General features: G+C 64.3%; 49 protein-coding genes, 2 tRNA genes and 1 other RNA gene (2 of these 52 cut by a window edge). 13 read left to right on the top strand and 39 right to left on the bottom strand.

What is annotated here, in order from left to right; all coding sequences use genetic code 11:
- From BMIN_RS01835 to gltX, 4 genes are all read right to left on the bottom strand, one after another.
- On the bottom strand, nt 1-1,301 hold the 5' portion of the coding sequence (locus BMIN_RS01835; protein WP_026647483.1) for a metallophosphoesterase family protein. It extends 175 nt beyond the left edge of the window; the window shows 1,301 of its 1,476 coding nt (coding positions 1-1,301); it begins with the start codon at nt 1,299-1,301; its stop codon lies off the left edge, out of view.
- A gap of 209 nt (nt 1,302-1,510) precedes the next feature.
- Nucleotides 1,511-1,585 (bottom strand) — tRNA-Gln (locus BMIN_RS01830).
- Between the two features lie 33 nt (nt 1,586-1,618).
- Nucleotides 1,619-1,691 (bottom strand) — tRNA-Glu (locus tag BMIN_RS01825).
- Between the two features lie 295 nt (nt 1,692-1,986).
- Nucleotides 1,987-3,579, bottom strand: a complete 1,593-nt coding sequence (gene gltX / locus BMIN_RS01820; protein ID WP_022861244.1) for a glutamate--tRNA ligase — start codon at nt 3,577-3,579, stop codon at nt 1,987-1,989.
- Between the two features lie 298 nt (nt 3,580-3,877).
- Here gltX and BMIN_RS01815 point away from each other — a divergent pair, with 298 nt between their 5' ends.
- Nucleotides 3,878-4,915, top strand: a complete 1,038-nt coding sequence (locus BMIN_RS01815; RefSeq protein ID WP_033395537.1) for an ABC transporter substrate-binding protein — start codon at nt 3,878-3,880, stop codon at nt 4,913-4,915.
- Complete coding sequence (locus BMIN_RS01810) at nt 4,912-5,769, top strand: ABC transporter permease (protein ID WP_022861242.1); 858 nt, start codon at nt 4,912-4,914, stop codon at nt 5,767-5,769. Before BMIN_RS01815 ends, BMIN_RS01810 begins: the two co-directional genes overlap by 4 nt.
- On the opposite strand, the gene BMIN_RS01805 is transcribed toward BMIN_RS01810, so the two are convergent.
- Entirely contained in the window at nt 5,748-6,653 is a 906-nt protein-coding gene (locus BMIN_RS01805; protein WP_022861241.1) for a hypothetical protein, read from the bottom strand. The genes BMIN_RS01810 and BMIN_RS01805 overlap by 22 nt on opposite strands.
- A gap of 203 nt (nt 6,654-6,856) precedes the next feature.
- A complete protein-coding gene (locus BMIN_RS01800; protein ID WP_022861240.1) occupies nt 6,857-7,516 on the bottom strand; it encodes a histidine phosphatase family protein in 660 nt (219 codons plus the stop codon).
- Between the two features lie 278 nt (nt 7,517-7,794).
- Here BMIN_RS01800 and BMIN_RS01795 point away from each other — a divergent pair, with 278 nt between their 5' ends.
- Entirely contained in the window at nt 7,795-9,168 is a 1,374-nt protein-coding gene (locus BMIN_RS01795) for an MFS transporter (RefSeq protein ID WP_022861239.1), read from the top strand.
- 218 nt (nt 9,169-9,386) lie between these two features.
- On the opposite strand, the gene BMIN_RS01785 is transcribed toward BMIN_RS01795, so the two are convergent.
- The gene (locus tag BMIN_RS01785) at nt 9,387-9,947 is read right to left on the bottom strand and encodes a GtrA family protein (RefSeq protein ID WP_022861237.1); all 561 of its coding nucleotides are present in this window, start codon (nt 9,945-9,947) and stop codon (nt 9,387-9,389) included.
- 262 nt (nt 9,948-10,209) lie between these two features.
- Here BMIN_RS01785 and BMIN_RS01780 point away from each other — a divergent pair, with 262 nt between their 5' ends.
- Complete coding sequence (locus BMIN_RS01780) at nt 10,210-10,557, top strand: phenylpyruvate tautomerase MIF-related protein (protein WP_022861236.1); 348 nt, start codon at nt 10,210-10,212, stop codon at nt 10,555-10,557.
- 145 nt (nt 10,558-10,702) lie between these two features.
- Here the strand turns inward: BMIN_RS01780 and BMIN_RS01775 are convergent, their stop codons facing one another.
- The 4 genes from BMIN_RS01775 to ptsP form a co-directional block, all read right to left on the bottom strand.
- Complete coding sequence (locus tag BMIN_RS01775; RefSeq protein WP_026647479.1) at nt 10,703-12,223, bottom strand: formate--tetrahydrofolate ligase; 1,521 nt, start codon at nt 12,221-12,223, stop codon at nt 10,703-10,705.
- A 161-nt stretch (nt 12,224-12,384) separates the two neighbouring features.
- Nucleotides 12,385-13,905 carry a C69 family dipeptidase gene (locus tag BMIN_RS01770; RefSeq protein ID WP_022861234.1) on the bottom strand — a complete coding sequence of 507 codons (1,521 nt, stop codon included), beginning with the start codon at nt 13,903-13,905 and terminating at the stop codon, nt 12,385-12,387.
- A gap of 247 nt (nt 13,906-14,152) precedes the next feature.
- Complete coding sequence (locus tag BMIN_RS01765; RefSeq protein ID WP_022861233.1) at nt 14,153-14,704, bottom strand: YbhB/YbcL family Raf kinase inhibitor-like protein; 552 nt, start codon at nt 14,702-14,704, stop codon at nt 14,153-14,155.
- 138 nt (nt 14,705-14,842) lie between these two features.
- Nucleotides 14,843-16,492, bottom strand: a complete 1,650-nt coding sequence (ptsP, locus tag BMIN_RS01760) for a phosphoenolpyruvate--protein phosphotransferase (protein ID WP_026647478.1) — start codon at nt 16,490-16,492, stop codon at nt 14,843-14,845.
- Nucleotides 16,493-16,745: 253 nt separating this feature from the next.
- On the opposite strand from ptsP, the gene BMIN_RS01755 reads away from it, so the two are divergent.
- Complete coding sequence (locus BMIN_RS01755; protein WP_022861231.1) at nt 16,746-17,015, top strand: HPr family phosphocarrier protein; 270 nt, start codon at nt 16,746-16,748, stop codon at nt 17,013-17,015.
- On the top strand, nt 17,012-18,088 hold the full coding sequence (locus tag BMIN_RS01750) for a LacI family DNA-binding transcriptional regulator (protein ID WP_152595227.1): 1,077 nt from the start codon (nt 17,012-17,014) through the stop codon (nt 18,086-18,088). The genes BMIN_RS01755 and BMIN_RS01750 overlap by 4 nt, the downstream gene beginning before the upstream one ends.
- Before the next feature lie 174 nt (nt 18,089-18,262).
- Here BMIN_RS01750 and BMIN_RS01745 read toward each other — a convergent pair whose 3' ends face one another.
- The 5 genes from BMIN_RS01745 to ffs form a co-directional block, all read right to left on the bottom strand.
- Nucleotides 18,263-19,420, bottom strand: a complete 1,158-nt coding sequence (locus tag BMIN_RS01745; protein ID WP_022861229.1) for a DNA polymerase III subunit delta' — start codon at nt 19,418-19,420, stop codon at nt 18,263-18,265.
- On the bottom strand, nt 19,417-20,058 hold the full coding sequence (gene tmk, locus BMIN_RS01740; RefSeq protein ID WP_022861228.1) for a dTMP kinase: 642 nt from the start codon (nt 20,056-20,058) through the stop codon (nt 19,417-19,419). The genes BMIN_RS01745 and tmk overlap by 4 nt, the downstream gene beginning before the upstream one ends.
- Nucleotides 20,055-23,063, bottom strand: a complete 3,009-nt coding sequence (topA, locus tag BMIN_RS01735; RefSeq protein ID WP_022861227.1) for a type I DNA topoisomerase — start codon at nt 23,061-23,063, stop codon at nt 20,055-20,057. Before topA ends, tmk begins: the two co-directional genes overlap by 4 nt.
- A gap of 196 nt (nt 23,064-23,259) precedes the next feature.
- Nucleotides 23,260-24,357 (bottom strand): phosphatase PAP2 family protein, encoded by a 1,098-nt coding sequence (locus BMIN_RS01730; RefSeq protein WP_081648008.1) that lies wholly within the window; start codon nt 24,355-24,357, stop codon nt 23,260-23,262.
- A gap of 174 nt (nt 24,358-24,531) precedes the next feature.
- An RNA gene (gene ffs / locus BMIN_RS08290) (signal recognition particle sRNA small type) lies at nt 24,532-24,622 on the bottom strand.
- A gap of 105 nt (nt 24,623-24,727) precedes the next feature.
- Here ffs and glf point away from each other — a divergent pair.
- Nucleotides 24,728-25,888 carry a UDP-galactopyranose mutase gene (gene glf, locus BMIN_RS01725; RefSeq protein WP_022861225.1) on the top strand — a complete coding sequence of 387 codons (1,161 nt, stop codon included), beginning with the start codon at nt 24,728-24,730 and terminating at the stop codon, nt 25,886-25,888.
- 179 nt (nt 25,889-26,067) lie between these two features.
- On the opposite strand, the gene BMIN_RS01720 is transcribed toward glf, so the two are convergent.
- On the bottom strand, nt 26,068-27,210 hold the full coding sequence (locus tag BMIN_RS01720) for an inositol-3-phosphate synthase (RefSeq protein ID WP_022861224.1): 1,143 nt from the start codon (nt 27,208-27,210) through the stop codon (nt 26,068-26,070).
- A 219-nt stretch (nt 27,211-27,429) separates the two neighbouring features.
- Here BMIN_RS01720 and BMIN_RS01715 point away from each other — a divergent pair, with 219 nt between their 5' ends.
- Nucleotides 27,430-29,769: a transglycosylase domain-containing protein gene (locus tag BMIN_RS01715; RefSeq protein WP_022861223.1), complete on the top strand. Its 2,340-nt coding sequence runs from the start codon at nt 27,430-27,432 to the stop codon at nt 29,767-29,769.
- Between the two features lie 284 nt (nt 29,770-30,053).
- Here the strand turns inward: BMIN_RS01715 and leuA are convergent, their stop codons facing one another.
- The 15 genes from leuA to BMIN_RS08500 all read right to left on the bottom strand — a co-directional run bounded on the left by leuA (nt 30,054) and on the right by BMIN_RS08500 (nt 44,072).
- Nucleotides 30,054-31,958: a 2-isopropylmalate synthase gene (leuA, locus tag BMIN_RS01710; RefSeq protein ID WP_022861222.1), complete on the bottom strand. Its 1,905-nt coding sequence runs from the start codon at nt 31,956-31,958 to the stop codon at nt 30,054-30,056.
- A 280-nt stretch (nt 31,959-32,238) separates the two neighbouring features.
- Nucleotides 32,239-32,871 (bottom strand): DUF5701 family protein, encoded by a 633-nt coding sequence (locus tag BMIN_RS01705; protein WP_022861221.1) that lies wholly within the window; start codon nt 32,869-32,871, stop codon nt 32,239-32,241.
- 185 nt (nt 32,872-33,056) lie between these two features.
- Entirely contained in the window at nt 33,057-34,127 is a 1,071-nt protein-coding gene (locus BMIN_RS01700; RefSeq protein ID WP_022861220.1) for an aspartate-semialdehyde dehydrogenase, read from the bottom strand.
- A 49-nt stretch (nt 34,128-34,176) separates the two neighbouring features.
- Nucleotides 34,177-34,776, bottom strand: a complete 600-nt coding sequence (locus BMIN_RS01695) for an ACT domain-containing protein (protein WP_022861219.1) — start codon at nt 34,774-34,776, stop codon at nt 34,177-34,179.
- Between the two features lie 73 nt (nt 34,777-34,849).
- Nucleotides 34,850-35,632 (bottom strand): aspartate kinase, encoded by a 783-nt coding sequence (locus BMIN_RS01690; RefSeq protein WP_081648014.1) that lies wholly within the window; start codon nt 35,630-35,632, stop codon nt 34,850-34,852.
- 350 nt (nt 35,633-35,982) lie between these two features.
- Nucleotides 35,983-36,585, bottom strand: coding sequence for a recombination mediator RecR (gene recR / locus BMIN_RS01685; RefSeq protein ID WP_022861216.1), 603 nt, complete (start codon nt 36,583-36,585; stop codon nt 35,983-35,985).
- Nucleotides 36,582-39,122, bottom strand: a complete 2,541-nt coding sequence (dnaX, locus tag BMIN_RS01680) for a DNA polymerase III subunit gamma/tau (RefSeq protein WP_022861215.1) — start codon at nt 39,120-39,122, stop codon at nt 36,582-36,584. The genes recR and dnaX overlap by 4 nt, the downstream gene beginning before the upstream one ends.
- Before the next feature lie 40 nt (nt 39,123-39,162).
- Nucleotides 39,163-39,612, bottom strand: coding sequence for an Rv3654c family TadE-like protein (locus BMIN_RS01675; RefSeq protein WP_022861214.1), 450 nt, complete (start codon nt 39,610-39,612; stop codon nt 39,163-39,165).
- Complete coding sequence (locus BMIN_RS01670; protein WP_152595226.1) at nt 39,609-39,992, bottom strand: TadE family type IV pilus minor pilin; 384 nt, start codon at nt 39,990-39,992, stop codon at nt 39,609-39,611. Before BMIN_RS01670 ends, BMIN_RS01675 begins: the two co-directional genes overlap by 4 nt.
- An 86-nt stretch (nt 39,993-40,078) precedes the next feature.
- The gene (locus BMIN_RS01665; RefSeq protein WP_026647475.1) at nt 40,079-40,324 is read right to left on the bottom strand and encodes a DUF4244 domain-containing protein; all 246 of its coding nucleotides are present in this window, start codon (nt 40,322-40,324) and stop codon (nt 40,079-40,081) included.
- Between the two features lie 243 nt (nt 40,325-40,567).
- Nucleotides 40,568-41,140, bottom strand: coding sequence for a type II secretion system F family protein (locus BMIN_RS01660; protein WP_022861210.1), 573 nt, complete (start codon nt 41,138-41,140; stop codon nt 40,568-40,570).
- A gap of 2 nt (nt 41,141-41,142) precedes the next feature.
- The gene (locus BMIN_RS07955) at nt 41,143-41,847 is read right to left on the bottom strand and encodes a type II secretion system F family protein (protein WP_152595225.1); all 705 of its coding nucleotides are present in this window, start codon (nt 41,845-41,847) and stop codon (nt 41,143-41,145) included.
- A 5-nt stretch (nt 41,848-41,852) separates the two neighbouring features.
- Complete coding sequence (locus BMIN_RS01650) at nt 41,853-42,944, bottom strand: TadA family conjugal transfer-associated ATPase (protein WP_022861208.1); 1,092 nt, start codon at nt 42,942-42,944, stop codon at nt 41,853-41,855.
- Nucleotides 42,941-43,672, bottom strand: a complete 732-nt coding sequence (locus tag BMIN_RS01645) for a CpaE-like family protein (RefSeq protein WP_162177098.1) — start codon at nt 43,670-43,672, stop codon at nt 42,941-42,943. The genes BMIN_RS01650 and BMIN_RS01645 overlap by 4 nt, the downstream gene beginning before the upstream one ends.
- Before the next feature lie 25 nt (nt 43,673-43,697).
- A complete protein-coding gene (locus BMIN_RS08500; protein WP_156097293.1) occupies nt 43,698-44,072 on the bottom strand; it encodes a hypothetical protein in 375 nt (124 codons plus the stop codon).
- Nucleotides 44,073-44,557: 485 nt separating this feature from the next.
- Here BMIN_RS08500 and BMIN_RS01640 point away from each other — a divergent pair, with 485 nt between their 5' ends.
- From BMIN_RS01640 to upp, 4 genes are all read left to right on the top strand, one after another.
- Nucleotides 44,558-46,789 (top strand): RNA degradosome polyphosphate kinase, encoded by a 2,232-nt coding sequence (locus BMIN_RS01640; RefSeq protein WP_022861206.1) that lies wholly within the window; start codon nt 44,558-44,560, stop codon nt 46,787-46,789.
- A 115-nt stretch (nt 46,790-46,904) separates the two neighbouring features.
- The gene (locus BMIN_RS01635) at nt 46,905-48,014 is read left to right on the top strand and encodes an NUDIX hydrolase (protein ID WP_022861205.1); all 1,110 of its coding nucleotides are present in this window, start codon (nt 46,905-46,907) and stop codon (nt 48,012-48,014) included.
- Between the two features lie 4 nt (nt 48,015-48,018).
- Nucleotides 48,019-48,702: a hypothetical protein gene (locus BMIN_RS01630; RefSeq protein ID WP_033395526.1), complete on the top strand. Its 684-nt coding sequence runs from the start codon at nt 48,019-48,021 to the stop codon at nt 48,700-48,702.
- Nucleotides 48,703-49,078: 376 nt separating this feature from the next.
- Nucleotides 49,079-49,717, top strand: a complete 639-nt coding sequence (gene upp / locus BMIN_RS01625; RefSeq protein WP_022861203.1) for a uracil phosphoribosyltransferase — start codon at nt 49,079-49,081, stop codon at nt 49,715-49,717.
- A 150-nt stretch (nt 49,718-49,867) separates the two neighbouring features.
- On the opposite strand, the gene BMIN_RS01620 is transcribed toward upp, so the two are convergent.
- From BMIN_RS01620 to BMIN_RS08690, 7 genes are all read right to left on the bottom strand, one after another.
- The gene (locus tag BMIN_RS01620) at nt 49,868-50,953 is read right to left on the bottom strand and encodes a glycerophosphodiester phosphodiesterase family protein (RefSeq protein WP_022861202.1); all 1,086 of its coding nucleotides are present in this window, start codon (nt 50,951-50,953) and stop codon (nt 49,868-49,870) included.
- A gap of 85 nt (nt 50,954-51,038) precedes the next feature.
- Nucleotides 51,039-52,700, bottom strand: a complete 1,662-nt coding sequence (locus BMIN_RS01615) for an ABC1 kinase family protein (RefSeq protein ID WP_033395524.1) — start codon at nt 52,698-52,700, stop codon at nt 51,039-51,041.
- Between the two features lie 19 nt (nt 52,701-52,719).
- Nucleotides 52,720-52,980, bottom strand: coding sequence for a phasin family protein (locus BMIN_RS01610; protein ID WP_022861200.1), 261 nt, complete (start codon nt 52,978-52,980; stop codon nt 52,720-52,722).
- Nucleotides 52,981-53,024: 44 nt separating this feature from the next.
- On the bottom strand, nt 53,025-53,774 hold the full coding sequence (locus tag BMIN_RS01605; protein WP_022861199.1) for a type 1 glutamine amidotransferase: 750 nt from the start codon (nt 53,772-53,774) through the stop codon (nt 53,025-53,027).
- A 45-nt stretch (nt 53,775-53,819) separates the two neighbouring features.
- A complete protein-coding gene (locus BMIN_RS01600) occupies nt 53,820-55,286 on the bottom strand; it encodes a Mur ligase family protein (RefSeq protein ID WP_022861198.1) in 1,467 nt (488 codons plus the stop codon).
- A gap of 1 nt (nt 55,287) precedes the next feature.
- Nucleotides 55,288-56,727, bottom strand: coding sequence for a replicative DNA helicase (gene dnaB, locus BMIN_RS01595; protein ID WP_081648007.1), 1,440 nt, complete (start codon nt 56,725-56,727; stop codon nt 55,288-55,290).
- Nucleotides 56,728-57,112: 385 nt separating this feature from the next.
- Complete coding sequence (locus BMIN_RS08690; RefSeq protein WP_162138759.1) at nt 57,113-57,274, bottom strand: hypothetical protein; 162 nt, start codon at nt 57,272-57,274, stop codon at nt 57,113-57,115.
- On the opposite strand from BMIN_RS08690, the gene BMIN_RS01590 reads away from it, so the two are divergent.
- Nucleotides 57,222-57,671, top strand: partial view of an MATE family efflux transporter gene (locus BMIN_RS01590; RefSeq protein WP_022861195.1) — the 5' portion only. 909 nt of this gene lie beyond the right edge of the window; only the first 450 of its 1,359 coding nucleotides appear in the window; its start codon is at nt 57,222-57,224; the stop codon falls past the right edge of the window. The genes BMIN_RS08690 and BMIN_RS01590 overlap by 53 nt on opposite strands.

The following is a 57,671-nucleotide window of genomic DNA, read 5'->3' as shown; positions in this document are numbered from 1 at the left end:
TGGGGATGGCGAATGTCGAACTCGACAAGCCGCACCGCCACCTGGGACGGGGCCGGCCCATAGGAGTCGAACCCGCCCGTCGGCGTGGCCATAAGCGTCACCCCGGCGACATCGCCGACGAATCCGTTGCGGTGGTCATGCCCGCAGGCCATCGCAAAGCAGGAACCATCCGCCGTCATCGCCTCGAACTCACCGGCATCCACATCGGGACAGCTGATGCCCTCGCCCAGATAGCCACCCGGAAGCGTCAGCGACGAGTCCAGGACATAATGACGTCCCGCGAAGGCCCGATACCCCTCGATGGCGCCGTCCGCGGTCGACGGGACCTCCCTGAGAAGGCGGTAGTACTGGGGAACGGCCATATGCTGGAAAACCATCGAGGGCGCACCCAGAAGCCCGCGTGATCGGGCGATGAAGTCCACCGCATCCGCACTGGGCGATCCATAGCCTCCGGAGCGCGCGTAGTCGCCGGAATCCACGATCAGCAGGCCCATCACCGCATGATCCCGCGTGACGTCATGCACGGGGAGCGCGAAGGTCCCCGGAGCGTGCGGGTAGACCCGTTGACCGGGCAGCCACGACGACTCGGGGCAGAACACTGCGGCGTCCGACACGCCCGCCACATCACCATCCGCACGGACACGGCGCTCCTCCGCTCCTTCATCCGCGGCCTGGCCGTCGCCAGCCGTCCGGTCATGGGAGGGGGGATTCACGCATCCCGGAAAGCCTCTGTAGATCTCATCGAGCTGGGCGTTGTCCAGCCCGCACTGACAGTCATGGTTGCCGTAGGTCACCGCCCATGGGACGCCGGAGTCCACGACGGGCGCAAGAAACTGTCCGATGGTCGACGTGACCATGTCGCGCGTTCGCTCGGCCGCACGGACGGACGCCGGGCCCGAGACCCTGCCGCGCGACCAGCCCGAAGACCATCGACGCTTGCGGAACGTGGCCTCGAAAACCTCGTCGTACCCCGCTATCTGGTTTCCCGTGAAAACGACGATATCGGGACGCGCCGAGGCGATGGCCTCCGACAGAAGGCGGACGGTGTCCCCGGACACCGACGCGCCCGACTGGATGTCGGCGACCTGAAGAACACGGAATTTGCCGGACTCATGGAATTGCAGGCACCCCAGACGGGCGGAGATGGACACGGGACGGCGGCCACTCCCCTCCACCACGTTCGCCTCCACCACGTTCGCCTCCACCGAGTTCGTCTCCACCGAGTTCCCCTCCACTTTGGAGCCGGTGCGATTCCGGGGATGCGACGACAACGCGTGAACGGTTCGTTGCGACTCACTCATATCGTTCAACAGTACCCCAGCGCACCCACGGCCCCGGGATTCCGGGGCGGTTGACGTCAGCCCGACCGAATCCCCGCGGGGTCCGCCTTATGGCGCATTCCGTGGCACGGACACGGGGACACAGGGACAGATGCATACCTGCGATGCATACCGGGCCTGCGACCCATACGACAAGACCCCGGAACCGTCCGGTCCCGGGGTCTTGCTTCTGGCTGGGATGCCTGGACTCGAACCAAGAATGGCTGAACCAGAATCAGCTGTGTTGCCAATTACACCACATCCCAATTGGCGTCGTAACCGCTTGGGCTACCGCGTCGTACCCCCAACCGGATTTGAACCGGTGTTGGCGCCGTGAGAGGGCGTAGTCCTAGACCGCTAGACGATGGGGGCATTCACTTATACGCTGCCTTTACAGACAACAGATGAAGATACTATCTGTAGGACACACACGGCGCAAATCGGCGTGTCGTTGGCAGAACCGGACGATCCCTCCCCCAGCCTGTCCTCCGGGGCCAGTTCTTCGGAGTTCATCCGAGAAGCTCATCCCCGGAGTTCACGCGGGGGAACGCCCGGGCCGACCGCCGTCGCGCACGATCACGCGGCGACGGCATCACGATCCGTCATGGAGCGACGGCCGACGCTCCGCAACCGTGATTCCCCTCATACGGCACGCGGACGCGCACCGTCACAGATGCTCGCGCAGGCCACGCAGACGGGCGACGGTGACGTCTTTGCCGACGATCTCCATCGATTCGAACAACGGCGGAGATACGCGACGTCCCGACAGGGCCACGCGCACCGGGCCGAAGGCCTGCCGCGGCTTGTATCCCATCCCTTCCAGAAGCGCCGCATTAAGCGTCTCATGCAGATTCTCCGCCGTCCACGCGCCCTCGTCGACGCCTTCCAACGCCGCAACGGCACGGTCGAGGACATCCTCGGACGACCCCTTCAGCTGCTTGCGCGCGTCATCATCGGGCTCGATGTAGCCATCCCGGCTCAGCAGGCTCGCGACCATGGCGGAGACCTCGCCCAGAAGGCGCACGCGGGGCTGGACCAGGGGGGCTGCGGCCGTGAGCACCGCGCGCTCGCGATCGGTCAGGGCGTCCCAGGAATCAGCGGACACGACGCCGTCACGACGGAGATAGGGGACCGAACGGTTCAGGAAGTCCTGCGGCTCGAGCATCCGGACATGCTCGGCGTTGATGGAGACGGCCTTGTCGATGTCGAAATGCGCGGGATTGGCCTTCACGTCGCGAACGTCGAAGCTCTCGACCATCTCGCGCATGGAGAACACGTCGCGATCCGGGCCGATGGACCATCCCAGAAGCGCCAGATAGTTGAGCAGCCCCTCCGGGATGAAGCCGTTCTCGCGATGGAGGAAAAGATTGGACTCGGGATCGCGCTTCGACAGCTTCTTCTTGCCCGCCCCCATGACATAGGGCATATGGCCGAACAGCGGCATCTCCCTGGCGATGCCGAGCTCCATCAGATACCGGTACAGGACGATCTGGCGCGGCGTGGAGCTCAGCAGGTCCTCGCCCCTCAGCACCACGTTGATGCCCATCATCGCGTCGTCGACGGGATTCGTCAGGGTGTAGAGGGCATCGCCGTTGGGCCTCACGATCACATAGTCGGGAACGCTGCCCGCCTTGAAATCGATATGGCCGCGGATGAGATCGTCGAACGCGACGTCCTCCTCGGGCATGCGGATCCTCAGCGCGGGCCGGCGTCCCTGGGCGCGGAAGGCGTCCTTCTGCTCCTGCGTGAGATTCCGGTCGAATCCGTCATATCCAAAGGCCTTGGGGCGTCCCGCGGCGACGTTGCGCGCCTCGATCTCATCGGGAGTGGAATAGGACTCATAGGCGTATCCGGCCTCAAGAAGTCTGCGCGCCACATCCCGATATATCTCCGTGCGCTCGGACTGCCGGTAGGGTCCGTTGGGGCCTCCGACCTCGATACCCTCGTCCCAATCGAGATGCAGCCACCGCAACGCCTCGAGGATCTGGTTGTAGCTCTCCTCGGAATCCCTCTGCGCGTCGGTGTCCTCGATGCGGAACACGAAGACGCCATGCGTGTGGCGGGCCTCGGCCCAGTTGAACAGAGCCGTGCGCACCATGCCCACATGGGGGGTGCCGGTCGGCGAAGGGCAGAAGCGCACGCGCACATGCTCGGGAAGGGCGGGCCGTCCCGGATGGTCGCCGTCGGCGGCTCGACCGGCGCCGGTGGATGCGGAATGATCCCCCGCCATCAGGGGGCTGTCATTGGCGATATCAGTCATGCGCCCCATTGTGCCCCGCAAGTCGGACGTGGGAATCCGCGCGCCATCCCATCATGCCCGTATCCGTATATACTGATATCCGTTCGCGCGGTTGGTGGCAGCAACCGTGCCCATCTCACGATTCCGTTCGACCCCGGACCATGGGGTCCGGTTCGGTGCGACGCGCGGGCTCCTCACCTTCCCGAACGCCGGCATCGGGCAGTGGTCACGCCATCAGGCGTGGAAGGCAAGGTGATTCCGTATGCTCGGCAATAGCTCCGTCCGCGCATTCGCAACCCGTACGACCCGGCTGTTCCGCATGGCCGCGGCCACGACGTCGGCCATCGCGCTGCTGGCGGCCACCGCCGCCTGTGGATCGGCCGCCTCGAACTCATCGGACGGCACTCCCACCGTGACGTTCATGCTCGATTGGACGCCCAACACCAACCACGTGGGTCTGTACGTCGCCCAGAAACTGGGGTATTTCAAGGACGCCGGCATCAACGTCACCATCCTCCCGACAGCGCAGGCGGGGGCCGAGACGAGCGTCGAGAACGGCGTCGCGAACGTGGGGTTCACCACGCTGAGCAACGTCGCCGCGTTCAACGCCCAGGGCGCCGATCTGAAGTTCGTCTTCGATCTGACGCAGAAACCCGTGGCTCGGTGGTGCGCGCTCGCCTCACGAACCGACATCAAGACGCCCAAGGATCTCTCGGGGAAGACCTTCGTCAGCTTCGGATCGGCCGAGCAGAGCGCCGTCGTAAAGCAGATGATCAAATACGCCGGAGGCACCGGCACCTTCTCGACCGCGACCACGGGGACCAACACCTTCGAGACGCTCACCAGCGGGAAGGGTGATTTCGGCGGCTTCTACGTGACCTGGGAGAACGTCCAAAGCGAACTCAACGGGCCCAAACTGCACTGCTTCGTCGCATCCGACTGGGGCGTCCCCGGCAACCCCGACCAGCTGGGCTACGCGGTCAAGGCCTCATGGGCCAAAGATGCCTCGCATGCCGCGGCGCTGCGCAAGTTCATCCACGCCGCGCAGCGTGGATACGACTACGCGCTGAAGAATCCCGACAAGGCCGCCGACATCCTCGTCGACCAGACGCCCACCGCCCAGCTTGACTCCAAACTCGCGCGACGGTCCATGGAGGAGATATCCTCGGGCCATTACTGGACCACGACGGATCCCACGGCGGTTCCCGGAACGACCGACCTCAAGCAGGCCCAGGCCTATCTGGACTTCCAGTTCGCGGCCGGGACGTACACGAACGCCGACGGGAAAACCGCCAAAACCGCGCCACAGGCGTCGGAGCTCTCCACCGGCAAGTACCTCTCCGCAACGAACGCATGACTCGTGAACGCATGACCCGCACGACAGGCACGGCACGCCCCCGGCCGCATCCACGGCGTCGAACCACCGCCCGCAGGGCGACGGCGGCCGCACTGCCCGCGGTCATCGGCGCCATCGCGGTCATCGTCGTCTGGCAGATCCTCGTCGACGTCCTCCACGTCTCATCACGCGTGATCTCGTCGCCAACGCAGATCGTGCGGTCCATGATCGACACCTGGCCGCAGCTGATGTCCGCCACGCGGGTCACGGCGTTCGAGGCGGTCACCGGATTCCTCATCGCCATCATCGCGGGGGTGATGATGGGAGTGGGGCTCTATCTGTCATCCACGCTGTACCACATGATGTATCCCGCGCTTGTGGCCGCGCAGACCATCCCCCTCATCGCCATCGCGCCACTGTTCATGATCTGGTTCGGTTTCGAGGCGACCGGAAAGATAGTTCTCGTGGCGGTACTGGGCCTGTTCCCCATCGCCGTGCAGACATGCCGGGGCCTTCTCGCGGTTCCGCATTTCTATGAGGACGTGGCCCTCACCTGCGGAGCGACACGCCCCTGGACGTTGTGGCACGTCACGCTGGTCGTCGCCGGACGACAGATCTTCGGGGGGATCCGCATCTCCGCCGCCTATGTGTACGGGACGGCGGTCACCGCGGAATACCTCGGAGCCGTGAACGGTCTGGGCATCTGGCTTCAGGCGGCGTTCAACTCGTTCCGCACGCCGCCGATATTCTCCGCCACGATCGTCATCATCGCATTGACCGGGCTTCTTCTCGCCGCGGTGTCGATCGCCGAACGACTGGTTCTCGGGCCGTCCGACGAAAGCTCCGACATGAACTACGACTCGGCCGCCGACTGAGACCCCTGCGACGACGAGAACCGGTCGTTCAGCTCCTCGCGGCGGCGCCTCTCGTCGTCCTCCTTCGCCTTCCGCTCCGCCTCGTCCGGATCCCAGAGGATATCGCCACGATGACGGTCCCATTCACGCCCGGCGCAATCCGCGAACAACCGCACGACCGCGTCGTCTCCACCCTCCGAATCCGCGGAAGCCCGCGCGGCGACCATGGACTCCACATCCTTGACGTCGACGAAGACGCGGCCGATCGCCACCCTCTCGCACAGCTCATTCACATAGGGAAGCAGAGGCGCCACCCCCCGCACGGAGAACGCCGGACCGCCATCGCTCGTGGCGGAATGGTCCAGCACTCCCAGAAGCCCGTCGAAGGCCACCGCGACCAGTCCCAGACGCTGTGATATGGACTCGGCATCCGCGGCCTGCCGCGGCTGCGCGAGTCCAGGATCATGCGCGATGGTCTCAATCGCGTCGAAGGCGCGGGACATCGCCATGACGGCGTCATCGTCCCACTCGGCGCCGCAAGCGGCGGCCCCGCGCATCACCACGGCGATGTCGCCGTTCTGCGAATACGTGGACATCGCATCGTACGCGTCGTTGGCTGACATAAGCGCCCGGACGAGGACGTCGGGCCTGCCCGGGATGGAGTCGGCGCCCTCGTAGATGAACTCGGCGTCCGCCATGGCCACATCGGAACCCGACATGATGGCCGCCATCACCCTCGTGACGCGCACCTGCAAAGTCTCGCCATACCGAGCGTCATTGGACAGCATCTTCGGGTCGGTCAACGGCCACATCCCCACAAGACGCGCACCCCGTTCCGCCGCCTCACGCACCGCCGGCATCATCGCCGCCGACGCGATCCGCGCATCGTCGATCATCCACGCCATATCAGCTCCTTCGCCCCATACGGTCACGCGGCTCCCCGCCGGAAGCCTCCATACACCACTCTAGGCTCCCACGGGCCGCCGCCGTCACACGCCAACACGTCGTCACCCCGCGATCCGCCACGTCACGCCGTCACGTCACGATCCGTCGCATCAGGAACCGCCGCATCGGCCGCGATGCGACGCGATGGATGCAGCCGGACGTCTCAGCGAATGTGGGCTGCGGGATCCACATAAGTGATCGACATCACCCCGCCCGTCTCATCGTCGATGGTGATGGAGGTCACCGAGGCCAGCGCCGCATGCCTCAAAAGCATATTGTGCTCCGGGTGTCCGGTCTCGAGATAATGCCGGAAGGACCAGATGGGCGATTCGTGGCTGACGACCACGACCTGCTCATCGGGATGACGTCTGATGACGTCCCGCGAGAAATCGGCCATGCGCGAGGCGATGTGGCGATAGCTCTCGCCCCAGGTGGGCGTCCACAGATTGCGAACCAGACGAAGATTGCGCGGGCGCCACAACGCGCCCTGACCATGCCCGATACGCATGCCTCGGAACTCGTTCCCCGCCTCGATGACGCGTTCGTCGAGACGCATCGACAAGGGCTCCTGTCCCGCCGACGACCGGCGTGCGTTCACCGCCCTCAGAATCTCGTCCGCCGTCTGCCGGGTCCGTTCCAACGGCGACGAATACACCGCGCGGATATCCGACGTCTGAGGATTGGACGCGAGGTAGCGGGCCGTGGCACGCGCCATGCGCACGCCCCTGTCCGACAGATGGAACCCCGGGAGACGCTCATAGAGAACGTGATCGGGATTGTGAACCTCCCCATGCCGCACGAAGTGGATGGTGGTTGCCGTCATGCGTTCGCCTTTCCGTTGGGTGCGAATCCTCCACCAATCTACCGCGTGTCGTGGTCGAGGCCTGTATAGAGTGACCTCGCCTCCACCCATGAGGCCCGTGATTCCCGAATCCGGCGCATCCGAATTCCAGTCCGCGACGAGCGACACCGCGCGGGCGGCCACCGCCCGCAACACACCTTCGGGCACCACCGCAACACCCGCCGAACCCACCACGAACCCGTGCACGACGCCGCGAGAAAAACAAAAGGAGAGGGGAAGGGGAAGGAAAGGACGCTACCATGGCGCACGCAGCAACACGCACCATCAGACAGCTTGGATCCCGCGTATTCGGAGGATACGCCGAGCTCCTCCGCATTCCGCACACCGCGCGCTTCGCGGTCGGCGCGGTTATCGCCTGCATGCCCTTCCCGATGGTGGGCATGACGATCACGATCTCCGTGCAGCACTACTACGGCAACTACACCCTCGCGGGAGCCCTCACGGCCATCCAGGCGGTGTCGTTGGCGGTGGTTGGGCCGCTTCTGGGACGGCTCGTGGATAGATTCGGCCAGCGGCAGGTGTCCATTCCGACCATCATCATCTGGATGATCGCGGCGTTCTCGCTGTCCGCGTGCATCAGCGCGCGGGCACCGGAGTGGATCCTGTTCTGCATCACGCCGTTTCTGGCGGCCATCCCCCCATGGGGCGCGATGAGCCGCGGCCGGTGGACGCATCTCCTCGCGGGGGACCGCATCCGCACCGACCGCGCCCTGTCGCTGTCCGGCGTGCTCGATGAATGCATGTGGATCATCGGCAATCCTCTGTCATCGACGCTCGCCGTGATCTCGGGAACGCTGGCCTTCTCCGTCACGGGACTCTGCGTCCTCACCGGATCCCTGATGTTCCTCACCGAGCTATCGACGGAACCGCCCTCGCAGACCCAGCTCGCCCGCCGAGCCGGGCTGACGCGCGCGGAATACCGCGAGCACGAGGCGCGGCGGGCGGCGGCGATCCAACGCGACGCCGGCACCTTGCCGTCTGCCATCGATTCGCGTGACGGCTCCGCGTCCGCACCCCGCACCTCCATCTGGGGGCCGGGCCTCATCGCCGTGTGCGCGACCTGGTTCGGTCTGGGCGCCTTCCAATCAGCAGCCAGCATCTCCATCATCGCCTTCGCCACCGAGCAGAACATGAAGCAGTACACCGGTTTCGTCTTCGCCTGCTTCTCGTTCAGCTCGCTGATGGGAGCCATCGTCTACGGGGCCCGCAACTGGGTGACGCCACTGTGGAAGCGCTTTTACATATGCCTTGCCATGGTGAACATCGGCGTCGGATCGTTCATGTTCGCCCGCCACCTATGGGTCATTATGATCATCTATCTGATCATCGGCGTGGGCCAGGCACCGACGTGGATCAACGGGAACCAGCTGATGCTCCATCTGGTTCCGCCCAGCCGCTTCACCGAGGGAATGGCGTGGATGGGCGCCATGAACGCGATTGGAGGGTCTGCGGGATCGGCCGTCGCGGGGGTGTTCATCGACAGGATGGGATCGCACGGAGGGTTCCTGACGGTCACCATACTCGCGCTGGCCTCGCTGGCCATAGCGTTCACGGGGCTGCGGCAGATCAGGAACGGCACGGAGGCGCCGGTGCTCACCGAGGTCAAGGTCTGACACGATCAAAGACTGATCTGACGGTCAAAGACTGATCTGACGGTCAGGATCCGTCGCCATGCCACGCACGGCACGACACGCACGGCACGACACGACACGACACGACGACACGACGCTCAGTCTTTCGTTCGCCACGGTGTTCGTTCGTCCATCCACCGCGTTCACCCACTGGCTGGACGGTTTCCCGCATTCGCTGATGCCCGCGTCTTCCGCGGGCGTCAGCGAGGCCAACCACGAGGCGTATGGTCCAAGGACCACTCGCCGAGGCGGTGGGCGAAGCTCCTCTCCCACCGCTCATCCAGCTCCGGTTGGGTGAGGCGCCGGGAACGCGGTCGCAGCCTGTTGACCGCATCGGTCCTTTTGTCGTCAAGAAGCCATTTGCGGATCACGAAATTCCACACGGCGACCACCACGGCGGCGACGAGCTTGCCGATATTCGTGCGGATCCAATACTGCGAGTGCTGCGTGATCATCGCGTCATGGTTCATGCCGAATGTGCTCATCCAGATGATCGCGTCGTTGATGAACAGTCCGACGGCCGCGGAAATGAAGAAAATCGCCATCTCCATCCAGCGCGCCATATCCGATCTGTGGGTGAACACATATCTCATGCTCGCCACATAGTTGAACGCCAACGAGATGAGAAAGGATATGGAGCCGGCAAGCACATTGTGCATATGGAACAGACCGACCAGAAGGTTGAGGATTCCCATATCGATGACCAGCGCCACGACCCCGACGAGTCCGAACTTGATCAGCTGCGTTATCAGTGTCTTCACGTGAAGACATTGAACACGACTCACCTGACAGGACGCCGAAAGCCCCTGATGCGGCCGCGGCTGAAACGTGGATCCCGGCGCGGCGCGAACGCACTACGATGAAAAATGCCCGTCGCCATCCCGCCGATCCGTTTCGCGTTCCCCTCCCCGCGGCCCCAGCGGCCGCCAGCGAGCGGTACGGCAGCACAGGCGGGACGACGTCACGAGCATGGAGGCCCGCAGGGACATCCTGAGGGCGACCGACACGACAGAAGGAGTCCTTATGCCCGTCATCCACACACATGTCTCCGTCAGCACCACTCCCGCGCAGCGCGAGGCCCTCAAAACGGCCTATGGCACGGCGATAGCCGCCGTCCCCGGAAAGTCCGAGGGCTGGCTGATGTGCCCATTCGAGGACAACATGCCCATCTACTTCGGCGGAAGCGACGACAAACCCGCCGCCTATGTCGAGGTCAACGTCTTCGGATCCCACGTTCCGTCAAGCGCATGGGAGCGCCTGACCCACGACATCATGGCGGCGTTGGAGAAGGAGCTGGGAATCCCCGGTAACCGCACCTATATCCGATACACGGCGACGACGGATTGGGGATGGAACGGATCCAATTTCTGACGGATCCCGCTTTTCCCTCCGCCCGTTCTCTCTTCCGACGGAAGACCCCACCGGGAGACTCCAGCGGGAGCCCCCGGCGGGACTGAGACCCCAGCGGAAAAGCCATGCCGCCGGGAGCCGTGCATCAGACTCCAGAAGCCGTGTATCAGACGATCTTCGGCATCGGGGTGGTCAGCGACGTCGTGAGATTGACCTGGACCAGACCCGCCCCCGCATGCACCTCCACCTTCTTCAGGGTCACCGTGCGCGAATCCTCGGGGGCGGAATCGTCATCGGTCATCGTGGCGGGGGATTTGACGGCCACCAGAGCCAGATCGTCGATGTCGCGTCCGACCCCCTCGACCAGACGGGCGGCCGCCCTCAATGACTCCTCGAATCCCTCGCGCGGCCTGACGCGCTCCGGGGGAACCCCGTACGCGCTGCCCGCCACCCATGTGACGTCCTCGACCAGCGGCATGCCCTTGTGGCTGTCCGCATGGACGTCGCCCGCGGTGGAGGCCTCCAGCGCCTCCATGAAGCCGTCGAGCTGGGGGGCCAGCGCATCGCCTCCATCGCGGAAGAGATTGCCGATCACCGGCTCGCGGAATCCCAGGGCACGCGCGGCATCCCTCAGGGAATCGATCTGGTCGTCCTCGCCGCTCCACAGGTTCACTAGGGGGAACGTGGGAACGCCCAGCCCCTCAAGCCGACGCACATGGAACGGATAACGCCAGCTCAGCGTCGGATCGTCACGCCACGTTGTCGCCCGGGTCACCACGACAGCAGCCGACGGCCACTGGGCCCCGTACTCGCGGCAGGCGATGTCCAGCCATTTCTGTGCACCGGCATCCGTTCCATAGCCGGCCTCCACCACGACCACGTCATGCAGAGCGCAGGCCATCTCGACCGACACCAGCGTCGGGATGCCGATCGAGACGTTGGCGAAGGGACCGCCGTGAACATATACCGGGGAGCCGCCCAGAGTGCTTGTCTGCGCGGGCTTGACGGCATCGGACAGGATGGTGGTGATACGCCATAGATCGATGAAGTCGCCGAAGACGACGGGCCTGCCGTCCTTGGTCCCCGCGATCATGGCGGCGACCCGCGAGGATATCTCGTCCATCGAGCGCGACAGAACGACGATCTGCATCAACTCGCAGGTGGGCGTCAGAACGACGCGTTCGGGGACGTTCCCCTTGCCGCGGTCCACAGTGATCTGTCGCAGCGACCGCGACGGGACCTCGGACACGCGGGGGACAAGGATGTCGTCGAGCCGCCCCTCGTCCACCGCCTTCTCGGCGAACGAGACCAGAAGGTTCTGGGCCGCCGCGATGGCTCCCATCTCGCCGCACAGACCCCAGTCGACGAGCTCAGGATGGGTCAGGGAGGCCTTTCCGCCCCCGGATGCTCCGCCCTTGGACCCCGCCGCGGTGATGCCCATGCTGGGCTGCCGCAGAACGGCCGCCGCGTCGACGCCCCGCGACCGCAGCGCGTCGATGAGCGCGATGGTCGTGGTGGTCTTGCCTTCTCCGCGCGACGCCTTCAACGGCGTGTCGGCGGTGACGAGAACGACCTTGCCATGCTTGCGGGAAGCATCGGGATTGTCCGCCAGATACTTGAGGAACGCGAATGCGTCGATTTTCTTGACCGCGCCGTAGTCAGCGGTGAAACGATCGATAAGAGTCATGGTCTCCCTGCCTAGATGTGTCTGCCGCCGCCCGGCCATCGTCCATCGGCGTGGCCGGAACACCGTTCATCCTAGTGACCGGCCACGTCACGCCGATCGATCCTCTCACCAGTGGGACGAGGACCTCCGCAAACGCCCCGACTCGCACGGAATCCGTGCGCTCAGTGGTCGGAGCGGTTGAAGCCGTTGCGCATGCGCATGCTCGTCGTATACAGCACCTCGTCAAGCAGCGCGTCGGTCTGCTCGCGCAGCTCGTCGGCCATGCGCTGATTCGCCCGGGTGAGCAGATCCCTCACCCTCGCGTCATCGGCGGAAGCCGACTCCGACGCGTCCAATTCTGCATCGGTGTCGGCGACGAGCCGATGACCCAGCCCGCCCATGCGCTCCTGATACCGTTCGACGGAATTCGCCGTCTCGGCGAACCGTGCGTCACACAGGGCCGCGATGATGCGGTTCTCCCAATAGAGGTTCTCCGTGGTCACGCGCGTCGTGGTGTCAGCGAGATAGGAGGGGGTGGAATCGACGTTGGCGTAGAACGGGACGAGCGCATTGAAGGGATTCGAGCCGTAGGCCATCCACTGGATGGTCCTGCTGGATTCCGGACGGTAGGGGCGGATCTGCATCACGGCGAGCTGGCTCTGTCTGTTGATGCCGATGGGGCGCAGCATATGGCGCGTCGATTCGTCGCCCTGAACGCCGTACGGATCGAACGGGGTCCCCTGATAGTGCGAGCTGAGCACGTACTTCACGTCCTCGATGGTGATCCTGCGCTCAGGCTGTCGCGCCCAGGCGATGTCGTCGCTGTCCGGACGATGATCCGCCTCCGGCCCGTCCCACATCTCGTCGTAGGGGTTGAGGAACCGCTGCATGTACCACGCCCGCGGCGTGTTGTAGACATGATCGGAATCCGAATGGGAGCCGAAGGCGTCACGCGGATTGAATGGAGACGAGGACTCGACCGCCAGGTCCAGATGGTTGCTTTCGATGAACCCGACCAGATCGGATGAGCACATATGGGATTCTCGCTTCCCGAAGGCATCCTCAAGATCGAACTCGTCGATGCCTAGCTGGTTGGGCATGGTCACGTAGGAGTCGTCCGGCACGCGACGGGCGATCCAATGATGTCCGCCCACGGTCTCCAACCACCAGATCTCGTCGACGTCGCTGAAGGCCACGCCGTTCATCTCGTAGGTGCCGTAACGCTCCAGCAGAGCGCCCAGACGCTCGACTCCCTCGCGGGCCGAATGGATATACGGCAGAACTATGGTGAGGAAGTCCTCCTCGCCGATGCCACCGGCGACCTCGGGCCGGTATCCCTCCTCGCCCTCGACGCCGCGCGCGGGGCGGAACTCCACCAGCGGATCGGCCCCCAGCACCCGTTCGTTGGTGGTCAGCGTTTCGGTGGCGCTCATCGCCACCTGCGCGGAGTTGACCCCGGCCTCCCCCCACACGCCATCCTTGAGATCGGCGTTCGGCACCGACGTGTACCGCATCGGATCATCAGGGAGCTCGATGCTCAGATGCGCCAGGACGCTGTGGTAGACGCGCGGCTGATCCTGCGGCTGGACGACGACGAAGCGCTTGGGATTGAACTCGCCGTTCGCCGAATCCTCGTTCCGGGCGATGATGGTCGACCCGTCGTAGCTCGCGTCCCTGCCGACGAGAATCGTTGTGCATGCCATATGGTGTCACGTTTCCTTTCCCGCCGCGACCTATCGTCGTGACGGATCCTGACGGGCGCCTCAAGACGCCGCCTTCTGCTGGTTATCATCATTCCCGTTGTGCTGTGTGAGACACCACCGGGACACGTCATTGTGGAGGAAGGGACGCCGCCGTGGAGGGACGCCGCAGTGGAAGCGGCGTCGCTGCGAAAACGCCCTCGCATCCTCTTTCTCATGACTTGGACGGTCAACCGATCGCCCGGACGGTCTATCGCTCACCCACCAGCGCCAACCCTCCCTGATCCACCGGGCCACGGTGATCATGCAGCGCGTGATACAGCCCGTTGAGCCAGAATCCCTGCGAAAGACCCGGCAGCGGCTCCGCGGTCCCCCACACGTCAAGAAGGTACTCATGGTCGCGATCGGGGGGCTGAGGACCGTTGTATCGCATGGTCACCGCCGGATTGCCGCCGCCGATCAGGGAACCGCCGCGCGAGGTACGGCCCTGGCTCGCCTCGGGAATCATCGCGGTGAGGGTGCGGGAGAAATCAGCCGGGATGGACAGCGCATGGGAATCGTTGAAGTCGAACATCAACGCATCCACCGGCACGTTCGCCACACACCAATGGATCCATTCGAATCCGCAGACGGGAATGGAATCGGGATCGACGAACCGCCAATGTAGATAATGGGTCGTCGGCGCGAGATCGTCCACGTAGAAGGGGAAGGAGACGACGGGCACCCCGTCCACACGACTTTCCTCGGGGGCGCGCTTGGCATAGGCATCGGGGATGATGGTGAAATCCGCTGAGACTCTCATGCCTCCAGTATTCCACGGGTTTGATGCCCAAGGCATAACGGGCGGGGCGGCATGCGCCGGTCATGCCGCCATCACCTCGCCTCTATCGCCTCGCCATCATCATCACGTGCCGTCACCACGCGTCGTCACCACGCGGGGTCACCACGCGGGGTGGTAGAACTCCCCATCCAGCGCACGGGCGGCGATGTCGCGCGCCTCCTGAAGCGTGTGGCTGCGAAGCTCGGCTCGCACGTCATCCAGAGCCACGGGGGTCATCGACAGCGAGTTCACGCCGAGTCCCGCGAGAACCACCGCGAGGTCCGGATCCGCCGCGGCCTCGCCGCACACGCCCACCGGCATGCCGTTCGCGTTGCCCGCGTCGGCTATGAGCTTGATGGCGCGCAGCACTGCCGGATGCCACGCGGTCTGATAATTGGACACCGATCCCAGAGTGCGGTCCGCGGCCATGGTGTACTGCGTGAGGTCGTTGGTCCCGATGGACACGAAATCGGCGACCCTGGCCACCTTGTCGGCCATCAGCGCGATCGACGGAACCTCCGCCATGGCCCCGACGCGGCGAAGACCCTTGGACTTGCCGAGCCTGACGAAATAATCGGCCTCATGCTCGTCGGCGACCATCGGCGCCATCACCCACAGGTCGGCCTGCGTCCGGGAATCGGCCCTGGCCAGCGCCTCCAACTGATCCTCAAGAACCTGCATATGCGTGCGAAGCGTGCGAAGGCCACGCAGTCCCAAAGCCGGATTCGGCTCGTCTTCGGGCGTCAGGAAGGGCAGCGGTTTGTCCGCCCCCGCATCCAGCATCCGGATGACGACCTTGCGGCCCGGGAAACGCGACAGAAGACGCGTGTAGGCCTCCGTCTGCTCGTCGACGGTGGGAGGCTCCTCATTGCCGATGAACAGGAACTCCGTACGGAAGAGCCCGACACCCTCTGCTCCGTACTCCAAAGCCGCATCGGCGTCCTCGGGCTTGCCGACGTTGGCGAGAAGGGGAATGGTCGTCCCGTCCTTCAGGCAGCCGGGCTGTCCTCTGAGCTCCTTGGCCTTCGCCGCCTGAGCCTTCGCCGCCTGAGCCTCGCGGATCTCATCGGGTGACGGGTCGACCGTGATGCTGCCGTGCGCCGCGTCGACGACGACCATATCCCCGGTCGACAGCGACTCGGCCTCCTGCGCGGAGACGACGGCGACGATGCCGCGCGCCCTGGCGAGGATGGCGGTGTGGCTGGTGGGTCCCCCCTGGATGGTGATGATCCCATGCACCTTGCCCAGATCCAACGCCGCGGTATCGGCCGGCGACAGATCCTGGGCCACAAGGATGAAGGGCTTGTCGCTCGAAGGCACGCCGGGAGCCGGCACCCCGAGAAGGTCGGCGATAACCCGCTGACCCACGTCGTGCAGGTCACCGGCGCGTTCGGCCATATATCCCCCCAAGGCCGACAGCGTGTTCTCGAAACCCGCGAATCCCTCAAAAGTCGCGCGCGCCGCCGTTTTTCCCGATGCGATGAGCGACGATATCGACTCGACAAGCGCGGGATCCACGGCCATCTGGGCCAGCGCCTGAAGTATCGGAGCCGCCTTGCGTGCGCCCTCGTCGCCCTTCGCCGCAGCCGCCGCACGATCGTCGAGATCCTTCCTGACGGCGTCCAGCGACGTCTTCACGCGCGCGATTTCGGCGGCGGCCTCGACGGAGGCCGGACGGGCCTCATCGGCCGGCTCCGCCAGAGCCGGTGCCATGCGGATGACCGGTCCGACGGCGATCCCACGCCCAATGCCCACACCTGTGATAACCATGACGTCCTCCTTGCCGATCCGACCGCCACGATGGGCGGCCCCCTGGACTACGGGTTCCATCCTCGTTGAGGGAAACCCTCGATTACGACACTTCGAGTGTACACGGAAAGCGTTATCACAGCAAGGGTAAACGTTTTCTACGACGGGTTGCGCGATGGTATGCTGGAGCACGTCAGCATCATCGTGGCATTCCGTATCCGGCCGCCATCCGCACCCATATGGACACGCCACACGACCCGAAGGAGAGTCTCCAATGTCCACCGCAACCCGAACGACCGTCATCAACGATCCCGTCGGCATCCACGCGCGCCCTGCCGCCGAATTCTCGCAGGCGGTCACCGCCTCGGGATGCACCGTGACGATCTCCAAGAAGCCCGGCACGCCCGGAGTCAACGCATCCAGCATCCTGTCCGTCATGGGACTCGGAGTCAAGGCGGGCGACACCATCGAGATCATCGTCAACGGCGACGACGCCGAAACCGTCGCCGACTCGCTGATCGCCACCCTCACCAAAGGCGAGTGACGCCGCCAGCCATGTCGCCGTCCCCTCGGATCAGCACCATCATCGACGTGGCCGTGCGCGCGGAAGTGTCCACGGCCACCGTCTCCCGTGTTCTCTCGGGACGTCGGGCCAAAGACGACGACATCGCCCGGCGGGTGCGCCGCGCCGCCCACGATCTGGACTACCATGCCAACTACGCGGCCAGCACGCTTCGCAGGGACTCCACCGATCTGTGGGAGGTCACCATGGCCGATCCCACCGATGGCTTCTGTTCGGCGTTCCTCTCGCACGCCATCACCACGGCCGCGGACCATGGCAAACGCGTTCTGGCCACGATTCTCGACGAGTCATACGGAGGATCCGCCGAGGGGCCCGAGGCAGTGGACCATCGCGAGGATCCCACCCATACGGGGGAGGTGGACGGGCGGATCCTTCTCCCCCGCTCGCATCCGCTTCCCCCATCCTGGGCATCCACCAGCCGACATGCGGCGGTCCGGAGCATCGTGGTCAGCCCCTGGTCCCCATCGACGACGCTGTCCTCGGTCTGCATCGACCACACCTCCACCATGGATCTCGCCATCACCCATCTGGCAGCACATGGCCTACGGAAGACGGCCTTTCTGGGGGCCGCCCCGAACGAGGCGCACGAGGACTCCATGCGCGACGCCTCATACCTCATCGCGTTCGAATCCGCGGCCAGCGCCGTCAGGCAGACGACGGGACCGCAGTGGATGCTGCTGGGGCCGCGAACGACCGCACGGGGGTATGACGTCACGTCGCGGCTTATGGGGACGTCCGCCGACAGGCCGGACTCCCTGATCTGCATCGACGCGCTGGTGGCGTCAGGTGCGCGTCTGGCGCTGGACGCCCTGCACGACCACTCCACGATGGTCGTCGCGATCGACGACCATCCCGCAGCCACGCAGATCGATCCGCGAATCATCGTGCTCCGCCCGAATTTCGAAGACATGGCGAGGGCCGCCGCATCCCTTCTGACGCCGACATCAGCGGATCCGCCAGCAGAGAGAACCCCGGGCCCGATCCATCAGGAGGTGCCGATGACCTTCATCTCCCAGCTAGTTCAGGCCAGTTAGGGGATAAACCATAAGGCGTAAGGCGCGCCGCCGGATAGCGGGTCGCCATCGGCGACGAAACGCGGGTCGTACGAGTCGTCGGAGACGAAACGCCCGCATGCATCGGACGGTCACGGTCTCGGACAGCCACCGCCTCGGACTGTCGTCGACGAAGCGTCATCGACGAAGCGACGGTCATCGACGAAGCATTGCCAGAGAGCAGAAAAGCGCCTCGAACACCAGCAGCGGATTGCCGTTCCCCGACAGCCTCGCACGCGCCCTGTCGACCTCCTCGATGGCCTCTATCGCCTGCGAGCGCCGCAAGGCCACCGACAGCTCCACGATCGCCATGCTGTTCTCCATGTTCACCAGACCGGCGTGATCCTGCGCGGAATTCTGGATAACCGCGACGTCGCGATAGACGCTGGCGATGGACGTCAGCGCACGATCCAGCACATCGCGGCTCAGCCGCGTGACCCGTCGGCGGATCTCGTCCTTCTTGCCGATGGCGTTGAAGGCGGAGCGCAGCGACGTCGGAATGCGGTCCCCGTCGCCGAGGCCATTGACCCGACGGAACTCGGCCTCCTCCTCGCCGATCAACCGCGCGACCTCATGCTCGGCCTGCTGCGACGACTCCTTGACCAGACGGGACGCCAGAACGATCGCGTCGGACGCGCGGGCAAGCCCCAGAACCCCCACGACCAGCTCGTCGCGATCATGCCGCGCCGTCTCGTCCCGGGCGTACAGACGCGCGACGCCGATATGGCCCTCCGACAATCGGGCGCATCGCGCCGCCAGATCCTTGTCCACGCCGCGGGATCGCAGAAAATCGGCCACCGCCGGCAACGAGGGGACGGCCAGACTCACCAGACGGGTGCGCGATCGGATCGTGGGAAGGACGTCCTGCGCACTGGGAGCGCACAGCAGCCAGATCGTCCGCTCCGCCGGCTCCTCGATCTCCTTGAGAAGCACGTTGGTCGTTCGTTCCAGCATGCGGTCGACGTCCTCGATGATGATGATCCTCCACGGCGCGGTGGAGGGATTCTGCTCACTGAGACCGACCAGATCACGAACATCGTCGATGCCTATGGTGACCTTGTTCGTCGCCACCACGGTCACATCGGGATGGGTTCCCGCAAGAACCTGACGCGTCTGGCGCGTGGGCTCTGGCGACAGCCCTTTGTCGGGGCTCTCCAGCGCGGCGGCGAAGGCGCGGGCGATATTGGAACGACCCGATCCCGGAGGCCCGCAGATAAGCCAGGACTGGGCGATCCCGGCCGGATCGCCCGACGCCACGGATGACAGCATCCGCGTTACGCGCTCCTGTCCGACGATGGAATCCCACACGCTCATGCGTCCACCCTGGAGGCGTCATCCAGCAGCCCGTCGACATCCCGACGAATCTCGGAGGCCAGATCCTCGACCGACCTCCGGGCGTCCAGCACCACGAACCGCTCCGGGTCGGCCCGCGCCAGATCGAGAAACTCATCGCGGGTGCGCTGACGGAACCGAGCGCCGGCGGATTCCATGCGGTCGGGTGCACGGCCGATTCTCTCCAGCGCTCCGGCGGGATCAAGGTCAAGCAGATACGTCCGCGCCGGCAGCAGGGCATCCGTCGCCCACATGCTCAGCGTGCGCACATCCCCGACGGTCAGTTCCCGACCTCCGGCCTGATAGGCCAGGGACGAATCGATGTACCGGTCCGATATCACGACCGAGCCGCGCGACAGGGCCGGGCGGATGATCTGATGCACATGCTGGGCCCGATCCGCCGCGAACATCAGCGCCTCCGCACGCGGTCCTATCTCGGCGCCATCCGGACTGCCCTCCAACAGCAACGACCGCAGCTGACGGCCCACTGGCGTGCCGCCGGGCTCACGAGTGACGACGACGTCACGGCCCAGATGGGTGAGATGCTCACGAAGCATCTCGACCTGCGTGCTTTTCCCGACTCCGTCAATGCCCTCGAAGGAGAGGAACAACCCGCTCATTGGCCGGACGCCTTGCGTGACGACGACCTCGCCGTTCCCTTCGCCGTCGCGGACGTTCTGCGCGCGGCGGTTTTCTTCTTCGCGGCGGAACCGGTCGTGGCCTTCGCACCCGAGGACCGCGCCCTCTTCGCTCCGGAGGTTTTCGAGGATGTCGATTTCCTCATCCCCGTGGTCGACTTCCGCGCACCCCCGCGTCTTTTCGCCGGTCCTGCGGCGCGCTTCTCGGCAAGGAGCCGGAAGGCCTCCTGCGGATCCACCGATTCGGGCGTGAACTGCTTGGGCAGAGTTCGGTTCGTCTCGCCGTCGGTGATGTAGGCACCGTAGAAACCGTCCTTGATAACCACCGGTCTGCCGTTCTCCGGATCGGGTCCGAGTTCCCTGAGCGGGGGCTTGGCCGCGCCGGCGCCGCGCCTTCTCCCGTACTTCGGCTGGGCGAAAAGCTCCTTGGCCTCATCCACGGTCACGGTGAATATCTGCTCCTCGGACGACAACGACCGCGTCTCGGTTTTCCCCTGCGCGTCGGTTCTGGTGAGATATGGGCCATAGCGGCCGTTGCTGGCAGTGACCGTCATCGTCGATTCCCCGCCGTTCTCATCGGCCACGGCGTACGTTCCGACCTCGCGCGGCAGATTCAGCAGACGCAGCGCATCCTCAAGCGTGATGGTCGCCGGATCCATACTGGAGAAAAGCGACGCCATGCGCGGCTTCGCCGAGGCCTTGGCGGACGTTCTGGACGAACGTCGCGGTGCCGTGGTCCTTGTCGTCGCATGCTCCGCCTCGGATTCCCGAGCGTTCTCCTTCCGGGACGTCTTCCCGTGGGGCTTCTTCTCCCCCGCCTCGGCGTCCCCGCTCTGCGGCTCCGGCATAACCAACGCCACGTATGGCCCGAAACGTCCCACACGGACCTCGACCGATCCGCCGGTGGACGGATCGACGCCCAGCACGCGGGGACCCGTGGCATTCGTCTCTATAAGCTCATGCCCCTTCTCCACCGTCAGCTCGTCGGGGGCGAGATCGTCGGGAAGGGAGGCCCTCCGGGGGTTCCCCTCCGGATCCTGGGAGTTCACGTCCTCGAGATAGGGGCCGTAGCGCCCGACACGCACATGAAGTCCGTCGCCGATGTCGATGGTGTTGATCGCCCGTGCATCGATCTCCCCCAGCTGAGCCACCTGCTGCTGAAGTCCCGCATGGGCCTGCTGCGCCGACCGTGCCGAGTCCTCCCCCGTGCCGAAATAGAACCGTGTAAGCCAGTCCTTGCCCGTTTCCTCGCCACGGGCGATTTTGTCGAGGCCGTTCTCCATCTCGGCAGTGAAACGATAGTCGACGTAGGTCGCGAACTTCGTCTCCAGAAGCTTCGTCACCGCGAAGGCCAGCCATGAGGGAATCAGCGCGCGGCCACGCTCGTAGACATACCCGCGATCGATGATGGTCGAGATGATGCTCGCGTACGTCGATGGACGGCCGATCTCCTTGGCCTCCAGCGTTTTGACAAGCGACGCCTCGGTGTATCGGGCCGGCGGCTGGGTCTCATGGCCGTCGGGTTCGACGGATGCGGCGGTCAGAACGCTTCCCTCGGACATCACCGGAAGGGCCTCCGCATCCTCGCGCGCCGCCGACGAGGATCTTTCCTGCCCCATGACCTTGAGAAATCCCGGAAACTCGATAACCGTGCCCGACGCCTGGAACGTCGTCTCACCATCCGCTCCCGCGGTGGCGGACAGGCGCACGGTGGCGGTCGAGCCGGTGGCGTCGGCCATCTGCGACGCCAACGTGCGACGCCAGATCAGCGTGTACAGCCGCAGCTGATCCGGCGCAACCAGCGACGCCAGCTCCGACGGCTCGCGAAAGCTCGCCCCCGCGGGCCTGATGCACTCATGGGCCTCCTGGGCCCCGGCCGCGGTGGTGGCGTACTGCTTGGGTGAATCCGAGAGGAACTCCTCGCCGAAATCCCGTTGGACGGCCTTGCGCGCCGCCGTGATGGCCTCGCCGGACAACGTGACCGAATCGGTTCGCATATAGGTGATGAAACCGTTCTCGTACAGCCCCTGCGCGGCGCGCATAGTCTGCCGCGAGCTCATCGACAGCCTGTTCCCCGCGGCCTGCTGCAGCGTCGACGTGGTGAAGGGGGGAAGAGGCCTGCGCCGGTAGGGCTTCATCTCCATCGACACGACTTTGAAGGCCGCCGAAAGCAGTTCGCCCGCCATTCGCGACGCCGTGGCCTCATCCAGGCACACGGCTCCATCGCGGACGGCGGCGGGAGTCATCTCGCCATTGTCCGTAAAATCCTTGGCGACCGCCAGACGCTTGCCCTTCCACGCCACCATGCGCGCACGAAACGGCGTCGGCGACTCGTCGTCCCGGCGCGGCCCCGACACGAGATCAGCCACGACGTCCCAGTAGGGGGAGCGCACGAACGCCATCCGCTCCCGCTCCCGCTCGACGATCAGACGAGTGGCGACCGATTGGACGCGTCCGGCCGACAGCCCCGGGCCGACCTTGCGCCAGAGCACCGGGGAAAGCTCATAGCCGTAGAGACGGTCGAGGACGCGACGTGTCTCCTGCGCGTCGACCATATGATCGTCCACGTCGCGCGTGTTGTTCAACGATGCCCGGATCGCCTCGGGCGTGATCTCGTGGAAAACCATGCGCCGCACCGGGACCTTGGGCTTGAGGGTCTGGACAAGATGCCAGGCGATGGCCTCGCCCTCGCGATCCTCATCAGTGGCGAGGAACAGCTCGCCGGCGTCCTTCAACGCGGATTTGAGCTCGGTGACCGTTTTGCGCTTCTCGGGACCGACCACGTAATAAGGCTCGAACCCGTCGTCGACGTCCACCCCGAACTTTCCGAAGCTGGCCTTTTTGGCCGCGGGAACCTGACTGGGCTGAGCCAGATCCCGGATATGCCCGACCGATGCCATCACCTTGTACCCATCGCCAAGGTACCCCCCGATCTTCTTGGCCTTGGTGGGAGACTCCACAATAACGAGCTTGGTGTTGGCTGCCATTGACCTTCTCCTTAAGTATTGGTCCCCGTTTCGGACGCCATCATACTCATTGCCCCTCTCCAAGCACGCATGACGACCATGGTGGGGACACGGGGACGAGGCTGCGGCGGTGGGCTCCGGCGGCCGCGGACCACCGCACGGACACCGACCGCGCCCCGCGCGTCCCGTGGCGCGATTCCCCGCCAGGCGTGGCCGGTCATCGTGACGGCGGAGCCGGCGGCGCGCCGATAACCCCCAGCCGCGTCAGCGGGCAGGCGACGATCTGGCGCATGACCAGAACGATTCCACAGGCGAGGGACGCCGACCCGCACACCAGAATCTGCGACGCCGCGACGGCACCCGATCTGGTCCACTGCGCGGATATGCCCAATCCCGGGAATATCTGCCACACCACATAAGCCCCGTACACCACCGCCATAAAACCGGCCGTCACAAGAACCGATCCGACGATCTGGATCGACGGCGAGGACGCTCTGTCCCCCGGCGCGTCCATACCGGACCGTCTGGTGAAGGCGAGGACGATAAGCGCCATCGCCGCGGCCAGAAGAATCGACATGACCACGTCGACGGGTCTGTGCCATTGCTGCACCATCACCGACAGGCCGACCGCACAGGAGACCGCCACGGCCACCACCGCGGTGACCGCCCGCCATGCGCGGGGAACGGCGATCAGCAGAACCATAGCGGCAGCGGCGGCCATCATCGTATGTCCCGAAGGCGCCGAATTGGCCTGACGCGACACCGTATGGATGAGCATGGGACGCGGAAGGACCGGCTTCAGCCACGTCGCCGCATAGCACAGCGCGGCGAGCGCAACCACCTGCCCGACAAGCCGCCACCGACGGCGCACGATCGCCACGATCACGGCGACGGAGCCCATCGCCACCGTCAGAGCGATCACCGTCAGGGAACGCGCGAACGGAAGGGCCGCGACGCGCAGCGGATCGAAAACCGTCGAAGGAAGATACTGCCAGACCATATCCTCAAACGCCTGTCCCTCGGCGGTACGCACCGCCATCCACCAGACGCCTCCGGCCGCGGCGATGAGCATCACCGCCAGAACCACGCACACGGCCACGGCCGAACGACGTGGTCTGACCACAAGCGGATCGACCCCCGCAAGTCCGCGCGCGACGTCATCATCCCGATCACCGCCATGGGCGTCCTGAGCGGAGCCGCCGTCCTTCCGTCGGAGGTCATCGGTCGGTTCATCGGCAAGAATCGCGATCACGGGAGGGGATGGGGGCGATGGAGTCGGCGGGGAATCCGGCGATGTGTGGGATGCTGCTGTCATAGCAGTCGACTGTAGAGCGCGCCGCCAACGAACGGGACGGTATGGCGCCAGCTCCATCGAAACAATCACAAAACGTCGCGGTCACGAAGCGCGACGCCCGAAAACGAGCCGGACGGCCCGGACAACCGGGAATAGGGAACAGAACAGAAAACAGAAAACGGGGTCATGGGCAATGGAAAACCCCCGCACACCCATCAGAGGACGCTTACCCTTGCTGCATTCCTGCCCTGGGGGGATTGGGCGACATAACGCCGTACGGAGGCGAGGACCAGTGTACACCATTCCTCCATGGCACGCGCCCGCCCCCAGGGAACGCGACGGGTAGCATGGAGCGGGGGTGCGACGTGCCCCATGACATCGGGAGGACATCATGGAAGCGGATCTGGTAATCGTCGGCGCGGGACTCTTCGGGCTCACGGTGGCGCAGCAGGCGGTCGAGAAGGCGGGCGCCCGCGTGGAGATCATCGACATACGCGATCACATCGGCGGAAACGCCTACTCGTATATGGACAAGGAGACCGGGGCCGAAATACACCAGTACGGGGCCCACCTGTTCCATACGTCGAATCCGACGGTGTGGAAGTACGTGAACCGCTTCACCGAATTCACCGATTACGTGCACCGCGTCTACACCACGCATGACGGCGAGGTCTATCCCCTCCCCATCAATCTGGGAACGATCAACCAGTTCTTCCACGCGCATTACACTCCGGCGCAGGCGAAGGCGCTTATCGACGAGCAGGCGGGCGAACTCGCCGGAACGGATCCCGAGAACCTCAACGACAAGGGGATCAGCCTTATCGGGCGTCCCCTGTACGAGGCCTTCATCAAGAACTACACGGCCAAGCAATGGCAGACGGATCCCAGCGAACTCCCCGCGAGCATCATCCGCCGACTTCCCGTGCGCCTCACCTACGACAACCGGTATTTCCGCGACACGTGGGAGGGGCTGCCCAAGGACGGATACACCGCGTGGATGGAGCGGATGATCGACGATCCGCGCATCCACGTAACGCTGGGAACCGACTTCTTCGACGAATCGCAGCCGTTGAATCGCAGAGCCCTCGTGGGCAGGGTTCCCGTCGTCTACACCGGGCCGGTCGACAGATACTTCGACTACGAGCTGGGCGAGCTCAAATGGCGCACGGTGGACTTCAAGGAGGTCCGCTACGACGAGGGCGACCATTTCGGATGCCCCGTCATGAACTTCGCCGACGCCGACGTCCCGTACACCCGGGCGATCGAGTTCAAGAACTTCAACCCCGAGCGCCGCGATTCGCAGAATCCCGATAAAACCGTCGTATGGGAGGAGTACAGCCGCTTCGCGACCCGGGATGACGAGCCCTATTACCCGGTGAACACGGCCGAGGACAAGGCCCTGTACCAGAAGTATGCGGCCAAGGCCAGCGCCGAGCCGAAGGTGGTGTTCGGCGGCCGCCTCGGAACGTACGCCTACTACGACATGCACAACGTCATCGGCTCGGCGCTGAACGCCTACGAGCACCACGTGGCCGCGCTTCTGGCCGACTGACGATCCATAGCCATGGGGGCTGGCGGCGCAGGGCATGCGCCGCCAGCCCCCATCGGTTCCTGCGACATCGGTTCCCGCGATACCCCATCGGTTCCTGCGGCATCAGTCGGCCGTCAGGAACCGGCGGGAACAGGGAGGAAACCGTCGGGTCTCAGCGATCGTCAGGTCTCAGCAATCCGTCAGGCCCTCCAGACGTCCTTACCGTCCGCCTTGGCCTTTGCCACTTCCGCATCCAACTGGGACTCCGTGGACTCCACCTCGCCCCTGATGAAGCTCTCGACCAGCGCACGCGCCTCTCCGTCCTCGTGCTGGACGGCGGGGGACTTCATGAAGTAGGAGCTGGGGGCGAGAACCGGGCCGGAAAGATGACGATCGAGCGCCATCTTCGCGGCGCGCACGGCGTCGATGACGATTCCCGCGGAGTTCGGCGAGTCCCACACCTCAAGCTTGTACTCCAGATTCAGCGGGACGTCGCCGAAGGTGGTTCCCTCAAGACGCACGAAGGCGAACTTGCGGTCGTCGAGCCACGCCACGTAATCCGATGGGCCGATATGCACATTGTGCGGGTCCATCTCATGGGGAACCACGGACGTCACCGCCCGGGTCTTCGAGATCTTCTTGGACTCAAGACGCGAACGCTGCAGCATGTTCATGAAGTCCATGTTGCCGCCCACATTGAGCTGATAGGTGCGGTCGAGACGAACGCCCCTGTCCTCGAACAGCCGGGCGAGAACACGGTGCGTGATGGTCGCGCCCACCTGGCTCTTGATGTCGTCGCCGATGATGGGGACGCCGGCGTCACGGAACTTCCGGGCCCATTCGGGATCGGACGCGATGAACACGGGAAGGCAGTTCACGAAGGCGCACCCGGCCTCCATGGCCGCGGTCGCGTAGGCCTTGTCGGCCTTCTCCGATCCGACGGGAAGATAGCTGACCAGAACGTCGACCTTGCGGTCGCGCAGAACCTGCACGACGTCGACGGGTTCGGCGTCCGACTCCGTGATCATCTGCCGGTAGTACTCGCCCAGGCCATCGAGGGTCGGCCCGCGCTGGACCTCGACTCCGCAATCCGGAACGTCCGCGAACTTGATGGTGTTGTTCTGCGAGGCGGCGATGGCCTCTGACAGGTCCTTGCCGACCTTGAGCGCGTCAACGTCGAACGCGGCGACGAACTCGATGTCCTTCACGCGATATCCGCCAAAGTTGTTGTGCATCAATCCCGGAATCTTGTCATCGTCCGCGGTGTTGCGGTAGTACTCGACGCCCTGCACCAGAGACGACGCGCAATTGCCGACCCCGGCGATCGCCACGCGAATAGTCATATCAAGCCCTCCTGTGAAATCCGGCACTCATTATTGCCATCATCCAGCATAGCCACGAAGACCGGACGCCCGTCACGGATATCACGCCGCGTCGTCCATATGGCGACCGGAACGCCATGTCTCACGCCACCTCCCACGATATTTTGGCGCCTCCCATGGTTCTTGGCCCTCAGAGAGCGTTCTGGACTCGTCCAGACCTTGACGCTACCGTGAGAGACCATGAGTTCAACGAACCGGTCATCATCGCCCCGCCGGGCCGTCAGCGGCACCGCGCGGTCGGGCGCGGGCTCTCATCGCTCCTCCGCGCCATCGGGCGGACGCCGGCCATCGCACAGACACGCCGCCACGCATGGACGCCACCATAACAGCAAACGGAACGGCAAACGGCGCAGGTCTCCCCTGCGGATCGCGCTTCTCGTCATTCTCGGACTTGTAGGATTCGGGGTGGTCTCAGGGGCCATCGTCTTCTCCTATCTGTACGTGACCACCGAGATACCGCAGCCCGAGAAGATCGCGATGGCCGAGAAGACGACCGTCTACTATGCGGACGGCACGACGGCGATAGGGACGTTCGGCGAGCAGAACCGTCAGATCATCTCATGCTCGACGCTTCCCTCCTATGTGGGGCAGGCGGTGGTGGCGTCGGAGAACCGCAGCTTCTACACGGACAACGGCATCGACCTCAAAGGCATCGCGCGCGCGGCGCTGAACAACATCACCACGGGATCTCGCCAGGGCGGATCGACCATCACCCAGCAGTACGCGGAAAGGTATTATCTGGGCGAGACCACGTCATACACCGGGAAGCTCCGCGAGGCCGTCCTCGCCCTGAAAATAGCCAGAACACAGGATAAAAGCACCGTTCTGTGCAACTATCTGAACACCATCTACTTCGGGCGGGGAGCATACGGGATACAGGCCGCGTCGCAGGCGTATTTCGGCAAGGACGCCAAGGACCTCACACTCGCCCAGGCAGCGCTCCTGGCCGGGATCATCCCCGCACCCAGCAGTTGGGATCCCGCGGTCAACGCCAAACAGGCCAAGGCCCGTCAGACGCGAGTTCTCGGCATCATGGTCGAGGACGGCTACATCACCGCGACGCAGAGGAAATCCGCGACCATGCCCACGACCATCGCCACGCGACAGAGCAACGAGTACTCGGGCCCCAACGGCTATCTTCTCCAGATGGTGCGTGACGAGCTGACATCCTCCAAGGACTTCACCAAGGACGAGCTGGACACCGGCGGATACCGGATCATCACCAGCATCGACAAGACGAAACAGGATCTCATGTTCCAGACGGCCAGTCCGTCGAAAGGAGGCAAAGGCATCGTTCCGGACGGGGTCCAAGTGGGAGGGATATCGGTCAACCCGACGAACGGCGCGATTATCGCCGTCTACGCCGGCGACGACTACCTTACGAAACCCCTCAATAACGCGACGCAGGCGCTTTACGAACCAGGATCCACCATGAAGCCCTTCGCACTTCTCGGCGCCGTTCAGGACGGCGTAAGCCTGAGCACGGCGTTCAACGGGAACTCGCCGCGAACGTATACGGGAATATCCGATCCCGTCGGCAACTACGGCAACGTCAGCTACGGAACCATCGACCTCTACCATGCGACGGCCTATTCGGTGAACACCGTCTATATGGAACTGCAGCAGAAGCTCGGCGCGTCCGCGGTGGCGAAGCTCGCGGTCGACGCCGGCATGAGCTCCTCGCGCATCACGGGAAAGAACCCCTTCACCGTTCTGGGCAACGACGGCGTCCATCTGACTGACATCGCCCGGGCCTATTCGACGATCGCCAACCAGGGGCAACGCAGCACCCTTCACATAGTCGACACCGTCAAGGACGGGACCGGAAAAACCACCTTGTACCGCGGGCCGACGTCCACCACCCGGGTCTTCGACAGCCCGTCCACCGCTCTGGTCACGAAGGCGATGAGAAGCGTGGTCACATACGGACTCGGCACGGAGGTACAGAACGTCGGGAAAACCGTCGCGGGCAAATCGGGAACGGCCAACGACGGCACCTCCGGAAGCTTCGCGGGGTTCACTCCGGACATGGTGACCGTGTTCGCCATGTGGAATCCCGACTCCTCGGGGAACCCCCAGATCGTGCCCGCCTTCGGACGATACACCGCCGCGAGCGAGTATCCGATCCATCTCTTCACCGAATACATGAAGCAGGCCTTGGAGGACACGCCCGACAAGGCCTTCCCCACCGTCACCGATTCGGGAACGATAGGGGGACGCGACGGCACCTGGGGAACGGGGTATCGCCTTTCCACGACGCCATCCTCCGGCCCGACCTCAAGCAGCCAGCCGACCGCATCCCCGACGCAGGGGCAGTCGTCAAGCCCCACGCCATCCTCCGGTCAGACGGCCTCGACCCCCGAAAACAGCGGCACCGACAAGGAGCCCGCAACCGATGGCGACTCCGGAAGCGGAGACGACGCCCGTGGCACCAAATCGAATTCGCGCAAGACGACGAACGGCAAATCGACCGAAAGCGAATCCTCAGGCGACGGATCGGCGAAAAGCGGGTCGGAGTAGAAAACACGCGCGGAACGCAGGAGACGCAGCGAAAGCAGGGAAAAGAGACGCGCGCGGAAGACGCACGGGCGGAAGCCGGGAAGGGAGCGAGAAGGCTCAAAACGTGAGGGACGCCGTGCCCTACCGGCATCCGACGTCCCTCATCACCAGCAGTCGCCACCAGCAACGCCACCAGAGAGTGGGCGACCCGTCGCGGACGGGGTCCACGATCCACTCTCTGATGCCCACTCTCTCTGCTGCCGGTCCCTGACGGACGCTGATCCCTAACGCGGAACCACCGGTCCCTAACGCTGGGAACGGTTGATCGCCGAGATGATGGCCTTGAGCGAACTGGTCGTGATCGACGAATCGATGCCCACGCCCCAGATGATGCTGGACTCGGGAGACTCCCCGATCTGGCATTCCACGTAGGACGCCGCCATGGCATCGGTTCCCGCGGTCATCGCATGCTCGGCGTAATCCATGACGGACACGGTGATCCCCAATCCGCTCACGGCGTTGAGGAAGGCCGCGATCGGCCCGTTGCCCATTCCGGATATCTCCCGTTCCACAGGCTCGTCGTCCTTCATCCCGCGATCGAGAAGACGGGCCTTGAGGACGGTGTCCGACCCGTCCTCGCCCGAGGAGACCGCGACCTTGAGAAGCTTCAGACGCCCCCATTGGGTGAGGCTCTCATCGCCGGTATCGCCCACGACCACGCCGGCCGCGGTGACCCCGGACGCCTCGACGGGGAGGTACTCATCCTTGAAAAGCCGCCAGATGTCCTCGTCCTTGACCTCGCGCTTGGTGGTGTCGGCGTATTCCTGCACGACCTTCTCGAATTCCACCTGGAGACGCTTGGGGAGGTCGAGGTTGTGGTTCGTCTTGAGCAGATACGCCATACCGCCTTTGCCGGACTGCGAGTTGACGCGGATGATCGCCTCGTAGCTGCGTCCGATGTCCTTGGGGTCGATCGGCAGATAGGGAACGAGCCAGACGAAGGAATCCAGCGGCGAGCCCTTCCTGTCCGCCGCAAGCTGTCTGGCCTCGAGACCCTTCTTGATGGCGTCCTGATGGGATCCCGAGAACGCGGTGAACACGAAGTTCCCCGCATAGGGATGACGCTCGGATATCTTGATCTGATTGCAGTACTCGACGGTCCGGCGGATCTCGGGGACGTTTGAGTAGTCGATCTGGGGATCGATGCCCTGCGTGAGCATGTTGAGTCCCAGGGTCACAAGGTCGACGTTCCCCGTGCGCTCCCCGTTGCCCAGCAGGCAACCCTCGACGCGATCGGCGCCGGCCAGAACGGCGAGCTCCGTGGCGGCCACGGCCATTCCCTCGTCATTGTGCGGATGGAGGGACAGGACGACGGCATCGCGATTCGTGAGGTTGTCGGAGACGAACTCCACCTCATCGGCGAACACGTTCGGCGTGGTCATCTCCACGGTCGCCGGAAGATTGATGATCATCTTGTGGTCGGTAGTGGGCCGGATAACATCGATAACCGCGTTGCACACCTCGACCGCGTAATCCGGCTCGGTGCCGGTGAAGGACTCCGGAGAATACTCATAGTAGATGTCGATGCCTGAGGCCTCGCCCTCGAGCTCCTTGCACAGCGTGGCCGCGTCCGTGGCGAGTTTCTTGATTCCCGCCTTGTCCTTATGGAACACCACCTCGCGCTGGAGCACGGACACCGAGTTGTAGAAGTGCACGACCGCACGCCGGGCCCCCCGAAGGGCCTCGTAGGTCTTGCGGATCAGATGCTCACGCGCCTGGGTGAGGACGATAATCGTCACGTCGTCGGGAATGAGCTCGCGTTCGATAAGCATGCGGATGAAGTCGTAGTCCGTTTCGGACGCGCTGGGGAACCCGACCTCGATCTCCTTGAATCCCATGCCGATAAGAAGGTTCCAGAAGCGCAGCTTGCGCTCGGGATCCATGGGATTGACCAAGGCCTGATTGCCGTCGCGAAGGTCGACCGAACACCAGCGCGGGGCGCGGCGAAGCCTTTTCTCAGGCCACGTGCGCTGCGGATAGTCGAACGGAACCTGCTTGTCGTAGGCCACGTATTTGGTGTAGGGCATCGCGCTGGGACGCTGCGCGCCCCCGATGAATCGCGCCGGAGGCAGCAGCAGGTCGTTGTTCCCTCCATTGGACGCCGCGGCAACAGCCGCGAGATCAAATACGGATGCTTGATCCTGACCCATCACTCCTCCTTGTCATGTCCGGTGCCGACAGCGGCGAACCACGCCGACCGGCAACGCCATCATCATTCACACATCGCGCCATCATGGCGCAACGCACCAGTCTAACCGGAGGGCGCCGTCGCGGGATCGTGACGTTTCGGATTCTGGCCTCATCGCCGCGACCGTCCGCCGACCATCCACTCCGACTACCCACTCCGTCTGTCCGCCCGCGACCCGTCCGCTCGCGTCCGCACGTCCCCGCCTGCGTCCACACGTCCGCAAGGCGCGACGCGAATACGACTCAGGACATGTCCGGCGCGAACAACGAAGCCCCACGCCGTCCGGAGCAATAGGCGTTGCCGAGCCAGGTATGACGAGAATTGGGCCATACGGCGCCCAGCCGAGGCGCTCCCTGACTCATCCAGATGCTGGGCACCCGGCCATCCGCACTGCGCGACCCCAGAAGATTGAATCCGTTATGGCTGACCAGCCAGTCGGGATGCTGCGTGGCGATGGCGAGCCCCTCTTCGAGGGTGAGCGGGAGCCTGTCGTCCGAATCGATGAGCTTGCGCGCCACATCAGGTTCACGGTTGCCGTATGCCGTCCCCGTATGGGGATCGACGACGACATAGAACGGCCCCTCGGGAGGCTCGAATCCATCCTGGGGAAGAAAGCTCACGATATCCCGTGGCGGCATGGTGGTGAACCCCGCCATGCGGTTGATGCTGGTACGGGCGATCAGGGATTCAGGGGAGACGAGCTCGCGGGTGGGCACCAGAAGGATGTTCGAGCCGAGATCGGTATGATCCAACGCCTCGACGATCGGCTCGGCCAACGCCTCGAAGGCGTCGGCGCTGATATCCGCGACATCCGGATAACCCAGCGCAACGATTCTGCCGAGTTGGCGTCGGGCCTCATTCGATGCTGCTGACATGATTCCAGTATCTCACTCTGATCCTCATCGTGGTCCGTATAGTGGCCCGCATGTGGCCCACGGCACGGACGGATTCGTCGCGAACGGCCGCATCGTCCGACGTGGACTCCGCCGGCGCGGGCGGGAACAGGCGAAGCCACCGCGAACGGCGAGGATGGAAACGGCGCTGATGGAATCCCGAATCCCTACAGGCGATCCGAGTAATGCTTGCGTGCGATGATCTCGGCAAGCTCCACGGCGTTAAGCGCCGCGCCCTTGCGAAGATTGTCGTTGGCGATGAAAAGGGCCAGCCCCTTGCGCCCATCAACCGCCTGGTCCTGACGGATGCGGCCGACGAAGCTGGGATCCTTGCCCGCGGCCAGCTGTGGCGTGGGGATATCGTCAAGACGCACTCCCGGAGCCGACGACAGAACCTCGCGCGCCATATCCGGGGTCACGTCCTTCTCGAACTCCGCGTTGACGCTCATGCCGTGGGCCGTGAAAACGCCCACCCGCACGCACGTGCAGGACGCCGCGAGATCGGGGAGATGAAGGATCTTACGGCTTTCGTTACGCAGCTTCTGCTCCTCATCCGTCTCCTCGGATCCGTCATCCACCAACGATCCGATGAACGGAACCGCGTTGAAGGCGATGGTGCGAACGACCTTGGTGGGTTCGGGGAAATCGATGGAGGAACCATCGAAAACGAGCTTGTCGGCACCCTGCTCGACCGCCGCCCTGGCCTCGTTCATCAGTTGGAGCACACCCGCGCGACCCGCGCCCGACACCGCCTGATAGGAGCTGACGATAAGGCGCCTGAGCCCGAATTCATCCGACAGCGGTTTGAGCACGGGCATGCATGCCATGGTCGTGCAGTTGGGATTGGCCACGATGCGCCCGGGAACGTCATCCAGATCATCGGGATTGACCTCGGCCACCACCAGCGGGACATCGTCGTGCATCCTCCACTGGGAGGAGTTGTCCACCACATAGGCGCCCGCCGCCGCGAATTTCGGAGCCCAGATCTTCGAGGTTCCACCGCCCGCGGAGAAAATGGCGATGTCGATTCCGGAGAGGTCGGCGGTGGCGACGTCCTCGACGGTGATGTCCGTCGCGCGCCAGGTCAGCACCGTCCCGGCCGAATGCGCGGATGCAAGAAAGCGCAGATCGCGGACCGGAAAATCCCTCTCGTCGAGGACCCTGCGCATCACCATCCCGACCTGGCCCGTCGCACCCAGCACCGCGACGTTGACACCACGGTCATTGATCCTCACCATTGCCTCGCTCCTTATCCGTCGTTGTCTTTCTCTCCCATGCCGGGCGTGATCAGCGTCCGGTTCCGCCGTACACGACCGCCTCGACCTTGTCCGAATCCAAACCGTAGGCCGTGTGAAGAGCCCTGACCGCCTCATCGAGGTCGTCGAGGGCGACAAGGGCCGCGATCCGAATCTCCGAGGTGGAGATCATCAGGACGTTGATGCCGCGGCTGCTGAGCGCCGTGAAGAACTTCGCCGCAAGCCCCGAATGGGTTTTCATCCCCACGCCCACGACGGCCACCTTGCCGACCCTGGGATTCACGTCGACGGCCTGGTACCCCAGAACATCCCTGTTCGCCCGGAGGACGTCGCCCACGCGCCTCGACGACGACTCCGGAACGGTGAAGGAGATGTCCACCGTTCCCGTAGAGGCGCCCGCCTGAACGATCATGTCCACGTTCACGCCCTCCTCGGCCAGAACCGTGAACACCTTCGCGGCCATTCCCGGCTCGTCGTGGACCGCGCGCAGCGTCACCAGACATTCGCTGCGATCATGGGCCACCCCGGAAATGACGGGCGACTCGGGCCCCAGATCGGGGAAGATGTCTCCCATGGACATGTTGGCCGCGCTGGTCTCGCCGGTCTCGGTTTGTTCTTTGCTGTCGCTCATTGTCTCTGCCCCATCGGTTGTGCTGCTGGTCGATGCTTGGTGGTTCCGGCACGGTGGACGCGCCACGGAACCGTCAATCCATGCTGGAAAAGGTTCCTACGTTGGGAAGCGTCCTCGGATCCATGCCATCGGGAAGGACGAGCGTCCCGGATCGGTGCGAGAACGAGCTCCTCACATGGAGGGGCATGCCGAAGCGTTGGGCGTATTCCACGCAACGCAGCGCGAGCACCTTCGACCCGCAGGACGCCATCTCCAGAATCTCGTCATAGCTTATGCGAGGAATCCTCCGCGCCGTCGGCACGATGCGCGGATCCGCGGTGAAGACCCCATCGACGTCCGTGTATATCTCACAGACATCGGCGTCCAGTGCGACGGCGAGGGCGACGGCGGAGGTGTCGGACCCTCCGCGCCCCAGCGTCGTGGGGTCACCCCCCTCATTGATGCCCTGGAATCCCGCCACAATGGCCACATGGCCGGAATCCAGAGCGCGACGGATGCGGTCGGGACGGACGGATTTGATGTGCGCGGCGCCGAAACGCGCGTCCGTCATGAATCCTGCCTGGGATCCCGTGAAGGATGCGGCCTTGGCTCCCACCGCATGGATGGCCATGGCCAGAAGGCTCATGGATATGCGCTCACCAGCGGTCATCAGCATATCCATCTCGCGCGCGGGAGGGTTCGAATCGATGCTCATGGCCTGATCGATGAGATCATCGGTGGTGTCCCCCATCGCCGACACCACGACGGCCACGTCATTGCCCGCCCTGCGGGTCTCCACAATGCGTTTCGCGACACGCTTGATGGAATCCGTGTCGGCGACCGACGAGCCGCCGTATTTTTGCACGATCAGAGCCACGACCATCCCATCCTTTTGTCGAAAATCCGTTTCGACTATGGCACTCGGCGAGGACGAGAACCTCCCACGCCACAGGGCGTTCCCACCATCCGGACACCGACCCGGACGTCGCCCCGTCCGGAGGTCGTCCGCCCCGGCCCGGCACCCGGACGGCGTCTACCCGTGCGGCATCATGCCATGGTGGCGCCACTCACGGTGACACCAGTCACGGTGCCGCCGCGTCACCATGCCGTCAGCTTGGCACCCGCGCCATCACGCGCCACCTCCATACGCACCATCACACCACCTCCATACACACCAGCGTCACCACCCGCGCCATCACGCGCCATCACGCACGTGCACATCCGTCGTCACATCCGGCGCCTGCCTTCAAGGGCCCTTCCCAGCGTGACCTCATCGGCATATTCCAGATCGCCACCCACAGGAAGGCCGCTGGCCAGACGCGTCACGGTGATCCCCAGCGGAGACAGCAACCGCGCGAGATACGACGTGGTCGCCTCGCCCTCGATATTGGGGTCCAACGCCAGAATCACCTCGACGACCGCACCATCGCGAAGCCTCTCCAGCAGTTCCGAAATGGACAGATCGGCCGGTCCCACCCCCGCCATGGGATCGATCGCCCCGCCAAGCACGTGGTAGACGCCTCGGAATTCCCGTGTGCGCTCGATGCTCATCACGTCCTTCGGCTCCTCAACAACGCAGATCACCGTATGGTCGCGCCGTGGATCGGAGCAGATGGGACACGGCGAGGACTCGCAGATGTTGCCGCACACATCGCAGAAACGAACCTTGGCCTTGACCTCAAGAATCGCATCGGCGAGATCCTGGGCGTCCTGCTCAGTGGTTCCCAGAATATGGAACGCTATGCGCTGCGCACCCTTGGGGCCTATGCCTGGAAGCCTGGCAAGGGAATCGATGAGATGCTCGATGGCCCCTCCATAGGCAAGAGTCATGAACCGACCTCCTCATGATCGTCATCGCCGACCGCCGTCAAAGGATTGCGGGGATCGTCGGGCCGGTAGCGCTCCACCGTGGACGCCTGAAACATCTGCGCCACCTCGTCCGCGTCCATCATCTGCGACTCCAATGATCTGTCGGCAAGCGAATACTCGTCGGGAGAGTCGTCCGAACCGGGACCCCCCTTGGCGTCTTCCGCGCCGGCGTCGATGACGGGCCGGGCATCGTCGACGGCACCACCCGTGCGGGCGACGGGGTCGGCCGTGGCTGGCGGATGAGGCGACGCGGGCCGGGCATACGCAACGGACGACGCGGGCGAGCCACCATCAGAAACCACCGGCGGGTCCTTGGCCGGCTCCATACCACCGTTGACACCCGCCTCCCCGCCGCCATCCAATGGATGGGACGCCACGGAATGGGACGCCACGGGATGGGACGCCACGGACGCGCCCTCAGCGGTCGTCCGCGACGCCCACACATCATCATCATCGGAAGGTGAAGCGACCGGCGACGAGACATCCGGAACGGAGATCCCCTGAACGGGAATGGGCTGATACCAAGACTCATCGTCAATGTCATCGACCGCATGCGGGATCTTCCCCACCTCCGGAGCATCGGAGAGCCGACCGGGGGACCCACCTCGATGGGAGGGATCGTCGTCATCCGGCGCGCCCGCCGCCGATTTCGAGTCATGCGTCTCGCGAGCGCCCCCGTCGCTGCCCGACGCACCACCCGCAGCGCCATGAACGGTGGCCATGGACAGCGTCCCCGCAGCCAGACTCGCCTGGGCCAACGCGATCCTGCGTTTGATCTCGGCGAGCCTCTGGGAGGATATTCTGCTGATTTTCTCGACATGCTCCCCGTCGGCGGCCATATTCGCCGGCGCAATCGTCGTGTGCGGACCGAAAACCTGCCTCACCGACTCCAGAACGACTCTGGACGCCTTCATGCCATGAGAGTCGACGGCAAGCGCGAAGGCATGCTGGCTAAGCGCCGAGTCGAAGGTCATAACGACGGCATCGACGCCATCCTCCCGGGTGGATACCGACACCCGGGGAATATGGTGGCGGTCTACGTAGGTCCGAACCTCCGCCGACACCGATGAGACCACGGAGTCCCACATCCGATCGACATCGCGGACGGCATCGCTCTGTGGGGCGCGGGCGGAGGCCGGAGAGGAATCCGACGCGACGGACGGCCGGACGACCGACGATTCTTCCACGGTGGAGCCCGTCGGAAGCGAGACGCGCACGTCAGACCGCCCCCCGTCACCGACGGTCGCGGCAGCGGCAGCGGAGGGGTCCGCCTGTCCGGTGCCGGGACGCTGATCGGCATGCGTCGACCCGACGAAACCGGCTTGCGCTTCGGGCATGGCGGGCGACGCGGTCGTGGTTCGGTTCCTTTCAGAATCGCTTCGGCGCTGGGTTCCCTCCCGCAGATCCAACAGTCGTGCGGCCAGAAGCTCCAGTCTCATCCGGGGAGAGACCGCTCCGGCCATGGTGCTCAACATCGAGTCGATGACCTCCGCCATCGATGTCAGCTGCTCCAGTCCCAGCTCAGTGGATTGGCGTCGCAGATCATTGAGGTCATCAGGCCCGAGATCGTCGCCCAACGACTCCTCGGCCCTGTCCCCGCCCAAGCGAAGAACAAGGAGATCCCGGACGCGCGAGAGCAGATCGTCGACGAAACGTCGGGGGTCGAAGCCCGACGCGACGACCTTCTCGACCACCTCGTACAAAGCGGGTCCATCACGGCCGATCATGGCGTCCACCGCCGCGCCGATCAGGGAATCCGGAGTAAATCCCATAAGCGCCACAGCGGAGTCGCGATCGATATGGCCATCCTTCGCCCCCACCATCAGCTGGTCGAGGACGGATAGCGTGTCCCTCACCGAGCCACCGCCCGCGCGCATGACCATGCGGAGAACCCCCGAATCGTAGGTGGTGCCCTCTGCGGCGCAAACCTTTTTCAGGTAGGGCGCCATGATCTCAGGCGGAACCAGTCTGAATGGGTAGTGGTGCGTCCGGGAGCGGATCGTGCCGATGACTTTGTCGGGTTCGGTGGTCGCGAAGATAAACATCACATGCTCCGGCGGCTCCTCGACTATTTTGAGCAGGGCGTTGAATCCCTGCTGGGTGACCATATGGGCCTCGTCGAGGATGAAGATCTTGTATCGATCCCTCGCGGGAGCGAATCCCGCGCGCTCCCGCAGTTCACGGGCATCATCAACGCCGTTGTGGCTCGCCGCGTCGACCTCCACGACATCTATCGACCCCGGTCCCCCCGTGGCGAGGTCGCGGCAGCTATCGCATTCCCCACACGGATGGGAGGTCGGGCCCTTCTCGCAGTTCGCGCAACGTGCGAGAATTCGCGCGGAGCTCGTCTTCCCGCATCCGCGCGGACCGGAGAAGAGATAGGCATGGGTCAATCTGCCCTCGTCAAGAGCACGACTGAGCGGAACCGTCACCTGATCCTGTCCGATGACATCGGCAAAAACGTCGGGACGATAGCGTCTATACAGTGCAAGTGCCATATCACCCAACCTACCTTCCCCGCGCTATTTTCACGACGCGTCAATCCGACGCGCCATCCCCGCATGAGCCCGGACCCGCGAGCGCCCGGACCCGCGTGAACGACGACATTCCCAAAGGCATGGGCATGCCGACTTCGATCAGGACGTCCTCTCCCCGTACCTCGCATACGGTCAGATCACCGTCATACCGTCCGAGTAGATCCCGCGCGGCCCCGCACGGATCCGCGTCACCAAGCCGGAGCGACCAGGCGGCGGCAACCGCCGCGGTGTCGGCCGCGGCTCTCGCCTCGGAACGCGATACCAGCACCGACGACGCAAGCGCCATCACGGACAATGCGACCACCGCCGCGCAAAGCACCATCAGCATGAGAACCGTGCCTGACCCACGCTGACGACGTCCCCGAAGCGTCCCGCGCCATGCAAGCATCCGTCTGACGCATGCCGGTGGAATACGCCCGCCGGATCCCAATCCCGACGATGGACTCGTCATGGCACCGCCGTCGCGAAGGAATGGCGCTCGACCGTCGTGGGGAAAAGTCCCCACGGGTCGGACGGCAATGGGCACGTGACGGCGACGTCGAAGCCTCCATCCTCCACGGACACGTCGGCCACGGCTCCGGATCCCGCGATCCGCCGCACGACCCGCCCGGCATCCTCGATCGTCCCCGACAACGCCGCCTCACGGGCCACGGCGGCCGCAGCCTCCTGGCAGTTCAGCACCGCCGTGACCCCTGGAATCATCATCAGCGGAAGCAGGATGACAACCATCACGGCAGGAACAGCAACCGCGAACTCCGCCGTCACCGAACCCCCCTCGGCGAACCGGTACGGTTCGGATCGCCGATGCGAAGGCCTCGGGACATGAGCCATGAAAGCCGATCCAACGGCATACGGCCGCACCGCGAACCTTCGTCGACGACGGTTCGGCGGCCAGCGGCTTAATCGGCAAGGCGACATCACAATTGCAGGGCCTTTTTGATGATATTCATCAACAGTGTCTTGACCGCGCTTGATTTGAGGATCGACACCAGAAGAGCCCCGAATCCGGTCGCCGCCACCAGAACCACGGCGTACTCAGCGGTCGCCGCCCCCTTCTGCGGCTCGACGCCCAGAAGCCTTATCCGCGAATCCACCCGACACATCCCGGCATACAACGACTCGATGCGTCGTCGCCACCACAGCGGCACACGACCATCGGCCATGTGAGAGTCAACGCGATCGCAATCCTTCGTATTCATATTCGGTCCTTCCACTGAATCGTCAACTGAATCGTCGACGACGAGCCCTCCCGTCGTCCCTCATCAGTCTCATCGAGCGAAAGAAGCATTCCCATGCCCGGCGGGAATGTGGTCGGACGCATGGCGATGCGTCTATGCCGGGGGAGATCAGCACGGGAAGCGGACCGGCGCCCGGAGCCACCCACGACGCCACTATGCCGGGGAAGATCAGCCCATTATGACCGACGCCACCGCAGGAACCACCGCCATGCAGATGAAGGACGGCAGCATGCACAACCCCACGGGCAGCAGCACGCGGACGGACAGATCGGAGGCGGCCCGCGAGGATTCCGCTGCCATCTCCCGCCCACGACGATCAACCGCGACCTCCAGGCCCATCACCGGAGAGGCGCCCTCCGTCCACGTGGATTCCAGCTGACGTCGGACAAGAGACAGTCCTTCCACGGCGAATCCACCCGCACGCGCCGAATACCAGGCGTCGTCCCATGTCATTCCGGATTGCAGCTCCCGCGCGACGCATGCCAGACAGTCACCCCGCGAATCATCCAGCACGGAGGCGACCACCTCCACGGCACGGGAGACCGACGATCCGCTCCTCATCACCACAGCCATCAGCCCCATCAACAACGTCTCGGAGACATCGACCTCCCATATCCGCGGCCGGATTCGCAGAGCACCCAATCGGACTCGGACGCCCCTGCGCGTCGATATCACCGTCCAACGCCATGCCATGACGCATAGCACGGCCACCACCGCGAACGTCCTGACACCATCCCCCACCGCTATGCTCCACGACCCAGCAGACGACCAGCACCGTCACCGCAGGCCCGCATAAGGGCCCTCATCCACAGCAGGCCGACGATGTACAGAATCAGGCCGGATCCCAGACACAGCCAACCAGGAGGACCGGATGTCAGAAAACCGACAATCCGCAGTCCGGCCATCTCGCATAGCATGATGGTCAGCACGGGCAAGGTCGCCAGCAGCCCCGCCGTCGCACGAGGGACGGCCAACGCCGATTCAACGGCGTCGCGAGCGGCCCCGCGTATGGAAAGATCCCGCAGAAGAACGTCCAGGCAGGGAACCATCGGTGCTCCCGTGACGGAGCATACGCGGACGATCGCGTCAAGCGCGCGAGCGACGTAACGGGCATCCTCCCAATGGAATCGACGGGACCGAAAGGATCCGGCTCCACGATGACGGCATGAGGCGGAACCCCTCATGCGACAAGACAGTCCCTCGCAAGACAACCCTCCGCAAGGCAGCCCCTCGGCAAGGTCCAGCGCCCGGCCCTCCGGCATGCCCGAAACCAGACGGGATCTGATCGCGCTCACAAGAGAGGACACATCGTCGTGGGCCCACTCCTCCCCATCCGATTCGTCATGGCGCGTCACCGGTCGAACGTCCAGCGCACGCAGGCGAGCAGCAACCCGTCCGGACACCGCACACCCCGATGATCCCATGACCGCAAGCAGCACAACACCCATCCACGTCATGCCGGCGCCCCCGCCATGGCACCGGACGCCCCCGACCGCGATCGCCCCGACGCGGCCACCGAAGAGCCTCCCGACGAGTCCGGCGCGGAGCACCATCGTGCGGCGAACTCCGGCCATCCGTCCCCTCTGACGAACTCCGACCGTGATGGGCCAGGCCATGTCCATCGAAGCGCCACCCGAGAAATCAGATCACCCGCGTCCTCCACGAGGATTCCCACACCCGCCAACCATCGGCGTCCCTCCACTCTGTCAATGTGGAGCACCACGTCGAAGGCCTCGCGCGCCATCATGGCGGTGGTCCTCGGGGACATCCCCGCCAGAAGCCCCAATGACACGATACGCGAGCCAACCGCGTCTATCCCATTGGCATGCATCGTCGTCATCCCACCCCGATGCCCGGAATTCAAGGCTCTGATGAGTTCGCCGAGCTCGGCCCCGCGGCATTCCCCCACGACTATCCTGTCAGGTCTCATCCTCAGCGACGCCCGCACCAAATCGGCCAGCCCCACGGCTCCGGCACCTTCCACGTTCGCGTTCCTCGTGGCCAAGGGTACGTGGTTGGCCACGCCGATGCTTCCCAACTCCCGGACCTCCTCCACGCTCACCACGCGCTCATCGCCACCGCACTCGGCGAGCAGAGCGCGCATCAATGTCGTCTTCCCTGATCCGGTCCCTCCGATGATGAGAATATTGGCGCGACGCCGAACGAGAGACCGAAGAAGCGGTAGCCACGACGACGGCATCATCCCCCTGTCTGCGAGAGCGTCCAGCCCGGGGGCGTCACGAGGCTGGACGCGTATGGACAGACTTGCGCCATCCGGGACCAACGGCGCTATGACGGCGTTCACCCTCAAGCCCTCGGGCGACGCGGCGTCGGCGATGGGGCTGGCGTCATCCAGTCGACAGCCCATCTGCGCACACAGGCCGACGGCGAACTCCCGAACGGCCCTCGGCGAGCGAAATGCCGGAACTCCGGCCTCCCTGACCATCCCGCATCCACGATCCGCCCACACCGTTCCGTCACCGGTCACGGCGACATCGGTCACGGACGGGTCGCTCATAATGGGATCAAGAGGTCCGAATCTCATGCCCCCTCCCCCCCGCACTCATGGATCTCATGGATGAAGGACGCCACGGATCGCACGACGGCGCGCACGGATCGATCGACGGCGGAGAAGCCCAGGCCGGACAGCATGTTCTCGCATAGACGACGCGACGATGGCATGGGTCCGGCCACCGCCACATCATCCTCGACCTCGAGGTACCGCGCCGCGTCGTTCATATCCACCGCCACACGACCCGATCTGGCCATATGGGGTCGCACCCCCACCAGGCACAGTGGACGCGACCGGATATGGGACAGCAGCCGTTTGGCACGCGAGATGCCGGGAACGGTAAGCTCGCACACCACGACGCGACACAGGGCGACACCATCCATCAACCCGCACATCTCATACGACCGGCCACAATCCACGACGACGGGACCATGCCCGGCCAGCGCCAAACCACCTGACACCTCGGCGATATCCCGAAGATCGGGGAGACTGCCCCCACCCACCCCGCACGACAGGATCCGGACTCCATCCCACACGGGCAGCCGCGATGCCAGGGACCGGGAATCCGGCAACGATTCATCAAGACGCAGATCCTGCCAACGCGCGCCCGTCTCGTGCTCCACGCCTACGAGCACATCCAGACCACCGCCGTCACGATCCGCATCCACCAGCACGCATCCCGTCCGACCATCCCCGCACAGCACCCGCGACACCATAGCGCACAACGAACTCACTCCAATGCCGCCGGACGCACCCACCACAGGAACCACATAGCCTTCTTGCGCATCATCCCCTGCGTCCGCACCGCCGCGCCCGAAGGAGGGCCGTTGCGCTCCATCGCGCGCTAGGGGCACCCGACCGTCGTGCCCGTAGGGGACGCCGCCATCGCAGACGCCTCCACCAGGCAAAGGCGGCGACCCCATGAATGCCGGGATCCCGGCATGGGAACGCGGCGGCGAAGGCGGCGATCCACCGTCCCGCGGAATCGGTGGCGCTGATATCGGTGGCGCTGATCTCATGCCTCCAGATAACCGCCACCGTGGGCATCCGTCGCGGGCGTATCCCCGCTGTGGTCAAACGCCCTACTGTGGTCATCAAACGCCCCGCTGTGGTCGAACGCCCCGCTGTGGTCAGACGCCGTCCATCAACGACACGCGCCATCAACGGCACACGCCACACAAGAACGAGCGCAAAAAAGGAGGAGGCCCGCATCCGCAGGCCTCCTCCGCAAGCACCAATCCGATGGAATCTCTGCACAACCTCTTTGTTGCGACGGTAAGTCTATCCAATGCCCGTCCAACAGATGGTCCTCGTGACCATTGACCTTTGTGGGCTTCCATCTCTTAACTTGTGCTTGCATCTCCTATTATGCCTGTTATCACGCCGTTCACAACCGCATCAGCCCGTTTGTTCATAACTTATCTGTTTTGTCGCGAATCTCTCGTTTGAACCGACCCGTTGAGCGAATCCGAACACGAAGATCGGCCTTTTTGTTCGTTTCAGTTCGTTTCACCGTACTCTCCGGCGTGTCGACTCAACGGCATCCCGTCGCCGTTCAGACGCTCCGCACCGCCGTTATGTAAACACCGTCTGAATTTATGCGAACCGGATCACCAATATCGTTGTCGTCGACCTACAGTGGGTACATGGCACAGAATTTTGACGCACCATCACGGGCCCTTCTCCGCAGCCAGATAGCGGAGCACATCGCCGAGACCGATAAAACGGATCGTCGGGTGTCGCCCGATGGGGAGCAGGAGCTTCCCGCCGACCGGTTCTTCGACCGGGAGCTCAGCTGGCTGAAGTTCAACAAGCGCGTCCTTGAGCTCGCCGAGGACGAGGACGTCCCCCTGCTGGAGAGGGCGAACTTCGCGGCAATATTCGCGTCCAATCTCGATGAGTTCTTCATGGTGCGCGTGGCGGGCCTCAAACGGCGAATCGATTCGGGCATCGCGGTGACCGCTCCGTCTGGTCTCAGCCCCCGGCAGCAGCTGCACGCCATCAACGAGGAGGCGCACCGTCTGCAGGAGGAGCATGCCAACTACGTCAACTCGCGCATACTTCCCGAACTCGCGGACCAGCACATCGTGCTTCTCAGCTGGGACAAGCTCACCACCACCGAACAGGAACGCCTTTCACGCTATTACCGGCAGCAGGTCTTCCCCGTTCTCACGCCCCTGGCCGTGGATCCCGCGCACCCCTTCCCCTACATCTCGGGGAACTCCCTCAATCTGGCGGTTCTGGTCGAGAACCCCAACTCGGGGAAATCGCATTTCGCGCGCGTCAAGATCCCTGGAAACCTCAATCGCCTTGTCCCCGTCGACGATCTGACGGACGAGGAAGGGAGCGAGGAACGTTACGGCTTCATAACCATGGAGAATCTGATCATCTCCCATCTGGAGACCCTGTTCCCCGGGATGATCATCAAGGAGGCCCGGTCCTTCCGTCTCACCCGCAACGAGGACATCGACGTCGAGGAGGACGACGCCGAGAACCTGCTCAACGCCATGGAGAAGGAGCTTCTGCGCCGACGGTTCGGGCCGCCCATCAGGCTCGAGATATCCGATCTGACCAGTCCCTTCCTCTCGCAGCTTCTCGCCGGGCAGCTGCGCATCAGCGCCGAGGAGGTCTATCGCCTCCCTCCGCCGCTGGACATGACGGTCCTGTTCGAGCTTCAGGGAATCGACCGGCCGGATCTCAAATACCGTCCCTTCATCCCGACCACGAACCGCCAGATCGCGCAGGTTGAGTCCAGCCGGGCGCAGGACATCTTCGCGGCCATCCGCGAACGCGACATCCTTCTGCACCACCCCTACGACTCGTTCTCGACCTCCGTGCAGGCCTTCCTCTCCCAGGCCGCGGCCGACCCGAAGGTCCTCGCCATCAAGCAGACGCTGTACCGCACCTCCAGCAACTCGCCGGTGATCGACGCCCTCATTGACGCCGCCCATGCAGGCAAGCAGGTGCTGGCGCTCGTGGAGATCAAGGCGCGCTTCGACGAGGACGCCAACATCGCCTGGGCCCGCAAGCTGGAGAGGGCTGGCGTGCATGTGGTCTATGGCATCGTGGGACTCAAAACGCACTGCAAGCTCTCCCTCGTCGTCCGTCAGGAGGACGACGGCCTGCGACGCTACTGCCATGTGGGCACCGGAAACTACAATCCCAAAACCGCACGTCTGTACACGGATCTCGGGCTGCTCACCTGTGATCCCGTGGTCGGACAGGACCTCACCCGCCTATTCAACCAGCTGTCCGGATACGCGCCGAAGTCCAGCTTCCACCGGCTTCTCGTCGCGCCGCGAACCGTGCGCACCGGTCTGATCCAGCGCATCCGTCGCGAGGAGGACGCGGCCCGCGCCGGCAAGGACGCATGGATCCGCATCAAGGTGAACTCCATCGTGGACGAGAAGACCATCGACGCGTTGTACCGTGCCAGTCAGGCCGGAGTCAGAATCGACATAGTCGAACGTGGCATCTGCGCGCTCAAACCCGGCGTCCCCGGTCTCAGCGACAACATCCGAGTGAGGTCGATTCTGGGGAGATTCCTCGAGCACAGCCGCATCTACGCGTTCGCGAACTCGGACGGTCCCCAGATCGGTGAGGGACCGTCGTCGGGCCCCGAGGTATGGATCGGATCGGCGGATCTGATGCACCGCAACCTCGACCGCCGCGTCGAGGCTCTGGTGCGCATCACCGCACCGGAGCAGGTGGAGGAGCTGATCAACTACATCGATCTGCAGATGTCGGACAGCACCGTGTCCTGGCATATGCGCGCGAACGGGGCCTATGAGCGTCACTCACGAGATGAGGGCGGACGGCCTCTTGTGGACTCCCAGGAGTATCTGATCCGCAAGCATCAGCGTCGACCGCATTCGTGAGCCGAACCGTCGCCCACGTCTAGCATCGCGGAATGACGGGAATCGGAGGGGCGCTCGGGGACGTCCCTCCGGAAGCACTGCCGACAGGACATTGCCGGCGAAAGGGGAAAGACGAATGCGCCATATCATCGAGGCCGCCGGGGGAATCGTCTATCGCATGACTTCATCCGTTTCCGCACCCAAGGTTCCGGGGTCCCCCGGCGAAGCCATTCCGACTGATGGCACGCCGGACGATGGCACGCTAGGCGGCGGCCCACGGATCGACGATCTGGAGGTGTGTCTGGTTCATCGTCCCCGATATGACGACTGGAGCTGGCCCAAGGGCAAGCTTGAGCCCAATGAGTCGCACCGCCATGCGGCCGCGCGGGAAATCGAGGAGGAAACCGGCCGGGCGGTACGGTTGGGGGCCCGTCTCGGCGAGACGGAATACCCCTTGGACGCCGAGGGACACAAGGGAAAGAAAGCGCATGGGGTCGGAGGCGACATCAAGCACGTCATGTACTGGATGGCCCAGTTGCTGGACGATTCGCAGATCAGCCGACGCTCAGCCGCCTTCGGACCGGTGCTGACCGCCGATCCGCACGAAATCGACGAGCGCCGCTGGCTTCCGGTGCGCGCCGCCAGAAAACTGCTCTCCCACTCACAGGACCGTGACATCCTCGATGCCTTCGTGGACCGAATCGAGGAATCGGCGGGAGCCGCGACGCTCATCCTCGTCAGACACGCCAAGGCGGAACCCCGCAAGCAATGGCGCGGGACGGACGGAGACCGACCCATCACACCCAAAGGCGCGAGCGCCGCCTACGGACTCGTCCGGGAGCTGTCGTGCTTCAGCCCATCGCGGTTGGTGTCATCCCCTTGGCTCCGATGCATACAGACATTGGAACCTTATGCCTTTCATACCCGAATTCCGCTTACCACCGCCGAGGAACTGACCGAGGACGCCTTCGCCGACGATCCCGACCGCTCATGGAACCGGGTGCTGCAGGAGATGGACGACTGCGTGAGCCGACAATCCACAACGGCGATATGTATGCACCGGCCGGTTATCGGTGCGATGTTCCGGCATCTTCGTCCCCTCTGCGCATCCCGCACACAGGCCTCGCTGTTGGTGGAATCCTCCCCTTTCATGCCCACGGGAACGGCCCTTGTGCTATCCCTGACTGCAGGACCGGACGGTCCCTCCATCATCGATGTCCAGAAAGTGGTGCCTCTTGTCCACTGATCCGATTCGGCTATCCCCCGGGTCCATCGCGCCCAGCGGAACGGCGTTCGTCCCGTCACGCGTTGGCGCGCACCGACCCCCGCGCCCCGGGCAACTCGCCCCCGGCATAGTGGACCATCTCGCCGGAGGCCTCGATCCCCAGGCGATCAGCGAGATGAGCCATGTGTCCGCCGCCGCGCTACTCGACCGCGTCCACCACAGCACCGACCCCGTCATCGTGCGCCGCGTTCTGACCATCGTCGACACTGAAGGCGTGGACATCATCGCCGAATTGTGGAGCGACGCGGATCCGGATTCCCTTCCCGGAATCCTGTGGAGACTGTACATGCTGAGATCGTGGATGCACCGTGAACCGGAGACGATAGCGCGGCTGTGGAATCTGGGGGAACCGGCCACCACCTCGGCCAGCGCGATAACTGGACTCGACTCCGCGCCCGCCGCCGAGGACATCTCCCGCACCGCGGATTCCATCCTCTCCGGGGCGTTCACCGGCGACTTCGCCATCGCTCTGGACAGGGCAAGCGCCTTCACCGCGGTTATCGCCAACGGGATGAGGGTTCAGGCGCATTCGCTGACGGACACGCCTACGTCGAGGGCACAGCTCATCCACAAAGCCGCCAATCTGGATTCCACCTCGTCCGATTTCCATCATGGGGCGTCGCTATGGCGGCGGGGACGCCTCGAATAGCTTCCACGCGTCACCATCGGGACCAACCGGCCATCCTACGCATCGTCAATCATTTGTCCACCGCGCGCGTATCGTCCCTAGACCATCGACCGGAGGGATATACTGAGGGTCGACGTCGGGTCGTGCTTAAGCCCCGGGCTCCATTTGTTGCCGCTACGAGCGGCGTTTGCGCCGACAGGCGCTTTCGCGGTCCGACGTCCTTCTCCCTCTTTCCTCTCTCCGTTTTCCTCCCATCTCGTCGCGACCAGATTCAGCCCATCCCGGTGCCCGCGTCAACCGTCGACGCAGGCCGGATCGTCGACGGCGCCCATCGTCGAAACGCCGTGCCGAAGCGATGGAGTGCGTCATGCCACGACAAGGGCTTAGGCTTGTAGACATGGAACTTCATGTCGTGAACCATCCTCTGGTCGAACACAAACTCACCGTCCTTCGTGACAGGAACACCCCCTCCAATATCTTCCGCGAGCTGGTCTCCGAGCTGGTCACGCTTGAGGCCTACGAGGCGACGCGCAACCTCGATCTGGTGGACACCCCCATCGAAACCCCCGTGGCGCCCATGATCGGAAAGAAAATCGCCGCGCCCAAGCCCATGGTCGTGCCGGTGCTGCGCGCTGGACTGGGAATGCTCGACGGAATGACCCGCCTTCTGCCCACCGCCGAGGTCGGTTTTCTGGGAATGCGCCGCGATGAGGCCACGCTGGACATCATCACCTACGCCAACAGGCTTCCCGAAGATCTCACCGGACGGCAGTGCTTCCTTCTGGATCCGATGCTGGCGACCGGCGGGACGCTTGTGGCCGCGACCCACTATCTGGCGGAGCGGGGGGCCAAAGACATCACCGCGATCAACATCATCGCCGCGCCCGAAGGTCTCGAAAGGCTCAAGAAGGACATCGACCCCTCCATCGATTTCAAAGTCGTGGTCTGCGCCGTCGACGACCATCTCAACGAGCACGCCTACATCGTCCCGGGTCTGGGAGACGCCGGGGACCGTCTGTACGGCCTGATCGACTAGATCTCATACCGATCCGATCCGACGGAGTCGTCGCCGGTCCAGCGGGCGCCGATCTGTGCGACGGCATCCGACGAACCGGTAAGCGGCGGCCTGCGTCCGGTGACCCCGGTTGACCCGATGATCCTGGCGACGCCTATATCCTAATGGCGTCTATAGGATGGTGCCGCCACCTGACACAGGGCCGGGAACATCGTCCGAGGGGACGAACGATTCGATGATGTGCCTGTCGAACATCGTCCGCGCACGCTGGTATTCCTCAGGGCTCCGTACCGTCCAGGACACCATCACCGCCCCGAGGAAACGGGAAAGCCGAACCGCAGGGGCGTTCCCGTCGCTCCAGTCATAGGCCACGAAATCGGGACGCGACATCCAGTTCAGCGACAGCTCCCCCGCAAGCCACGCCTTGAGCCCATCCTCGTGAAGATCGGCCCTGGAAGCCAGCTGCCCGCGGCATACCGCGGGATCGTTCATCCGATACCACCGCAGCGCCCCGGGATGGAACGATTCGACGACGTACTCACCCTGATAGTCGCGGAGCAGTGCGTCGCCTTTTTCCATAAGACTCTCGCAGCCGTCGTCCCATTGTTCCAGACTCGGCATCTTGTATTCGACGATCAGAGGGACCCTGCCGTCGACCAGTCGGAGGACGTCGGACAGCAGGGGCACATGCTGCGCGTATCCCGATTGCGTATATCCTGACGAGGTCGCAGCCGCACCCTCCTTCGCCGGAGCCGCAACGGCATCGCCGGGAAGCGCGGGAGCGGGAAAAAGCGAAATCGCGCACAATTGCTCATACGTCAGCTCCCCGATCCGACGCGGATCGCCCGCAACCCTCATCAGGGTGGAGTCGTGCACGACCACGACCCGCCCGTCACGAGTGAGCTGGATATCGAGCTCGATCCCGAATCCGGCCTCGCAGGCGGCAGCGAAGGCCGCCAATGAATTCTCGGGGGCGATCGGGCCAGTCGCATCGGCGGATCCGTATCCGGCGCGCAAGGCCATCCTTCTGGCCAGAGCCACGTATTCGCCGCTATGCGCCGAGTATGCGTCGGTCAGTCCCGATCCTGCGTCATGCAGTCCGCGATGGGCATACCATACCCGTGGAAGGCCGGGCACCGCGTGGGTGATCGCGTCACGGCGCGCCCGGGGCGCCACCGCCCAAGCCGCCAACCCGGCGGCGACCGAGCCCAGAACAAGCGCACGCCTCAAAAAATCGGCGGATCTCGTGGATTTCATGGTGTCCTCCTCATCGCGTCCTCCTTGAGCTTAGCCCGGATGCGACCCCCGGCAAGGGCCATCGCCACCGGGCCGAAACCTGCATCTATTTCCGGGCGCGCCGCCCTTTGATATAGATATCGGCGACGATCCACAGGGACAGCGCGAACGCGACCACGTATCCCAGGAATCCGATCACCGGTATGCCGAAGACCACCGGCTTCATCCCTGCGAAATACACGATCGACGACCCCACGAAAAGACCCACGACGATCAGAGCCATGGTCAGGCGGTTGACCATGTCGGAGAGAAGAAGCATCGGCTCGCGCGATCCGACGAGCTCAAGATTGACCCTGATCTGCCCGCGGGTCAGCATCCGCGACACCACCCGCGATTCCGACAGGGCCGCCAGCAGGCCGTGCACCGCCTTATGCCCCTCGGCGCCCAACCTGCGCAGCTCATCCGACGCCAACGAGGTGGTTTTCGACTGCGCCATGTGTTTGGAGATGATCTCGATCATATTGACGTTGGGGATGAACTCGTCCAGCGTCCCCTCGAGCGTCACCAGGGCCCTCCCGACGGTGGTGATGCTGCTGGGGACCTCTATGCCATGCCGGGACGCCATCTGCGTCAGGGCCGCGAGGAACGCGGAGAGGTCGAGATCCGTGAGGTCGACGGTCCCATACTCCTGAACGATGGAATCCAGATCCGACAGCAGCGCCGGGTAGTCGCCGACCTCCGCCTCCGTGCCGGCAAAGCGAAGCAGACCATCGGCAAGTCTCGGGGAATCCTGCTCGGCCACGGCGAAGATCATGTCGCGCAGCGCCGAGCGCGTGCGACCGTTGAGGCGGCCCGTCATCCCGAGATCGATAAGAACGATGCACCCGCCCGACACGATGATGTTCCCCGGATGCGGATCCGCATGGAAGAAGCCCCTGTCAAGGACCTGCGTGGCATAGTTGTCGACGAGCTTCGTGCCGATCTCCTCGAGGTCATACCCCTCTCTGGTGAGAAGATCGGGCCGGGAGACCGATATCCCTTCGATGTAGTCCATGACCACCACATGCTCCGTGCACAGATCGGTGTATGGCTTCGGGCAATCCATATAGGCGAAGTCATGGCAGAAGCTGTTGAATTCGACGAGATTGCGGGTCTCCACACGAAAGTCGGTTTCGGCTTCGAACGTCTCCCACAGCTCCTCGACCACGCCCCGCAGATCGACGACCTGCGGTTTGCGGACGACCTTCGACGCCGTGGACGCGATCGACCGCATGATGGCGACGTCCTGGGCCATCGTCTCGCGGACGCCGGGCCTCTGAACCTTGACGGCGACGTCCTCGCCTCCGACCAGCGTGGCACGATGGACCTGGGACAGCGACGCGGATCCCAGAGGACTGGGATCGATGCTCGCGAAAACCTCGTCGATGGGACGCCGGTATTCCCGTTCCAGAACCCCGATAACCGTGGCGTACGGCATGGGATCGGCGTTGGCGCGCAACTTCGCGAGCTCATCGCAGAACTGCTGGGGAAGTATCTCGGACCTCATGGACAGAATCTGGCCGACCTTGACGAAGGTGGGACCCAGCGCCTCGAACATCAGCCTCATCTTGACGGGCGTGAGCCCGTGGAGGACGTCGAAGCGATTGGCTATGCGCGCTATCTCGACCAGACGCCGCGCCGCGCCGCGCCGCGTGAGGTGGTATCGGGTCGACATCGACTGCCGTCGGCCGCCAAGAAGCCCGATGGTCTCCTCATCCGCATAGTCCATGAACGAATCCGCGTCCGCGCTACTGGGCGTGGGCGGCACCATCCTCCGCGTCGGACGACCCCTCCGCAGAATCCTTATGGGGAGCGGCCGAGGACGCGCGGTTCTCGGCGGCCTTCCTTTTGAGTTCGGTGTTGAGCGCCTTCCCCTGCTCGACGGTCAGCTCGCCCTTGGCGACGAGACCATCGACTATCTCCTGGCTTTTCTCGACCGTGGTGGCCAATGCTCCGACGCCGGCAAGAAACACCTTGCGCAGACCTTCTCCGAAATTGAGATCACCCATGATTGCCTCCTTGACAAGGTACGTCCACTCTATCGCACAACGAGCTACCTCGGGCGCGTCTGCGCCACCCTACGGGCCTTGTCCGCCATCCCATCCACCTTCCGCAGACTAGCGACGAGAGCGGGGTCGTCCGATGGCGTGAAGACCCCATAGCGGCGTTCGGCCGCGGTGCGAATGAGGAAGTCCGCGAGACGGGGATTCTTGGGAAGAACCGATCCATGCATGTACGTTCCGATGACGTTGCCCTTCCGCGCGCCCTCCGTGCGGTCCTCGCCGTTGTTGCCCGTGCCGTCATGGTCGACGCGTCCCAGGCATGTGGTGCCATCGCGCAGGAAGGTCTGCCCCGAATGATTCTCGTATCCGATCACGTCGCCGAAGTCGCGGGTGTGCTCGACGAGATTGCCGATCATCCGCTTCTTATGGCCCTCCGTATAGACTCCCAGGATCCCGATCCCTCCAAGACGCGATCCGTCGCTCGTCTGGAAGTACTCGCCGAACAGCTGGTACAGGCCGCAGATCATCAGCATGGGCGTCCCGTCCTCGGCAAGCGATCGCAGATCGTCGGCATGGGCGAACAAGTCATCCGTGATGCGTTTCTGACCGTTGTCCTGTCCGCCGCCTCCGAGAACGACGTCGACGTGGGCGGGCCAGACATCGCCCTGATTGTAGGCGTGGAGGCGTGGTTCGTAGCCATACAGGCGCAAGCGTCGCAGGACGGTCAGGACATTGCCCCAATCCCCATAGATGTTCATATCGCGCGGATACAGCGACATGACGTCAATCACCCTGGACACCGCGGTCTCCCTTCGCCGATATCGTCATCGTCCCGCCCTTCGCCGTCATCGTCCCACACCCGCGTCGGCGACCGAAGCCACGCGCGAAAGCACCGAACGTGCGCGCAGCATGGCGGTGTACGTGCAGTAAAGATGCTTGGGCGTTCCCGGGGACGATCGCACGAAACGGCCGACGGCGGACTCCAGATCGGTGTCGACGTCGCCGATGGGCACCTCGTCGTAATCCAACCGGAGCGCCATGTCCCAGGCGCGGGTGCCGGACACCATCGCGACCCCGGAATCGCGAAGGGACCGGAAGTCGACGTCCCACAGCCAGCTCATATCGCGTCCGTCGGCATACTCGTCGCAGATGGCGATCATCGTGTCATGGCCCTGCGGGGGAAAGGACGCCAGGGACAAACGGAATCCCATGGGGTTTTTGACGAGCAGAAGCTCGACCGGCGTTCCGTCGACGTCGATGGATTCTCCGCGGCCGAACGCCGGAGTGACGGTGGACAGGGCGCGCATGATCTCATCATCGTAGGGTGAGGCAACGCTCGTCGACGCGTTTCCATTTCCGTTTCCGTTTCCGATCCCCGTCCCCGTCTCGGTCCCGCTCCCGGGCCCATGCGAAACGGGAACGATCCGATCCGTGGATCGCAGTTCCCGCATCACCGCCCTGACGACGGTCAGGGCCGCGCACGCGTTGAAAAGGTTGTAGACGCCCTCAAGCCGGACGTCCGTGGTGGATTCCACGCCATCCACCATGAACGTGGCCTCATGGTCCCCGACCGACGCCAGCGTCACATCCGCGGGAAGACGTCCGGCCCCCGTCCGGCCCGTCGGTTCCGCAGCATCCGCCACATCCGCAGCATCCGCTGTATCCGTACCGTCACCGGCGTGCATATCGTCATCGGAGGGGAACAGCGTGCGCAGCCTATCCTCAAGACCGAAATACCTCACGTCGACACCCGTCGCGGCCCGCGACGCCAGGGCAGCGATCCGCGGATCCTCGCGGTTGAGGACCACGACGCCCGTGGTCGCGGCCGCGACCCGTCCCAGCAGATCGGCGGTGTGGTCGATCTCGCCAAAACGGTCCAGCTGGTCGCGCAGAACGTTGAGCAGCACCGCATACCGTGGGCGCACCTGAGCCACGAACCTCACCGCATAGGCCTCGTCAAGCTCAAGAACGGCGATATCCGCATCCAACCGACCACGCAGATCCACGGCCCCCAGCAACGCCGACACCACGCCCCTTGTGAAGTTCGAGCCCGTAGGATTGGTGAAAACGCGCAGTCCCAGCTCCTCAAGCATGGTGGCGATCATGCGCGTCGTGGTCGTCTTGCCGTTGGTCCCGGACACCAGAACGACCCCGCATGGAAGCCGGTCGAGGGTCCGAGACAGGAACCCCGGGTCGATGCGTTCGGCGACAAGACCCGGGAACGCGCTGCCCCCATGCCGCGTCAGCCGGGAAAGAGCCGAGGCCATCCTCCCGACCGCCGGCGTGATGACTCCCATCGGTGCGAACGCCATATCAGACCCCCTGCTGACTGTCCTGGGGCATGTCCTTGAACTTCGACGTGGCGCCCAGGAACGCGAGATGGAACGTTTCGGTCGGGCCGTTGCGGTGCTTGGCCATGATGATGTCGGCCTCGCCGGGACGGTCCTCCTTGTCGTAGAAATCGGGCCGGTGCACCAGCATCACCACATCGGCGTCCTGCTCGATCGAACCCGACTCACGCAGATCGGACAGCTGGGGCTTGCGGTCGTTGCGCATCTCGGGTCCACGGTTGAGCTGGCTGAGCGCGACCACGGGGACCTCAAGCTCCTTGGCCAGAAGCTTGAGAGCACGGGAGAACTCGGAGACCTCCTGCTGACGGCTTTCGACCTTCTTGCCCGAGCTCATGAGCTGCAGATAGTCGATGACGACGAGTTTGAGGTCATTCGTCTGCTTGAGCCGACGGCATTTGGCGCGTATCTCCATCAGGCTCATATTCGGGCTGTCGTCGATGAACAGCGGCGCGTCCTGGAGACGGGTCCAGAAGTTGTTGAGGGTGTTCCACCGTTCCGACGTGATGTCGTCGGCCCGTCGCAACGCCACGAGTGGAATGTTCGTCTCCGCGGAGATGATGCGCTGCGCGAGTTCGACCTTGCTCATCTCGAGCGAGAAGACGACCGCCGTCATGTTGTGGTGCAGCGCGGCCGAACGGGCGAAGTCGATGCCCAGCGTCGACTTGCCCATCGCGGGACGGCCCGCCACGACGACCATCTGCCCCGGCTGAAGGCCCTGGGTCACGTCGTCGATGTCGCGGAAACCCGTGGGGACGCCCTTTTCGATCTCGTTGTTCTGCATCTTGTCGAGTTGGTCAAGCGTGTCGTGGACGACGGTTCCGATCGGCGAATAATCCTGACGGATCTTCCCGACGCTCATCTCGTAGACCTCGGACTGCGCGAGGTTCACCACGTCCTCGGCCTGGGAGCCTTCCGCGGAGTATCCCAGCTGGACGATTTTGGTACCCGTCGCGATGACGTTGCGCAGGATGGCCCGCTGATGGACGATCTGCGCGTAATACGTGGCATTGGCGGCCGTGGGGACCGACGCGACAAGGCTATGGAGGTAGTCGGCCCCTCCCACCTTGTCGAGATCGCCGTCCTTGAGCAGACGATTGGCGACGAGAACCACATCCACGGGCTGGGACGCCGCGAAAAGATCGACGACGGACTGATACACGGTCTGGTTGCGCGGCTCATAGAAATCCGTGGCCGACAGCATCTGCGAGACCTCGCCGATGGCGTCCTTGCTCATCAGCATCCCGCCTAGAACCGCCATCTCGGCTTCGTCGTCATGGGGGGGAACGCGGTCGAAAACCACTTCCGAGGACACCGCTCCACGGTCCGACGACGCCGACGACCGATCGGGGCCCTGCGCACCCATCCGCCGCCGTGAGACATCCCACGAATCACCATCTGCCATGCCTCCGAGTATAGGGGTGGGCGGAGAGAGCATAGGAACGGGCAGAAGCACAGGGTGGACGGGTCGGCAAGCGGCAGGCGAACTCGGATCGACCACGATATCCGCATAGGTCGCCGATGCCGATCGGCATCGACGCTCCGCCCGGAAACAACGACACTCCGATGGCTTCCGTGTGGACAAGAAAAAAAGTTATCCACATTCAAGGCGTGTTGCAGAGGACAATCCCCTGAGTTATCCACACAGTGGGGATAACTCTGTGCATAATGTGGGGACGAGCGCGCCGCCCCCATCTCCGTGGTCTCGATCACCTCATCATTGTGGTAATAAGCGTCGCCGACACGACGGAGACAGCGGGACGATCGACGCCATGAAATCCGCGCACCCCCTATGCTGGCCGCATGAGCTCCCACACGGATTCCGCCGCCCCCTCGTCGGACGCGCCCATGCCCTCCTCTCCGGCAGCAGTGCCCTCGTCCCCGGCAGCGTCCTCACCCATGCCGGCATCCACGCCACCACCCACGCCACCACCGGCGTCATCGCGCGACATGCTGCACCAACTCATCTCCATGGCGATCCCCACCTTCGGACAGCTCATAGCCGAGCCCACCTTCATCCTCATCGACACCGCCATCGTCGGACACGTCAACGACTCGGCCCTGGCGGGGCTGTCGGTGGGATCCACGGTCATTCTCACCACCGTCGGGCTATGCGTCTTCCTCGCCTATGGAACCACCTCACGGGTCGCCCACCTCATGGGGGCCGGGCGCCGACGCGACGGATTCGAAGAGGGCATAAGCGGACTATGGCTCGCTCTGGCGATCGGGGTCATCGTGGCGACGGTCATCGGTTTCATCGCCCGTCCCCTGTGCTCGTTTCTGGGAGCGCGGGACTCCGTACTCGACAACGCCACCGCCTATCTTCTCGCCATGATCGGGGGCATACCG

This window comes from Bifidobacterium minimum (assembly GCF_000741645.1).
GTDB classification, from domain to species: Bacteria; Actinomycetota; Actinomycetes; order Actinomycetales; family Bifidobacteriaceae; genus Bifidobacterium; species Bifidobacterium minimum.
This window is presented reverse-complemented; position numbering and strand designations above follow the sequence as displayed.

Bases quoted from the DNA above. Each gene is read 5' to 3' on its own strand.
- gltX (WP_022861244.1), bottom strand. From the start codon at position 3,579: ATGACTGATATCGCCAATGACAGCCCCCTGATGGCGGGGGATCATTCC.
- BMIN_RS01815 (WP_033395537.1), top strand. From the start codon at position 3,878: ATGGCCGCGGCCACGACGTCGGCCATCGCGCTGCTGGCGGCCACCGCC.
- BMIN_RS01810 (WP_022861242.1), top strand. From the start codon at position 4,912: ATGACTCGTGAACGCATGACCCGCACGACAGGCACGGCACGCCCCCGG.
- BMIN_RS01805 (WP_022861241.1), bottom strand. From the start codon at position 6,653: ATGGCGTGGATGATCGACGATGCGCGGATCGCGTCGGCGGCGATGATG.
- BMIN_RS01800 (WP_022861240.1), bottom strand. From the start codon at position 7,516: ATGACGGCAACCACCATCCACTTCGTGCGGCATGGGGAGGTTCACAAT.
- BMIN_RS01795 (WP_022861239.1), top strand. From the start codon at position 7,795: ATGGCGCACGCAGCAACACGCACCATCAGACAGCTTGGATCCCGCGTA.
- BMIN_RS01780 (WP_022861236.1), top strand. From the start codon at position 10,210: ATGCCCGTCATCCACACACATGTCTCCGTCAGCACCACTCCCGCGCAG.
- BMIN_RS01775 (WP_026647479.1), bottom strand. From the start codon at position 12,223: ATGACTCTTATCGATCGTTTCACCGCTGACTACGGCGCGGTCAAGAAA.
- BMIN_RS01770 (WP_022861234.1), bottom strand. From the start codon at position 13,905: ATGGCATGCACAACGATTCTCGTCGGCAGGGACGCGAGCTACGACGGG.
- BMIN_RS01765 (WP_022861233.1), bottom strand. From the start codon at position 14,704: ATGAGAGTCTCAGCGGATTTCACCATCATCCCCGATGCCTATGCCAAG.
- ptsP (WP_026647478.1), bottom strand. From the start codon at position 16,492: ATGGTTATCACAGGTGTGGGCATTGGGCGTGGGATCGCCGTCGGACCG.
- BMIN_RS01755 (WP_022861231.1), top strand. From the start codon at position 16,746: ATGTCCACCGCAACCCGAACGACCGTCATCAACGATCCCGTCGGCATC.
- BMIN_RS01745 (WP_022861229.1), bottom strand. From the start codon at position 19,420: ATGAGCGTGTGGGATTCCATCGTCGGACAGGAGCGCGTAACGCGGATG.
- tmk (WP_022861228.1), bottom strand. From the start codon at position 20,058: ATGAGCGGGTTGTTCCTCTCCTTCGAGGGCATTGACGGAGTCGGGAAA.
- topA (WP_022861227.1), bottom strand. From the start codon at position 23,063: ATGGCAGCCAACACCAAGCTCGTTATTGTGGAGTCTCCCACCAAGGCC.
- BMIN_RS01730 (WP_081648008.1), bottom strand. From the start codon at position 24,357: ATGACAGCAGCATCCCACACATCGCCGGATTCCCCGCCGACTCCATCG.
- glf (WP_022861225.1), top strand. From the start codon at position 24,728: ATGGAAGCGGATCTGGTAATCGTCGGCGCGGGACTCTTCGGGCTCACG.
- BMIN_RS01720 (WP_022861224.1), bottom strand. From the start codon at position 27,210: ATGACTATTCGCGTGGCGATCGCCGGGGTCGGCAATTGCGCGTCGTCT.
- BMIN_RS01715 (WP_022861223.1), top strand. From the start codon at position 27,430: ATGAGTTCAACGAACCGGTCATCATCGCCCCGCCGGGCCGTCAGCGGC.
- leuA (WP_022861222.1), bottom strand. From the start codon at position 31,958: ATGGGTCAGGATCAAGCATCCGTATTTGATCTCGCGGCTGTTGCCGCG.
- BMIN_RS01705 (WP_022861221.1), bottom strand. From the start codon at position 32,871: ATGTCAGCAGCATCGAATGAGGCCCGACGCCAACTCGGCAGAATCGTT.
- BMIN_RS01700 (WP_022861220.1), bottom strand. From the start codon at position 34,127: ATGGTGAGGATCAATGACCGTGGTGTCAACGTCGCGGTGCTGGGTGCG.
- BMIN_RS01695 (WP_022861219.1), bottom strand. From the start codon at position 34,776: ATGAGCGACAGCAAAGAACAAACCGAGACCGGCGAGACCAGCGCGGCC.
- recR (WP_022861216.1), bottom strand. From the start codon at position 36,585: ATGACTCTTGCCTATGGAGGGGCCATCGAGCATCTCATCGATTCCCTT.
- dnaX (WP_022861215.1), bottom strand. From the start codon at position 39,122: ATGGCACTTGCACTGTATAGACGCTATCGTCCCGACGTTTTTGCCGAT.
- BMIN_RS01675 (WP_022861214.1), bottom strand. From the start codon at position 39,612: ATGACGAGTCCATCGTCGGGATTGGGATCCGGCGGGCGTATTCCACCG.
- BMIN_RS01670 (WP_152595226.1), bottom strand. From the start codon at position 39,992: ATGGCTCATGTCCCGAGGCCTTCGCATCGGCGATCCGAACCGTACCGG.
- BMIN_RS01665 (WP_026647475.1), bottom strand. From the start codon at position 40,324: ATGGCCGATGGTCGTGTGCCGCTGTGGTGGCGACGACGCATCGAGTCG.
- BMIN_RS07955 (WP_152595225.1), bottom strand. From the start codon at position 41,847: ATGGGTGTTGTGCTGCTTGCGGTCATGGGATCATCGGGGTGTGCGGTG.
- BMIN_RS01650 (WP_022861208.1), bottom strand. From the start codon at position 42,944: ATGAGATTCGGACCTCTTGATCCCATTATGAGCGACCCGTCCGTGACC.
- BMIN_RS08500 (WP_156097293.1), bottom strand. From the start codon at position 44,072: ATGGCGCGTGTCGTTGATGGACGGCGTCTGACCACAGCGGGGCGTTCG.
- BMIN_RS01640 (WP_022861206.1), top strand. From the start codon at position 44,558: ATGGCACAGAATTTTGACGCACCATCACGGGCCCTTCTCCGCAGCCAG.
- BMIN_RS01635 (WP_022861205.1), top strand. From the start codon at position 46,905: ATGCGCCATATCATCGAGGCCGCCGGGGGAATCGTCTATCGCATGACT.
- upp (WP_022861203.1), top strand. From the start codon at position 49,079: ATGGAACTTCATGTCGTGAACCATCCTCTGGTCGAACACAAACTCACC.
- BMIN_RS01620 (WP_022861202.1), bottom strand. From the start codon at position 50,953: ATGAAATCCACGAGATCCGCCGATTTTTTGAGGCGTGCGCTTGTTCTG.
- BMIN_RS01615 (WP_033395524.1), bottom strand. From the start codon at position 52,700: ATGGACTATGCGGATGAGGAGACCATCGGGCTTCTTGGCGGCCGACGG.
- BMIN_RS01610 (WP_022861200.1), bottom strand. From the start codon at position 52,980: ATGGGTGATCTCAATTTCGGAGAAGGTCTGCGCAAGGTGTTTCTTGCC.
- BMIN_RS01600 (WP_022861198.1), bottom strand. From the start codon at position 55,286: ATGGCGTTCGCACCGATGGGAGTCATCACGCCGGCGGTCGGGAGGATG.
- dnaB (WP_081648007.1), bottom strand. From the start codon at position 56,727: ATGGCAGATGGTGATTCGTGGGATGTCTCACGGCGGCGGATGGGTGCG.
- BMIN_RS08690 (WP_162138759.1), bottom strand. From the start codon at position 57,274: ATGTCGCGCGATGACGCCGGTGGTGGCGTGGGTGGTGGCGTGGATGCC.